This is a genomic window from Mycobacterium sp. NGS66, assembly GCF_059812225.1.
Genome location: NZ_JCALCG010000014.1, coordinates 114,185 through 171,855, shown reverse-complemented (window position 1 = coordinate 171,855; position 57,671 = coordinate 114,185). Strand labels below are relative to the sequence as shown.

The following is a 57,671-nucleotide window of genomic DNA, read 5'->3' as shown; positions in this document are numbered from 1 at the left end:
CACTGGGCGGCCTGGTTGCCTTGTCGCGGGTGCGCGCGGGCAGGTGTCGTCTCATCTGCCTCAGTCTTGTCGGTCTGCTGGCCTCGACGGAATGCGGTGAAGGCCTTGTGCGCGGCGACTATCGCCCCGGCCAGCGGCAGGATGAACAGGAGGAGCTCTACCAGGCGGAACACCAAGCCCATAAAGCAAGGATGCCACCGTCGCAACTGGCGATGGTCACATCCGTCACACTGGCCCCGGGCACGGGCGGGCCAATCGATTTTAGAAAGCGATATGACCGGCGCCATCGCTTTTCGGAACCGGATGGCACCGCTTCGGCCGCGTCATCGCGTTCCCGCTTAATCCGCCGCTCGAGCGGTCTGACCTGGCTAGACTCGCGAAATCATGGCTATCCAACGCGCCGTTCTGCTGATCGCGGACATCGGCGGATACACGAACTACATGCAATGGAACAGGCTGCACCTGGCCCACGCCCAGCAGACGGTGGCCGACCTGCTCGAGTCGGTCATCGATGCCGGTAAAGGGCTGAAGCTGGCCAAGCTGGAGGGCGACGCCGCATTCTTCTGGGCGCCCGGCGGCAACGCGAAAGTGTTGGTGTGCGAACGTCTTTCCGACATGCGCCGATCGTTTCTCGCGCGACGGGAGCGGATGAAGAAAGACATTGCCTGCGACTGCGCGAGCTGTGCCCAGCTGGACAGCCTGTCACTGAAGTTCGTCGCCCACGAGGGCGAGGTGGCACAGCAGAAGGTCAAGCGCCTGGTCGAGCTGGCCGGTGTCGACGTCATCCTCGTGCACCGGATGCTCAAGAACCAGGTGCCGATACCGGAATACGTCCTGATGACCGACGTCGTGGTGCAATGCCTCGACGAGCATTTCCGTGGTCTTTGCCTGCCGCTGGTGCACCACTTCGAGGGCATCGGTGAAACCTCGACGTACTACATCGACTTGGCCACGTCTGAAGTGGCCCCCGCGGTGCCGGAGTCCGGCTTCGGCTCCAAGCTGGCGGCCAGGCTGAGGTTTGAATCCAGTGCGTTGCCGTATGCGCTGGGCCTCAAGAAAGCTTGCGCGGGATTCCGTCATCTGGGCCGCGGCTCCAAAGAGGTCCCGGCCTAAGACCCGCGAGAAGACGCAAAATCCCCCATTTCGGCGCGAAATCGGGGGATTTTGCGTCTGCTCGGCAAGCTAAAGCCCGAACTGGTCCTCGATGATCCCGAGCCAGACCTGCGCCGCGTCGATGGCGACTTTCTCGCTGATGAACGCATGCTGGGTTCCGGTGTACATGTCGCGGAACGCGCGTTCCAGGCGGCTGCCTTCGCGGATCGAGGTGGTACCGGCGACCAGATGAGCCCATTCGGCGCAGCTGCGCGCGGTATCGGTGGCGTGGATGGCGGCCACCCGCATGTCCGCCCGCAAAGTCGGGGTCAGCTCGTCACCGGCGGCCACCGCAGCCTCGGCGGTGGTGAAGGCGTCGAGCACCAGAAGGCGGGCGGCCCGCCACGCGGCGACGTGCTGGGCCAGCCCCTTCTGGAACGTCGGGCGACTGGCCAACGCCGCCATGTCGCTCATCCGGTACTTGGTCGCCGCCAACTTGGCGACATCGTCGAGCATGCTCTTGGACACCCCGAGCGCCCAGGACGCATGCCCCGCGGCCGTCACTGGCATCAGCCCCATGCGGGTCGCCGGCGACGTGCCGCGATACGGCTCGCGAGTGAACAGTGCGAACGTGCGGCATTCCGGCACGAACACGTCTTGGACGCTGTAGTCGTACGAGCCAGTTCCCTTGAGCCCCTGCACATACCAGCCGTCGTTGAACGAGACCTCATCCCGCGGCAGCACAGCCACCCGCATGTCGGGAATGCCCTCGCTGATCCAGCGCATCTCGCCGTCGTCCATGGGGAAGAACCCGGCCGCGACGTACTGCGAATGGCCAATGCCCGAGCCGAAGCTCCACGATCCGCTCAACCGGTAACCGCCGTCGGCGGCCTGCCCCTGCCCGTTGGGGAAAAACTGGCCGCCCATCGTGACGCGATTGTCGTGGGCGGTAAACACTTCCGCGAATCCGTCGTCGGGCAGATATGCGGCGGCCGCGAACGACGACGGTAGGTTCGCGATGCCGATCCAGCCGAATGAGCCGTCCTGCCAAGCCATTTCGATCCACGTTTCGATCATCTCGGCGAAGGACGGTTCGACGCCGCCGGCTGCGACCGGGTTGAACGCCGACATCAGCCCACTTGCCCACATCTCGTCGACAATCGCGTCGGTCAAGGTGCGTATCCGCTCGGATTCGGCGGCCTCGGCGCGCACCAGGTCCCGCATCCCCCGGGCCCGGGCAACGACGTGACCACTCACTTCCGATATCGACGCCATTGGTGTTTCCTACCACTTCGCCGTCGGCATTACTCCGGTAGGCCGAAGAGCCGGACCACGCCATGATCACGCCCGGCGGTGTAGCCGCCGTCGACCGCAACGGCCTGACCGGTGACGAAGGAAGCGTCGGCAGACAGCAGGAAAGCCGCCACAGCCGCGATCTCCTCGGGCCTACCCAGCCGCTGCAGGGCGTGCTCGTTGGTGATCGACGCCGCCGGACCTTCCATCCCCGGTATACCGAAGACGCTGTCGGCCATCGGCGTTTTGACGAAGCCCGGGCAGATGGCGTTGGCCCGGATCCCACTAGGGCCGTAGTCCAGCGCGATGTTCTTGGTAAGGAGCACCACGCCGCCCTTGGCCGCGTTGTAGGAACTGCCGCCCGCCGTACCCTCCAGGCCTTCGATGCTGGCGAGGGTGACGATCGAGCCGCGCTCGCCGTCGACCCGCGGTTGCTCGATCATTCGGGCCAGCGCTGCCTTCGCTACCACATAGGTAGCGGTCAGGTTGATGCCGATCACCCGGTCCCATTCGGCGCGGGGCAGCAGATGGACCGGACCGCCACCGGCCACACCGGCGGAGTGCACGACGCCGTCGAGGCGGTTGGGCACGGCGTCGAAGACGGCCGCGACGGCCGCCTCATCGGTGACATCGGCGGGCACGAAGGTGAACCCGTGGCCCAGGTCGGGTGGGGAGGCCAGGTCGGCGCCGACGACGGTGGCACCGTCGGCCAGCAGGCGCCGCGCCGTCGCCAAGCCGATACCCGACGCGGCGCCGGTGACGACGTACGTGCAAGGACTACGGTTCATGGGTCCTCTCTTGCAGAAGCCGGCGTTGATACTGCGGTCACGGCGCGCCCTACTCGCATGTTTGCGCCGTGGACGCAGAGTCAATGCGGGTTTTGCCGCCCGGGTTCAGAACGGCGTCACATTCTCGGTGCTGACCGACATGCCGTGGCCGGTGCGGTCATTGGTGAACTTGGTGCCGTCCGGACTTGCGACGATCGTCCAGCCCTCTGCGCTATAGGTCTGATAATCCAACGTGACTTTGCCCTCGAGAAGTCCGAGATCGGCGTTGACCCAATGGAACTCGCCATTCGCGTTGACACTGGCGACGTGATAGTGCTGCCCGTCGGGCATCGTGGGCCAGTTGTTGGCGTTGGTTCGGCAGGCGACCACTTCAGCGTTGATCGAACAGCTCGTCGATCCGGACTTTGTTTGCACCCGCACGTAGCCCTGCTCATTCGGCGGCAACGGGATTGCCGGCGCGGCCGGCGGAGCGGTGGTCGAGATGAGGCTGTAGTTCGACGGAGTAGCTTCCGGCTCAGACCCCGTGGACGTCACCACTATACCCGCAGCGAGGAAAGCGACAGCCGAGAAGCCAAGCGGGACTGAGGTTCTCAGTGGCATCCTGAGTTTGCGTTCCAACGTCCTCACCTCCGTAACCCGCCAACTGTACCTCCGCGCAGCCTCGTGTGGCGATGGCTGGACGAGGCAGACACCAACCCCGCGAGCCCCGGCGCCCACCGTGCTGAGAACATAAGGCATTCCAACGAGCCGGAGGACGATATGACGGGACGATTGGCCGGAAAGGTCGCGCTGGTCAGCGGCGGCGCGCGCGGCATGGGCGCGTCGCACGTGCGGGCGATGGTCGACGAGGGCGCGAAGGTGGTCTTCGGCGACATCCTCGACCACGAGGGTGAGCTGGTGGCAAAAGAGGTCGGCGATTCGTGCCGATACGTCTCCCTGGACGTCACCAAGCCCGAGCAGTGGGCAGCCGCGGTGGCCACCGCCCTCGACGTGTTCGGCGGCGTCGACATCCTGGTCAACAACGCGGGGATCATCAACATCGGCACCATCGAGGACTACGAACTTTCCGAATGGCAACGGATCCTCGACATCAACCTGACCGGAGTGTTTCTGGGTATTCGCGCCGTCGTCAAGCCGATGAAGGAAGCCGGTCGGGGTTCCATCATCAACATCTCGTCGATCGAAGGCTTGGCCGGCACGATCGCGTGCCATGGTTACACCGCAACCAAATTCGGTGTCCGGGGTCTGACCAAGTCGGCCGCGCTGGAGTTGGGGCCGAGCGGGATTCGGGTGAACTCGATTCATCCCGGCCTGATCAAGACGCCGATGACGGAATGGGTTCCCGAGGACATCTTCCAGACCGCCCTGGGTCGGATCGCCGAGCCGCGCGAGGTGTCCAATCTCGTCGTTTACCTCGCCAGTGACGAGTCCAGCTATTCGACCGGCTCGGAATTCGTTGTCGACGGCGGTTGTGTGGCCGGGCTCGCCCACAAGGACTTCTCTGCCGTCGACACCGCCCAACAACCGGAGTGGGTCACCTAGGGACCGCCGAGCAGACGCAAAAGCCCCCGATTACGTGCCGAATCGGGGGCTTTTGCGTCTGCTCGCGCCACACTGCCGCCACCTTCCGCACGCCGTTTCAAGAATTTTCCAAGAATCCTTTTAGACCGCGGCGACAGCGTTGCGTATCGGCCGCATAGGGACAGCTGCGACGCATGGTCCCCTACCCGGCCATGTCCGTCGCACGAGGAAACCATCATGACCGAGATCGTCCACTCCCTACCGCCCGTGACGCGTAACGGCCTCACGGAACTGGCCCCGCTACTCGATGCGTTGGCCGCGGTCGCTGTGCGTGGCGAAGTGCCCGGTCCTGAGTTACTGGCGCGTGTCGGGCAGGCCCGGTCGAGGCTGTCGATCTTGGCTTTGCCGCTGGTCGACGGGGAGCCTTACTCGCGGTTGATTCTGCGGGTAGACGACGAGGTTGAGATCATGCTGGCGCGGTGGCGCCCGGGAAACAGCTGCGCACCGCACGACCACGGAGGTTCGGGCGGCTTCGTCATCCCGGTCGAAGGCACGTTCACGGAACGCCGGTTCGGCTGGAACGGCCCGCAATTGGTCGTGACCGAAAAAGCCATCCGCCCGGAAGGCACGCCGATTCGCATCACGCCCGACGTGATCCACGACATGACGGCCGGCGAGTACGGGTTGACGCTGCATTTCTACAACCCGCCGGCGGCGGGCATGCGGGTGTTCGACCTGGAGCGCTCCGAGGTGCTGGAGTTGGTCGGCAACTACGGGGCATGGATTCCGCAGGGTGATCATCCCCGCGTCTCATTTGCGCAGGTAGCGCCCAAAACCCAACGGAGGCCGCTGATTTGGGTGGCCCACACCACCCAATACCGCGGCGGTTCAGCCGAATTCGCGGTCGCCGCAGCCACCATGGCACGCGAACTGTCCGCCGCGAACCCCGACGCCGAAGTCGTCCTCTCCGGCCTGCACCACAAAGCCGACTTCGCTGCCGAATTGGCTCGGTTCGCCGGCGCCGGCCGGCAACTCAGCGAACTGCACCTGATCAGCCACGCCGGGATGTACGGCCCGATGTTCGGGTCGACGGACTGGCCCGAGCAGTTCTCGCCGCACGAGTGGCGCGACATGGCAATTCCGTTCTCCCCCGACGGGCGTGCATACTTCCACGCCTGCCGCACCGCGCGCTGGTTCGCGCCGTTTTTTGCCGACGTGTTCGGAGTTCCCACGTTCGGCAACTACAACTTCACCACCGTGTCTGCTCGCAAAGACCGGTTTGCGTGGGCGGGTCGCCATCCGGAGGCCCGCCCGAGTCTTTATATGATCGCCGCGCCCGGCAAGAAATCACACGGGTGGAGCGGGAGTATCCGCAAGTACTCCGGCTGCGCGGCGGAGCCACTGATCCAGAGCCTTCCGGCCGCCGCGCAACCGGAACGCTCCTACGACCGAGTGGCTGAACTGTACGACCGCGCCTACGCGGACATCAAGGTCCGCGAGGCCGAATGGCAATGGGTGGCCGACAAGGTCACCCGGGTTCGCGCCGAGCTCGGTCGCGGTTTGCGGGTGCTGGAAATCGGTTGCGGCAACGGCGCTTTGCTGCGCGAGCTGGACGATCGCGGCGAGATCGAATTCGGCATCGGCGTCGACAGCTCTGCCGGCATGCTCGACAAAGCCCGTGAGCACAGCCGTGACCGCGCCCGGCTACGGTTCGTCAAGGTCAACGGCCCGGAGCTGGACGTTCCCGACGATCACGTCGACGTGGTGATCTCGTTTTTGTCTTTCCGGTACCTGGACTGGGATCCGGTGATGGCGGAAATCCGCCGGGTGCTGGTTCCCGGCGGTCGGCTGTGGGTGGTCGACATGGTCGAGCACCCGGTGCGGATGCGTGAGCTGGGCATGTTCACCCGTTCGGCGATCGCGCATCTGCGCACCCGACGGGTCCGGCCCCAGTTCGCCAAAGACCTGACCGCTTTGACCACCCACCCGGACTGGCTGAACATGGTGCGGCACAACCCTATTCGCGCCGAGCACGAGTATCGGTGGTATTTCGCCAGCCGCTTCCCCGGTACCCGGCTGGAAGCGCTGACGGCGAGCAGGTCCGCGCGGGTGGTGGCGTTCGATTCCGGACCACTGGACAAGGGGCACACCGCCCCCCTGACTTACCCGTGATGAACGTGAATTACCAATTGGGGATAGTCGATTGGGGCATCGGTGGTATCGGACTGGTTCGCGCATTGGACCAACTGGCACCGGGCCTTCCGGTGCTGTACTGGTCGGATGCCGGGGCAACCCCATACGGCCGCATGGGTACCGACGAGTTGGCTGCGCGCCTGTCCACCGTGGTTACCGCACTGGCCGAGCGGGGCGCCACCGAGGTGGTGCTGGCGTGTAACGCGGCCAGCACGGTGGTCGGACGCCTTGAAGCGGCACCGATTCCGGTGGAGGGCATCATCGAACACGGGTTATCCTCCGTCCCCGAGGACGTCGCCGTTGTCGGTGTGGTAGGCGGACGTCGCACCATCGTCGGCGGCCACTATCGGCGCGGTCTCGAACGTCGGGGACACGTCGTGTTGTCCCGCGTCGCCCAGCCGTTGTCGGCGCACATTGAAGGCGGCCGCACCGGCTCTCCGCAGTTCGCCACAGATTTGGCCAGGATCGTCGTGCCGCTACGAGGGGTCGATGCGTTGGTCCTGGCCTGCACTCATTACCCCGCCGCGAGTCGCTGGTTCCAAGCGGCGCTGCCAAACACTCTGCTGATCGATCCGGCCGAGCGCCTGGCCGCGGCAATCGCGGCGCGATATCCCAGCACTCAGAAACGGCCAGGCTCGCGCGTGTTTCTCACCACCGGCGATCCGGAATCGATGCGGGTTGGCGCAGCCCGTGCCTGGGGTATCGCGGTGACAGCCACCGCGGTAACGCGCGATGCTCGGTTGGCGGCCTAAATGCGTCAAAATGCCCTAGCGGCAAGGGGTTCGAACCCAAGCGCAAGTGCTTTGGCGCGCAGCTGCGCCATGAACGCGTCGTGAGCGGTCGTCGTCACAATCCGTATCGTGTCACGTCTGCCGACCGGGCAAGGGCGAACCGACGCGATGGGCAGTGCCGTCGGGATCAACATAGGCGAATTCGCGCAAGCCGTAGGGTGTGTCTCGCGGTGCGATGAACCGGCCGTCAAGTTGCTCGAGCGCATGCCACTGCGCATAAAGCGCGTCGGCGTCGCTGACGTAGAGGTAGATGCTGGCGGCGGTTCGCAGCGGATCATGCTCGTCCCACTCGGTTATGTGGATTGACACCGAGCCGCGGTCGGCGAAGCCGTACCGCTCCGGGCCTTCGTAGGCACGAACGTCGAATCCGAGCCGGCGGTACCGGTCAAGCGCGAGATCCAGATTCCGGACGGGAACGATTGGCGATACCGAGGTGAAGTCGATGCCGGACACACCACAGTCTGGCAGGCGCGCTAGCGCACGACACAATAAGGCCCATGACCACACCACTAGTTGAGCGCGATGCGAACCAGACGGCCGCTTACCGAGTCGGGGCGATGCTGCTCGGCATAGGCACCCTCCACTTTCTGGCACCCAAACCGTTCGACGACATCATTCCTGTCGAGCTGCCGGGAAGCCCTCGCTTGTACACCTACGTATCGGGTGTGGCCGAGCTGGTCATCGGGGCTCTGCTGCTGCCACGTCGGACCCGCCGGGCCGCCGCGACGGCCGCCGCCGCGCTGTTCATCGCAGTTTTCCCGGGAAATCTCAACATGGTCCGGCTCTGGTGGAACAAACCCTGGCCGATGCGCATCGTTGCGCTGGCCCGGCTGCCGCTACAGATTCCGATGATCACCACCGCGCTCAAGATCAGACGCAACAGCTAGTCCGGGCGTATCGGTGGCACGAGCGTCCTGCGTCGCAGACTGGTAGTATTGTCGCATTGGGGTTTTACCCTAAATGGGCAAAGCCCCAGTGCCCATAGACCCGAGTGCCCATAGCACTGCAGGTGGGTACCCTGGAGCCCGTCACGAGAGGGGTGCGTCATGAGCGGTTCGAACCGCTTCGTCGGGGAGGTGGAGGTCGACCCCCGGCGTCGCATTTCGCTGGGTAAGGCCGGAAAGCCAGGTCACAAGCGGTACCGGGTCGAGGAAGACGACATGGGTGTACTGACTCTCACGCCGGTGGTCAGCGTGCCGGTCACCCTGATCGCCGATCGTCTTCGGCGGGCAGTGGAATTGGCAGATTCCGGGAAGCTTGTCGCCCGCCCGGAGAAGTCGAGGCGCGCCACCGCCCAAAAGGCGGCTCGGTAGCGGGTGGACGACGCCGGACAGCGCCCACCCGTCGAAGTGGACCGGCAACTCCCTGAGCCAAGACGTCGGCTGACGCGAACCGGCCGAAGGTATCGCCTGTCGGCGGTCGGATTCGTCGACACTCTGGGCGCAAAGGCTTTTGCCGAAAACGAGGTGTTCTTGAACGCGGTCGCATTCATGGTCGATCGCCAGGAGCAGATCAACTCCACTCGGCCCGCTGGCAATCCGCTGCGCACATCGTATTTCTCGGACAATATCGGCGCGTCGATCGTCATCGACGGCCTGGACCGCAAGCAGCAGCAAGTAGCTGTCTGTCAGGTGTTGCGGCTTCTCGCCGGCATCCAGCTGTCCTACCTGCTGGAATTTTCGATCCTGTGCCGGGGCGGCGTCGCCATCGGCCCGTGCTTTCACGGCAAGAACGTGTTGTTCGGCCCGGCGCTGGTGGAGGCGTATCTGCTGGAGCAAACTGCCGGCTGCCCTCGGATTGCACTTTCGGCCGACGCAGCGCGCCTTGCCGTTGGCGATGTCGTGCCGTTGCTCCCAGAGGAGCCGCTGGTCAACGGTGACGGCGAGACGGTGGGCATAGCGCAGTCGATCGACTTCATGGCAGCGGAGTTGCCGCCCGCGGGTCCGGCCCGTTCGACATACATCGCGGGTTTGGCAGAGGCCATTGCGAAAGGCGTTCACGAGGCCGCTGACGGCACCACCGGGGTGCTTTCGAAATGGCGATGGACTTTGCGCCGGCTGGAAGCGCTGAAACGCGGCATCGACGCGGGCTGATTCTGGTCTATTCGTCGAAGAGAAAGTCCAGAATTATCGGGCCGCGCTTGGCGTCCAACGACCAGTAGATCCAAAGACTTGGCGTGCCAAGCTCGATGAGCGTGCGCCGCACGGATCGCGTGAGGCCCGGCAGGCGGACTTCCTGAGCTTTCTCCCAAGCGGCCGCGGGGTCGTCCTCGATTTCGTCGAGCAACTCGATGGCTCGCAGCACCGGGCTTTGTCGGCGGTGCGGCTCAAAGAGGGCATCCCAGGATTCTCTGGCCAGCTCGGTCCACCACACCCGCGGCATGCTACCCCAAAACCCAATCGGGGCTTGGGACTTCCCGGGCGATGCCGCGATGCGCTAGGACCAGCATGGGAAGGCATAATGCGGTTTGCGATTCGATATCGCCGACGATATCGAATTACAAAAGGACTGTTCGACCTTCGCAGCGGCAGACGGGATAGGTGTGACCGACGCGGCAGCCGGACGGCTAGTCGTCTGTGCGCGTATATATCTCGTCGAAATCCACACTCAGAGCGCAGTTCCCGGTCTGTTCGTGGTGCCCGTGCCCGGTGAGGCGAGTGATGGGATTCTGCGGTGGCTGCGGCATCGGCAGTCGCGCAGAGGTTTTCACGTTGAGGTGCTGGCAGCCGGTGAACTCCTCGGGGTGCTGAATATCGAGAACCCAGCTCCCTCCGCTGAATACCAGCGGCGTATCAGCGGTGAGCGAGTGGAAATAACTCATGCACCGCTCGCCGGTGCGTAGACAATCGGTGACGACGGCCTGGTTCTCCTGTTGTGGCGCAAGCCTGCTCGAAAAAGTTCGCGCGATGTGGTAGCGACCGTGCAGCGCTTCGGCCGGCGACACCACGCGCGGCGGCAGCGCCGACGGGTCCGGCAGGCTGTTGACGTCGACGTCGCCGACGCGCGTGAAGGTCACGGATCGCTTTTGATTGCAGGCGTTGGCGGCGGCTCCGCGGTACTCGCCGGTGAGGGTGCCGTCGGCGCCTGGTTGCAGCGTGATCACTTCCCAGATTTCTGCCGCCATGCCTCGGCACTGGTTGTGGTCGAGGGTCACGGCCACCCAACGCCCGTCGACCTGGTCGAACACCGATGACGAGGCAAGGCTGGCGCCGCCGTTCAGCATCGAGGCGGTCGCGACACATCCGCTGGAGCGACACACCGAACGGACCGCATACGTGGCCGACATCGGGCCCGAACCCGGGCCCGGCTTGCCGTCCAAAGTGGTGCCCTGGCCGAGCTGCACCTGATACACGCCGGTAAACGGGCCGGCGTTGACCGCGGCCGGCGCAGTCGACGCGGTGCCGGGAGGCGCCCCAGAGGCAGCAGGGTTGTGCTTGTGGGTGAATCTGACCACCGCGAAAACCCCGCCCGCGACCAGCAACGCAATGACGCCCAGCGCGGCTATCAGGACAGGCGCACGTTTGCGGGCAGGCGGCTGACTGACGGGGTACGGCAGGACGCTGGTAGCCGAGCCGCTCAACGACCGGCCCAGCTGATCGGTGAATTCCCGACAACTGCCGAACCGGCCCGACGGCTCTTTGGCCAGGGCCGTGGCGAAAACCAGGTCCAGCGCGGCCAGGTCGGGTCGAGCCGCACCGATCGATGGCGGCGGAGCGCTGACGTGCTGGGCGATTACCACCGCCGGATTTGACTCGCCGTACGGCGGCTTGCCGGTCAACAGATGAAATGCCGTGCACGCCAACGCGTATTGGTCGGTACGCCCATCGATTCGTTCGCCCTTGAGCTGCTCTGGCGCCGCATAGGCAACCGTGCCCAACGTCATGTTGGTCGCCGTCAGTCCCGCGGTGTCGTCCATGTGCCGGGCGATACCGAAGTCGGCCAGGTAGACCCGTCGCGGCTGCCCATCGGCATCGGCCAATAAGATGTTGGCCGGCTTGACATCACGGTGCAGCAGCCCCCGATTGTGGGCATGGTCCAGCGCCGAACCAACCGCGGCGATGATCGGCACCACCTCGCTGGGCGGCATTCCGCCGGGGTAATGCTCGCGCAACCGCCGTGCCGCATCGGTGCCGGCGATGTAGTCCATGGAAATCCAGAACTGGCCGTCCTCTTCGCCGCGGTCATGAATGCGCACGATGTTCGGATGAGACAGTCCCGCCGCCAGCTCGGCCTCGCGCATGAACCGCGCGCGATATTCCGGATCAAGGGTCAGATTCGCCGGCAAGACCTTCAGCGCGTCCTCACGCGGTAGCCGCGGATGTGCGGCCAAGTACACCGCACCCATCCCGCCGGCACCCAGTACCCGCAAGATGGTGTAACCGGCGAACACCTGACCAACCTCGAGCGGCATGGCCAAATCGTAGGACTAGACTTTTCCGGTCGCGGCCGAATTGGTGTTAATCGCCAGTGCGCGTGAATGTTTCGTCGAAGTCACCAGTGGCGGCGCAGGGCGCGCCTTGTTCGTGGTGGCCATGCCCGGTGAGCCGGGTGATCGGATCTTGCGGTGGCTGCGGCAACGGATACTGCCCGGTGTCTTTTAGCTGCGTGCTCGCCCCGGACCCGCATTGGCCCAGGCCGTCCACGTCCCAGACCCACTTCCCGCCGCCGAATACCAGCGGTGCATCACTCAACGCCGCATGAAAGTAGCTCATGCACCGATCACCGGTGCGTAGACATCTCGTGGTGACCGCATAGTTTTGCAACGTTTGCGGAAGCCCGTTGGTGAAGGTTCGGGTGGATTGATAGCGCCCATGCAGGGCTTCGGCCGGCGACACCACCCGCTGCGGCTGGCCGGCCGGGTCGGGCACCTTGTTGACGTCCACGTCGCCGGTGCGGGCAAAAATGACGGTTCGAGTATTGGCACAGACGTTGCGGGACGTCGCGGTCAACGTCCCGGCGAAAGTACCGGGAGAGCCTGGCTGCAAAGTGAATACCTGGAAGAACTCGGTCGCCGCGCCCTGACATTGATCCGAGCTCAGCACCACTCCCACCCAACTCCCACCGATCTGGTCCAGCACCACCGTCGGCGGGCCTACGGGAGCGCCGCCGACTCGCACTGCCATCGCAACGCAACCGGTGGAACGGCATACCGAACGCACGCCATAGGTGCTCGTGATCGCAGGAGCCGCAACGGTATTCGGGGCCACGTCTACGCCACTGCTGAGAGGGCCGAAGTCGGTGCGATACGTGCCCGTGAAGGGTCCGTCGCTAGCCGTCGGCTGGTGCTGCTGGTCGTGGCGGGAAAGCTTTTCGACCGCGAAGACGCCGGCGGCGATCAGCAGCGAGATACCCACGACCGCGCCGATCAGGAGCCGTCGACGAGGCGCCCGCGGCTTGCCGACGGGCGAGGGCGGCAAGCTGGGTGCGGTCGTGGCAGGCACGGGCCGGGTTTCGGGGAGGGCGACCTGACGACGCCCGGAAGTGAAACCCGCATTCAGCGCCTGCCGCAGTTCGTGGGTGAACTCCCCGCAGCTGCCGAACCGGGCGGAGGGATGTTTGGCCATCGCCACGGCGAACACCCAGTCGAGCGCAGCCAACTCGGGGCGCCGCTGGCCGATCGAAGCCGGCGGTGCGGTGACATGCCGGGTGATCACCACCGCCGGATTGGAGTGGACGTAGGGCGGCGCGCCGGTCAGCAGGTGAAATGCCGTGCACGCCAGGGCATATTGATCGGCACGTCCATCGATCGCTTCGCCCTTCAATTGCTCGGGCGCCGCGTAGGCCACCGTGCCCACTGTCATGTTGGTGGCGGTCAGGCCGGCCGCATCGTCAATGCGGCGCGCGATGCCGAAGTCGGCGAGAAAAGCCCGTCGCTCCTGTCCGTCGGGGTCCGCCAATAGCACGTTGGCCGGCTTGACGTCCCGATGCAATAAGCCGCGCTGATGCGCATAGTCCAACGCCGATCCGACCGCGGTAATGATCGACAGCGCCTCGCTGACGGGCATGCCATGCGCGTAGTGCTCTCGTAGCAGCCGGCCCGCGTCAGTACCGGCGACGTAATCCATCGAAATCCAGAAGTGGCCGTCGTCTTCACCGCGGTCATGGATCGACACGATATGTGGGTGAGACAAACTCGCCGCCAGGTCAGCCTCGCGCAGAAACCGCGCCCGAAACTCCGGATCGGCGGTCAGATCCATGGGCAACACCTTCAGTGCATCCTTGCGCGGCAGCCGCGGGTGGGCCGCCAGGTACACCGTGCCCATCCCGCCGGTGCCCAGGACGCGCTCGATGGTGTAGCCGGCGAACACCTGACCAACCTCAATCGGCATGGCCACATGGTACTTCTCGCGCTAATCGCCAGTGCGCGTCAGTATTTCGTCGAATTCCGCAGTCAGCGCGCATGGTGCGCTCTGGACATGCTTACCGTGCCCGGTGAGCACTGCGATCGGATTCTGCGCCGGCTGGGGCAGGGGGTACTGGCCGGTCCTGGTCACGTGCATCGGAGCGCCGCTGCGCGGACAGTTGGCGTCTACCGACGTGTCTAAAACCCATTTCCCGCCGCCGAATAACAGCGGTTCCACCTCTCCCGAAGACGCGTAGAAGTAGCTCATGCAGCGATCGCCGCTGCGCAGACAGTCGGTCGTCACCGCAAAGTCGATTTGCTGTTGTACGCCTTGGGCTTTGAATATTCGCCGCTGGTGGTAGCGCCCGTGTAATGCCGCGGCCGGCGACACCACCCGGGGCGGTAATGCCGACGGGTCAGGCAGCGTGTTGACGTCCACATCTGAGATGCGCGTGAAGGCCACGGAATGCGTGCCGCCGCATTCGTTGGCGGCGAACACGCTGTAGTCGCCGGTGAAGCCGCCTTCGGGCCCTGGTTGCAGGGTGAACACGTCCCACACTTCGGCGGAGTTGTTGTCCCGGCAGGCATGTGAGCCGAGGTTGACTCCGATCCAGCGCCCACCAACTTCGTCGAACACCGGATGCACAGCGTAGGTCGTGTCGCCGTCGAGGCGTGACGCTGTCGCGACACAGCCCGTCGAGCGACACACGGAGCGGACCGCGAAGGTTTCCGTCGTCGGAAGCGCCCCGGGCGCGGGAGCGCCGCCGACCAAAGCGCCCTGACCGTACTGAACACGGTAGATGCCGGTGAAGGGGCCAGTATTGGGACGCCCGCCCTCGGCTGGCGCAGTGCTACGCGCAGCGGCCGCAGGGGGATGCTGGCCGAGCTTGACGACGGCGAATACAGCGCCGGCGATGAGCAACGCCGTCGCGGCCAGCGCCGAAACCAGAACAATCCCGCGCCGTCGCTTGGCGGAAGGTGCTGCAGGTTCGGGCCGCGGTGATTCAGTCAGGTTTCGGCTCAGCTGGTCGGTGAATTCTCGGCAGCTGCCGAACCGGGCAGAAGGCTGCTTAGCCATCGCCGTGGCGAACACCGGGTCCAGTCCGGCCAGATCGGGCCGGTGGGCGCCGATGGAAGGCACCGGCGCGCTGACGTGGCGGCTGATCACCACTGCGGGGTTGGACTCACCGTATGGCGGCACCCCGGTCAGCAGGTGAAAAGCTGTGCACGCCAACGCATATTGGTCGGCGCGACCGTCGATCGCCTCCCCTCGCAGCTGCTCGGGGGCGGCATAGCACACCGTGCCCACCGTGGCATTGGTCGCCGTCAGCCCCGCGGCATCGTCGACGGCCCGCGCAATGCCGAAATCGGCCAAATACACTTGCCGGCCGTGCCCGTCGGGCTCGGTCAGTAAGATGTTGGCGGGCTTGACATCTCGGTGCAGCAGCCCTTTATGATGCGCGTAATCCAGCGCCGAACCCACCGCGGTGATGATCGGCAATGCTTCGCTCAGCGGCATCCCGTTCGGGTACTGCTCATGTAGTAACCGCGCGGCATCGGTACCGGCCACGTGATCCATGGAAATCCAGAACTGGCCGTCGACTTCCCCGCGGTCATGGATCCTGACGATGTGCGGGTGCGACAGCCCGGCGGCCAGATCGGCCTCACGCACAAACCGGCCCCGAAACTCCGGATCGGTAGTCAGATCCGCCGGCAATACCTTCAGCGCTTCCTCGCGCGGCAACCGCGGATGCGATGCCAGATAGACCGCGCCCGTGCCGCCCGCGCCCAGCACCCGCGAGATGGTATAGCCGGCGAACACTTGACCGACCTCGAGTGCCATGCCCAAATTTTGTGCCGAGCAGACGCAAAATCTCCTCAAAATGGCTAATTCTGGGTGATTTTGCGTCTTCTCGCGCAAGGAACCCGGCTAGAGGATGGCGCCTTGCTCCTTGTACTGCTCGATCTTGTCCCACTCGACGCCCGCCTCGAGCAGCACCTCCTCGGTGTGCTGACCGTGTTCGGGCGCTCCGCTGGGCCTCACCTGTTCCTCGTCGAACTGCACTGGATTGGTGGGCAGGATGTAGGGCGCGCCGTTCATCGCGTGCACCTCAGGAATGTAGCCGTTGGCCACAACCATCGGATCGTGCCGCAGTTCGCTCGGCTTCTGCAGCACGCTCCACGCGCCCGACAACGGCGCCAAAATTTCCCGCCACTCGTTGACGGTGTGCGCGGCGAACTCCGCATCCAGGATGTCGATGAACTCACCCCGGTTTTCGTAGCGCGAATGAGGATCGGAAAATCGCTTGTCCTCCAATAGATCCGAGCGCCCGATCACCGAAAGGAACTCGGGTAAGAACTTTTCGCCCTGCAGCATCATCAAGGTGATGTAGCGACCTTCCTTGGTCTTGTATGTGCCCACCAGCGGATTGGGCATGTCGCGGTGGGTGAAGTTGGGCATCGGGTCGCCGCCGTACAGCATGGCGGCGGTGACCTGCGGACTCATCGCCCACGACGCCAGCCCAAGCAGGGAGACGTCGACCACCGATGTCTCCCCCGTCGCCTTGCGCTTGTAAAGGGCGGCCGCGACGCCGCCGGCGATCGTCAAGCCGCCCAGCAGATCACCGAATGCCGGTGTCTGCATGACGGGTTCGGGGAAGTCTCGGGTGAAAGCGTCGCTGATGCCGCCGCGAGAGAAGAACGAGACCCCGTCGTAGCCGGCCTTGTCCGCGTCGGGCCCCTTGGGGCCGTAGCCGGATCCGCGGACGTAAATGATGTCGGGGTTGACGGCGCGAATGTCGTCGAGCTCGATCCCGAACCGCTTGCGCCTGCTCGGCAGATAACTGGTCAGGAACACGTCGCAGGTCTTGGCGAGTTCGTGCACCACCTCCTGCCCGCCTGGGGTGGTCATGTCGATACCGATCGACTTCTTGCCCCGGTTGGGCATCTCGATCATGTAGTTGACGCCTTCGGGGCCGCCGGGGACTAGGCCCATAGTGACCAGCCCACGCTGCGGGTCGCCGCCCACGCGCGGCTCGATCTTGATTACCTCGGCGCCCCATTCGGCCAGCACCGCTCCGGCCGCGGGCACGAACGTCCACACGGCAGCTTCCAAGACCCGGATACCTTCGAGTGGTTTCGCCATTGAATACCCTCCATTTGTCGGATCGCGCTTTTCCTGGTCGAGTATTACCTGACGTCATTGGACCGCTTGCGCGGCCTGCCGAATCGAGACTGCACCCAGGGCTACCCGTCGACGGAAAGTCGCACCCTGTGCGCAGTTTCGGGGCCGCCAGCGCAGGCTCGACGGCCGGTAAGCTAGCCGGTCAGCTTGGCGAGCCAGCCCGGCGCCTTGATGTCAACCGACTTGGAGCCGTCCCACACGAACGGCGTCCCGGTCGAGTGGAGCGCGGACATCGTTTTATTGCCGTTTGCGGCCTTGGTTGTGGCGGTGCCCAGGTCAGCTCCGGAGTTGATGCAACTGACCACGGAGTCGTTAGCGCCGACGGATTTGGCCAGTTGGGCCAGTTCGCCGTCAGTGTGGTCGGTGGCGCCGCCTTCCGCCGGTTGAAAGTCGCCGGCGAACAGGCTGGAGTAGAAGTCGGTATAGGTTTTCGGATCGTTTTGGGCTGCAACGCAATACGTCGCCGCGACGGCACGTGTCGAGTAATTCTTGCTGCTCGACGAGGTATCGAGGAAGTTGAGCAGGTGGTAACGCGCCGCGAGCTTTTTGTTGTTCACCGCCGCGTTGATGTCGCTCGCGTTGGAGCGGATGAACGTGCCACACGGCGGGCAGAGTGGTTCGTTGAAGATGTCGATCGTCACCGGTGCCACCGAGCTGCCGACGAACACACCGTCGTCGAGAACCTTCAGCGCAACCGCGTCTGGGGGCGGTGGCGGCGACGGCGACGGTTCTGGAGTGGGCGACTCCCAGGGCTTGGCCACGACAATGAGCACCCCGCCGATGAGAGCCATCACGACGGCTGCGGCGACTCCCGCCAACACCCAGGGTGTGCGCGAGCGCCGGGGCTGCTGGAACGACGGTTGACCCCATGGTGGTGTCCCCGTCCACGGCACCGGCTGCGGTAACGGCGGACGCGGAGTGACAGCCTGCCCAGGGCCGGAGGGCCCCGGCCACATCGTTCCCTGTGGCGGACTGTAGGGCGGCTGCCGAGGGGGCGCGGGCGGTACGGCCGCGAACCCGCTGGGTGGAGGGGCCGCGTACCCGGCCGGCAGCTTCGCCACCTGGCTGCGCTGCAAGATGTCGGTGGCGCGATCCTGATCGGGCGTGGCCAGCGCCGCGTAGGCGGCCGCGGAAAGGTCACCGCAGGTCGCGAAGCGGTCAGCGGGATTCTTGGCCATCCCGCGCGCAATCACGTTGTCGAAGGCCACCGGGATTCCCGGCCGCACGGCACTGGGCCGCGGGACAGCCTGATGCAGGTGAGCGCTCATGACGCTGATCTGGTCTCCCCGATAGGGCGGGGACCCGGTCAAGCACTCGTATAACACGCAGGTCAATGCATAGATGTCGGCGCGATAGGTGACTTGGGCGTCGCTGAATCGCTCCGGTGCCATGTATTTGAACGTGCCCACGGTGCTGCCGAGTTGCGTCAGCTTCTCGTCGGACGTGGCGCTGGCGATTCCGAAATCGACGAGGTAAGCGAAGTCGTCGCGGCTGATCAGAATGTTCTCCGGCTTCACATCCCGATGGGTCACACCGGCGGCGTGCGCGGCATCGAGCGCGGAGCCGATCTGACGCACGATCGCCACCGCTCGCGGCGGGGACAGCGGCCCATAACGGCTCAACATGGTGCTCACGTCGATGCCGTCGATCAGGCGCATGTCGACGTAGAGCTGCCCGTCGATCTCTCCGTAGTCGTGAATCGGCACGACATGCGGCTCCTGCAGCCGTCCCGCGGTGCGCGCCTCACGCTGCATGCGGGCGCGGAAAACCGGATCGCGCGAGAGCGTCTCCGACATCAACTTCAGCGCCACAATTCGGTCGCGGACGGTGTCCTCGGCCTCGTATACATCGCCCATGCCGCCGCGACCCACTAAGCGCCGCAGCCGATACGGCCCGAACTGCGTGCCCTCCCGTGAACCGGAAGCGTCACCCATCGCCGACTCCTCACCTCGCCAGCGCCCGCCGCAAACCGGCAAGGAGCGCATGCGCGCCCCGGTCACGGTTGCGACGGACCCGAATATGCGCTGGCGTGCTTAGGCTAATGGTTTGAGCGATGCCGGCGCACAGTCCGAAGGTGAATGCGAAGCTTATTTGTCCGCCGGCACGGCCAGGCGGTTTGGCGGTGGACGCCGGCTGGATGGCGCGGTGAAACCCTCGGTGTCGTCGAAGAACGCCCACTGCCCCTCGTCGTCGACCTCCATGCGCCAGCCCAGCTCGGTGCTGCCGGCTATCAAAGCCATAAACCACGGGTATGCGGCCTCGGCGCTGCCGAAGTTTTTCGTCGCGACGACCCGGCCGTGTGGGTCGATAACTCGAAACCTCGCCATTGGATGTGACTTTCCCCTTTCGGCGGAATTCAATCGCCCGTCGGAATCCAAGGTGCCACCTATGGACGGCATCATCAAGAATTGTTTGGACTGCTATTCGGCAAACTATGCGCAAAGATGGAGTCCGACATCGGCCAAGGAGATCAGATCGTGCTGTGGCGCCGCGCCATGCCTAATCGCCGACCAGTCGCGCTATCGCGCGCGGTTTGCGGGGTTTGGCTTCTCGTGTGCGTCCTGCTCGCAGCTTGTACCAGCGTGGTCGCCGGCACCCCGAAAGCGGAAAAGCGCGGCGGAGCATCCAGTGGTCCGATATTTCCTTCCCAGCTGGTCGACTTGTTGACGCCGTCCGAATCGTTGTCGGTGGTGGCCGGCAGTCCGCTGTTCGAGCAAGACATGCAGTCCGCTCTGTTCAGCGGGGCGGACCCGACGGAGTGCCAGGGCGTCGCCGGTTACGGCGGTTATGCGCTCTTCCCGAAGAACTACACGGGTCGCGAGGCGCGTACCCAGTCCGACGCCCGGAAGGACCAGCATCAGCTACTGGAGGTATCGGCCAGCTACCCCACCGGGTTCAACGCCGCGGGCTTTCTCGACTCGGTTCGAAAAACCGTGTCCGGATGCCAGCACCCGATCACCTCATGGGGCAACGATCAGCGGAAGGTGATCGTGGAACCCGGTCCGTTGCAGCAAAGCTCCGCCGAGGTCGCCCAGTGGTCGACCAAACTTCAAGGCGAGCAATGGCTTTGCGACTTCGCCGTGATCGCTATGGCCAATGTGGTGTCGCAGATCGTGACCTGCTCTCCTGATCACTCCGTCGACATCCAGACGCTGGTGGCCAAACGGATCAAGAAGATCGAAGAACTGATAAACGCCACCGCCTAAGGGCGCGCGCACCGCGAAAGTGCAACTGCCAACGCATTTCTCGAGTAACACCGTCGGCAGCTGCACTTTCGCGGCCGTCAAAGCGGCTGCTTGGTCGCGACGAGCTTGTCGACCACCTGGGCCAAGCAGTCAAAGCCGGGTGCAGCGGCCATGTCAGCTGCGATGCGTTGGCTCGCTTCGCGGTAGCGCGGCTGGTTCAGCACGGCGAGGATCGCTTTGCGTAAGGCGCGCGACGAGGGTTGGTCGGTCCGGAGTCGCCGCCCGACGCCGGACCACTTCACGCGTGCACCCACTTCGGGCTTGTCCTCTTTGCCGCCGGTCGCGACGATCGGCACCCCGTAACGCAACGCGTACTGCACCCCGCCGTATCCGCCATTGGTGACGACGACCGAAGTGCGTGGCAGCAGTTCGTCGTACGGGAGAAACATTGCCGCGCGGGCGTTTTCGGGCAGCTCTGGCAGCGTGTCGAGGGGCCGTCCGCCGGTGCTGACCACGACGAGCACATCTTCGTCGGCCATGGCTTCCAAGGTCGGTGCGATGGCTTGCCGATAGTCGACGTTGGCGATTGTCCCCTGGGTGACGTGGACAACGGGGCGAGTGCCGTCGAGGTCGGACCACCAGTCCGGTAGCGGGGCCTGGGATCCGGTGGCGCTCAATGGTCCGGCGAAGCGCAGGTTTGGCGGTGCATCCGAACGCGGGTACTCGAACGCGGGAACAGTGAATTGGACGATGGCATCGGCTTGGGTGCCCCAGTCGATGAATGCGCGTGGAAGGTGTTTATTGTGCACCTGATAGTACTGGCTGTCCACGATGTTGTTGGCTTGCAGGAATATTCGGCGGGTTAGCGCGGATAGCACGGCGTTTCGTTGCCTGTTGCCCCATCGAGCGGGCGCAAGACCCAGGCCGAACGGCGCGGTGTCCACGCTGCTGATCGGAAGCGGTATGACACCACACATCACGACCAGCGGGCGTGCTGTGCGCGGGTGTCCGAGCAGGATCGTTGCCCCAATGAAATTCCCTTCGGCCAACACGATGTCGGCAGGGTGCTCGGCATGCAGTGCCATCAGGGTCTCGTATTGCGCCCGTGCCGGGTGCGCGAAGAAGTGCTCGACGTCGAACGCGGCCGCTTTCATGCCCTTCAATTTCGCGCGCTCCGGATACTGCTCGAGACAACTCTCGTCGTAGTCGATGTCGGGCGGGAGCGGGATGTGCGAGGCGCCTGTCGCGGCGACCTTGTCGGCGAAACGGGCGCCGGTAACGAACCGCACGTGGTCACCGCGTTCTGCGAATCCGCGAGCGATGCCGAGCATCGGCGCCACGTGTCCCTGGGCGGGGATGCTGGCGATCAGGATCGATTTCACGGTGCGCCCCCTCGGGTCACGCTTCGCTGCGTGGTAGTAGTATTCATTACTATGGCACCGCAGTCAATATCCGCAAAGCCTTCGCGCCGGTCGCGGACATATCGTTCAGAGCTGCGCCAGCAGCAAGCGGAGCAGACGCGTTCGCGGGTGATCGCCGCAGCGGCCAAACTCTTCGCCAATCATGGCTACGCCCGCACTTCCTTGGCGCGGATCGCCGAGGTCGCCGGCGTTTCTCCCGAAACGGTGCAGGGACATGGCCCCAAAGCGGCACTGCTGATCTCGGCCTGCGAATACGCCGCGTTAGGAGTCGCCGGCGAGAAGAACCTGCTCAATCTGGAGGTCGGTCGCCGCTTGATCGCCATTCGGGATCGCGACGAAGCGCTCGACTATCTCGTTGCGTTTGTGGCCGAGATACATGAACGGACCGCAAAACTCGGCCTTGCGTTGATCGGTGGGGCCAGCGTCGACGCCGAACTAGATCGCTATCTCAATGACTTCATCGCAGGAATAAACCAACAGGTTCGGCGAGTACTCGGGGTCTGGCGCGACGCGGGATGGTTGCGCAAAGACCTCTCTTTCGACGAGCTGGTCGAAACCAGCGCGGTGATCTGCAGTGTCGATACGTTCCTCCGCATTACCCACCGGGACGGGTGGAGCGTTAATCGCTACCAAGCTTGGGTTCGGCGCATGCTGGCCGAGACGGTCTTGCGGTCCTAGCCGTCAGGCGGGAACCAACTCGAACACCGGGATGACCCGGTCGGTGCGCTGCTGGTACTCGCCGAATCCGGGCGCTCGCTCGACAACGATCGGGTAGATCGAGTCGCGCTCGCCGCGGGGCAATTCACGAGCGGTCGCCGGCTTCGGCGCTTGCGAACCAATCTCGACGCTTACTTGTGGGTGCGCGCGAATGTTGTGCACCCAGGCGGGGTTGTTGTCCCGGCCGGCCGCGGAGCCGACGATGTAGATCTTGCCGTCGATATCGAAGTAGGCGACCGGATTGACCCGCTGCGCACCGCTTTTCGCGCCGGTGGACGTCAACAGCAACAGCGGAAACCCCTCGAACTGCCCGCCTACTTTGCCGCCGTTGCGGCGGAACTCCTCGATGTTTTGTTCGTTGAACTCGCGCTCCGCACCTATAGCGTCGTCAGTCATTCTGCCATCCTGACACGTGGGGGCTGCTCAGCTCTTGGTGCCGACCGTTATCAGGTCGGAGATGAGCCGAGTCCACAGCGGCCGCCGGATACGGTGCTGGTCGATCACGGTGAATCCCGCGTTTTCGAACAACGTCCGCATCTCGGCCGGCGAGGCGTTGTGCTGAGGCTTCCACCGATGCGTCGAGGGTGCCTGCAGCAGCTGTTGCCGTGCGCTGAGAGCCGCGACCGCCACCAGTCCCCCGGATGCCAGCACGCGGTGGAACTCTTGTAGGGCCGCCGGCTGGTCGAAGAAGTGAAACGCCGATGTCGTCACGACGGCGTCCAGCGCTCCGTCGTCGAACGGCAACTGTTCGGCGGGTGCACGCAGCCACTTGACCCGGCTTGATCGCGAGCGAGCCTGCGCGAGCATGCCGTCGGACATGTCGATACCGTAAATCTCGTCGGGCTGTAGTTCGCGTTCGATCCGATCGCTGAGAATACCTGTGCCACAGGCGATATCGGCGATCCGCCGCGATCTGTGCGCACGCAGCCGGGCAATCACTTCGTCGTGCGGCGGACGGTAAACCCATTGCTGCAGAAACGGGAGATCGTAGGCCGGGGCCAGGAACGTCCACATCCGTGTGACCGCGTCGTTGAGCCCCCGGCGTCGCGGTTCAGTCATTTGCCCAACACTACCGGCGCGCGGTCAGTGCCGGCCGGGTCCGCCCGGTCCGCCGGGTCATGCTCGCGGCATGCGTCGAGCCTTTACTCGACCTTGACCATCTGTTGAATTGTGCTACCGACGATGGCCGATATGAGTACGCTTCCATCGGTGGAGCTGGGGGTTTTGGGGCCTCTCCAGGTCCGGCTTGACGGCTCGCCCGTCATTATCCCGGGCGCGAAACCGCGCGCCATTCTCACGATGCTCGGGCTGCACACCGGTTCGGTGGTTTCGGCAGACACGCTGATCGAGCTGCTCTGGGGTGACAATCCGCCGCGCACCGCCGCCAAGGCCCTGCAAACCCACATCTCCGCGCTGCGCCGCGCTCTTGGCGACGGCTTCGTCTTGACCGAGGGCGCAGGTTGGATTGTGGCCGCGGCCGAGGTGGATGCCACGCGCTACAAATCGGCGGCCAGAACCGGGCGCGATGCCGCAGCCGCCGGTGATCCCGGCCAAGCGGTGGCCCGCTTCGACGAGGCGCTAACCCTGTGGCGCGGCGTTCCCGAACTACCCGACGGCAGTCGGGGCTTGTCCGAAAAGACACGCTGGATCGAAGGGCACGCCGCGTTGGTGGAGGATCGGGCAGACGCACTGCTCGCGACGGGACGTGCCGCGGAAATCATCGGCGATCTCGAGGCGGCGGTCGCCGAGGCGCCACTGCGCGAAAGGCGGTGGGGCCAGCTGATGCTCGCGCTCTACCGGGCCGGGCGGCAGGGCGAGGCACTGGGCGCCTATCAACGCGCGCGTGCGTTACTGGCCGAGGAGTTGGGCGTCGACCCGGGACCGGAGCTGCGGCGGCTGGAAGCCGCGATCGTGGCGCAGGATGCGTCCCTGGATATCCCTGTGGCGCAGAATGTTTCGCCGGTGACGCGGGCGGTGACCTTCCTGCTCACCGACATCGAAGGATCGACCGCCGCGTGGGAGGCGGACCCCGATGCCATGGCCGCAGCCCTGGCACGCCATGACGAGCTCATTGAACAGGTCGTCACATCGCGCGCGGGACGACTGATCAAAACGCGGGGCGAGGGCGATGCGACGTTCTCGGTGTTCGAGCGGCCGTCCGCGGCCGCCGCCGCGGCCATCGAGATGCAAGACGCGATCGCTCACGAGCCGTGGGCATTGCGCGATCCCCTGCGTGTCCGCGTCGCCCTGCATACCGGAGAGGTGGAGCTGCGCGACGGCGACTATTTCGGACGGGCGGTCAACCGAGCCGCGCGCCTGCGGTCGCTGGCCCAAGGCGGGCAGATCCTGTGCTCAGGCGCGACCGCGGAGCTGGTCATCGACTCGCTGCCCGACGACGTCGAACTCACCGACTTGGGGATGCGCCAGCTGAAAAACCTCGCGCGCCCCGAGCACGTATTCGAGCTTCGTCTGCAGGCCGCCGAGGATAGCCCGCAACCGCAGACCCACGCCGACCCGATACAGCGGCCCGGATTCCCAGGGGTACTGGGCGGCCCCGGACCGTTCGTCGGGCGCGGTCACGAGCTCGAACGACTCCTGGATGCATGGCAGGCCGCACTCGCGGGCGGTGTGCGCACCGTGCTGATCGCGGGCGAACCCGGCGTCGGCAAGACACGCCTGGCCGGGGAATGGTCGCAACGGGCGTATGAGCAAGGGGCAGTCGTGCTGTACGGCCGCTGCGACGAGGACCTCGGCGCGCCCTATCAGCCGTTCGCCGAAGCCCTGCGTGCGTTGGTGCCCGGCATGGGTGCCGCCCCGCTGCGCGGATTACGGGGTGTCGAGGCATTACTGCCACTGGTTCCCGGACTGCCCGATGTCGTACCCGATCTGGCCACCCCGGCTCGCGCGGATCCCGACACCGAACGCTATGCACTGTTCGATGCCGTCGTTGCGTTGTTGGAGATCGCGTCCACCAGCGCGCCGATCGTGCTGGTACTCGACGACCTGCACTGGGCAGCCAAACCAACGCTGCTGCTACTGCGGCATCTGCTGCGGTTCGGCGATCGCGCCCGGGTGCAGATCGTGGGCACGTATCGAAGCACTGACCTGGACCGCTCCCACCCATTGGCGGCAATGCTCGCTGACCTGCACCGTGACGGCACGGCCTACCGCCTGAGCCTCAGCGGCCTCGATCAGGACGACGTGACCGCCTACGTCGCCGAGGCCGGCTACGACGATGAGGAACTCGCTCACGCGCTGGCATCGGTCACTGGTGGTAACCCGTTTTTCCTCATCCAGGCCCTGCGTCACGTCGATGAAAGCGGCGGCGTCTGGGATCAGAGCACCCTGCCGCAGGGCGTGCGCGAAGCGGTGAGCCGCCGGCTTTCGCGGCTTCCGGCCGAAACCAACAAAGCGCTTTCCGCGGCCGCGGTTGTGGGCAGCCGGTTTGCCGTGGAACTGGTCGAGCAGGTGGTCGGGAGCGATCTCATCGACGCGTTCGACGAAGCCTGCCAGGCGGGCATCGTCATCGAAGAGGCCGGCGGTCACTACAGGTTCAACCACGCCATCGTGCGCCAGTCGCTGCTGGCCGAATTGGCATCGGTGCGCAGGATGCGCCTGCATCAGCGCATCGCCGCCACACTCGAGACCCAGCCCGGCGCCGACGACGAGCTGCTGGCCGAGCTGGCGCACCATTACTTCGAATGTGCTTGGGCGGGAAACGCGGCCAAGGCCGTCTTCTACTGCCGCCGTGCCGCCGACCAGGCCATGGCGCGACTGGCCTATGAAGGTGCCGCCGACCTCTACGACCATGCCCTGCACGCATTGGAGGAGCTCGACGAGGAGCTGCCCGACCGCGACGACCAAGTCGCCGAACTGTTGATCGCACGTTGCGAGGCGCTGTTGGCCGCGGGAGACGTGACTTCAGCGGCAGGCGCGGTTTCCCAATTGCAGCAGGCGACAGTCGATTCGGCGCGGCTAGCCGCGTGGGCGACATGCTTCGACGGTCAGTTGTCGGTGCTGATCCATCCCGAGCGATTGGACGAAGTCGAGATCGCGCTGGCCGCGGCCGCCGAAAAGCTAGCGGCACTTGACGATCCCGCAGGAGAAGCCAATGCCCATACCGTTCGGGCCACGTGCCTGGGCCGCCTGGGGCGAATCGCCGAATGCGAAGTCGCCCTGGACGATGCACTTACCGCCGCGCGACGGGCGCGTGAATACCGCCGGGTGAACGCGGTTTTGGCGGGCGCGCCGCTGGCGGCGCTGTGGGGACCGAACCCGGTTCCACGCGCGGGCGGGCGGTGCCTTGACGTCGTGCGGCTGCTGCGGATCACGACCGACTCCCCCGCCGTCGAGGCGACGTCGACGCGCTGCCAGGCCGTGCTGGAGGCGTTCCGCGGCCGGGCATCCGCCGCCCGGCGGATGATCGACTCGGCCCGACGGACGGTCACCGAGCTCGGCCTGCGCCATGCCCTATGCGAGGTTGAGCAGTTTGCTGGCATCGTGGAGTTGGTCGCCGACGATCCCGCCGCCGCTGAGCCGCATCTTCGTCAGGCCTACAACGGTTTTCGTCGCATGCGCCTCGACGCCGACACGGCCGAGACCGCAGCGCTGCTGGGCCGTACTTGTCTGGCGCTCGGCCGTGCGGCCGAGGCCGACGAATTGTGTTCGGAGAGTGAGCGTCTCGCTGGGCATGCGTTGAAGGCGTCGATCGCGTGGCGCACGCTGCGGGCAAAGTTGTTGTCGTCTGCCGGGGATCATAGCGAGGCTCGGCGAGTTGCCGAGGCTGCCGTCAAGTTGGCCGAGCGAACCGACGCGTTGGTCGATCACGGCGATGCATGTCTGACGCTGGCAACGGTTTTGGCCGCTGCGAGCGACGATGCAGGTGCACGGTCTGCCGCAGCGCGGGCCGCGGATTTGTACGAGCGGAAAGGCGCTGCGGCACTGGCGGAGAAGGCACGCCGCGTTCTCGGCGAGCCTAAGGCGCCACCAACTCCACGGGAAATGCCGAGCACCGAACCGACCAACGCCTGTGTCCAAGCGGGCGGCCGGTTAATCGACGCGGTCAATCGCGGGGCCTTGGACGAGATAGTCCAGCTGTTTGCCCCGTATGTGTCGGTCGAGAGTCGCAGGAAGGTCGTCGGCTTTCCGCGGCTCCAGCTCCCATCGGACCAGTGGCCACACCAAATGCGACATTTTTTGACGACAGGCTTGGTGCGCTACCAACATGCAGCCGTTGCCGTGCGTGGCGACCGCCTTGCCCTCACCCGCGTGTTGATCGGTACTGCAGACCTGAGTTCCGGGGCGCCGCAAGACGAGCTACTGCATATAGCCGGCCTGGACGAGGAAGGCCGGATCGCGTTACAGGTCTGGTTCGACGTCGAAGACATGGACGCCGCGATGGCCGAGCTCGACGCCGCGTATGCCCGGTTCGAGGAAGAGCAGCCGCGACGGCTTGAGAATACAGCCAGCCGAGTGGAGAAGCGCCTTCACGAATACTTCGCCGACCGCGACTGGAACGCGGCGAGCGCGGTTCTGGCCGATGACATGCTCTATCACGATCGTCGTCGCGTGGCGAATGCCGGTCTTCGACATGGTCGCGACGCCGAAATCGAAAACGCCAGAGTGCTAGCCGATCTGGGAGCCAAAGTGACGTCGAGCGTCATTGCGACCCGCGGGGAGCGCCTGGTCCTCACACAGGCCCGCTTCAGCGGCACCGATCAAGGGCCCGACGCCTTCCACAACTTAATGCTGTCCCTCGTCGAGATTGACTCCGACGAACGGGTGCTGAGCCGTGTCGTATTCGATATAGACGACTTCGACGCCGCCATCGCCGAGATCGAACGGCGTTATCTCACAGGCGAAGCGGCCGCTCACGCGCACACGTGGTCGGTCATCACGGGAACCTACGCATCGCTCAGCCGGCACGAGTTGCCCGCGCTGACACCCGACTGCGTGACTATTGACCATCGCCGGGTTACCGCGTTCGCACCTGGCGAGATGACTGCATATATCCGTGCGGGGTGGGAAATCGACCAGACCATCCACGCCTACGTCGAGGCTGTGCACCAGCTGAGCGATCTCGGAGCAGTTTGCTCGTACGCGGCGCATGGCGTTTCGCGCGAGGGGTTCGATGGAGACTGGCGCGGGGTCAACCTCGCAACGGTTGTCGGCGACATGGTTAACCGCTGCGAGCTCTTCGACGAGGCAGATGTCGACGCCGCGATCGCGAGGTTCGAACAGCTGAGTCGGCCGACGCCGCGGTTGGAGAACGCGGCAAGTCGGGTGTACGAGCGCATAAACACTTACTTCGCGGCCCGGGACTGGGACGCGATGTCAAATAGCTTGGCGCAGAACATGATCGATCACGATCGTCGCCACATGGTGAACGCCGATATGCGACGCGGCCGGGATGCCGAAATCGCCAACATTCAAGCCGTCGCCGAGCTTGGTGCCGAGAAAATCACGTCGACCGTCATCGCTACCCGCGGCGAGCGCCTGGCACTGTGCCGTTCGTGTATCTTCATGCGGGACAACCGCATCGAGTTTCTCAGTGTCGTCGAGATCGATACCGATGAGCGGTTGGCGGTCCATATGGCGTTCGACTTCGACGACTTCGACGCAGCCATAGCCGAGCTCGATGCCCGCTACCTCGCCGGCGAAGCGGCGCCGTCCGCGCGCACATGGGCGGTAATCGCGGAAGGCTTTGCCGCGCTCAATCGGCGCGAACTGCCGCCGACAACGCCAGATTGGGTGAACATCGACCATCGGCGAGTCGCATCCATCGCGCCCGGCGAAATGCCTGCGTTCCTCGATGCCGTATTTGAAATCGCACCCGACGTAAGCCATTACATCGAGGCAGTCCATCGGCTGAACAACCTGGGAGCCGTGATCACCAACGTAGCGCGGGAGAGGTCCGACGAGTGCGGCGAGGCCGAGTGGCGGGTGGCGAATGTCCTCGCGGTCGACGGCGACCTGATCAATCGTTGCGAGGTATTCGACGAGACCGATCTCGACACCGCGATCGCGAGGTTCGAACAGCTCAGCCGGCCGACACCCCGGCTGGAAAACGCCGCAAGCCGCGTCTACGAGCGTTTCTTCCGGCATTTCAACGCCCGCGACTGGGACAAGATAGCCGAGGTTATAGCCGACGATCTCATCGCTGATGATCGCCGTCGGGTGGTGAGCGCGGGAGTCCGATATGGTCGAGACGCCGCGATCTTCGACTTGCGGGCGATAGCTGGCCTTGACATCACGAACGTAGCCACGACCGTCCTCGCCACACGCGGCGAGCGCCTTATCCTAACCCGTCTTCGAGCATCGGGCCGCGACCCCGAGGCATCTCAGGTCGAACTCCTGCACGTCGTCGAGATCGACGCCGAGGAGCGGATGGCATCCGTCGTCGTGTTTGACCTCGACGATTTCGACGCCGCCATCGCGGAACTCGACGCGCGCTACCTGGCTGGCGAAGCGGACGCGCACTCCCACACATGGTCGGTCATCACCGAAGGTTGCGCCGCACTTAATCGCCGCGGGGTATTGCCGACGACTCCGGATTGGGTCAACATCGACCACCGACCTGGGATTGCGTTCGTGTCGGGTGACTTGGCGGCGTACATCCGTACTGCCTGGGACCTCCTCTCCGACGGCGGCATCTACATCGAAACCGTGCATCGGATAAGCGATTTCGGAGGAGTCTTCACCTGGGTGGGCTATGGGACTTCCCAGGAGGACTCCGACGTCGAATTCCGCGGCATCAACGTGCTCACGGTCGAAGGTGACCTCATCAACCGAATCGAGATCTTCGACGAGACAGATCTGGACGCCGCGATCGCCAGGTTCGAAGAGCTCAGCCGACCCACGCCGCGGCTGGAAAACGCGGCAAGTAAAGTGGCTCAACGGTTCTCAACATGCTTCGCCACCCGCGACTGGGACGCCCTGGCTAACATATTGGCCGACGACTATACCGGTGACGATCGCCGTCGGGTGGTGGGCGCCGGAATTCGGCATGGTCGAGACGAGCAGATCGCAGCTATGCAGACGACCGCCGATCTGTGGGTCACCAGCTTTGCGTCGACCGTCATCGCGACCCGCGGGGAGCGCCTTGCCCTCATCCGCGGTCGACTATCCGACCCCGATCAAAGGCCCGAAAAATACCTCACCGAGCTGCTCGCTGTATTCGAAATCGACGCCGAACAGCGGATTGTCGCGCTCGTCTCGTTCGATCCCGACGACATCGGCGCCGCGTTCGAGGAGCTCGAAGCTCGTTACCTCGCCGGCGAAGCGGCGGCTCATGCGCAGTCATGGTCGGTCATAACGAGGGGTTACGCCGAGTTCAACCGACACGAATTCTCGGCACCCGAATGGATGAGCATCGATCATCGACGTGCGAGAGCGTTCATGCCGGGTGAACTGACCGCATACATGCACGCGACGGTGGACCTAGCGCCCAACGTCAGCGTCTACGTCGAAACCGTGCACCGGTTGAGTGACCTCGGTGCCGTCGTCACCCATGTGGTGCGGGGAACCTCGCAGGAAGGCTTCGACGCCGAATGGCGGGAAATCGTCCTGCTCACCATCGAAGGCGAGTTGTTCAACCGCTGTGAGGTGTTCGACGAGGCAGACGTCGAGGCCGCGGTTGCTCGGTTTGACGAACTGGACTCTCAGACACCGCGGCTGGAAAACACGGCAAGCCGTCTGGCCGAGCGCTTCCTACGACTCTTCGAGGCCCGCGACTGGGACGCCATGGCGGAAATATTGTCCGACAACTATTCCAATGACGATCGTCGTCGCGTAATAGGCGCCGGAGTCCGACATGGCCGAGCTGACCAGATCGCGAGTATGCGCCTGCTAGCCGAGGCCGGGGCGAACCTAGCGTTAACGGTGATTGCGACCCGCGGAGAGCGTCTCGCCTTCACCCGGATGCTTTCCTCGAACAGCGACCTGCGGCACGGGGAGTTCGGCATCGAAATGCTCGGCATCGTCGAGGTCGACACCGACGATCGGATCACCACGCAACTCTTGTTCGACCCCGACGACGTCCACGCCGCATTCGAGGACCTCGAGGCGCGATACATCGCCGGCGAAGCGTCTGCTTACTCGCAAACCTGGTCGGTCATTGCGAGAACATTCTCCGGATTGAATTGCCGCGAACTTCCACCGACGGCGCCGGGCTGGGTCAACATCGACCACCGGCGAGTGACAACGACAGCAACGGGTGACCTCGTTCCATCCCTTGGAGCCACCTGGGATCTCATGCCTCACTTCGCCATTCACATCGAAACCGTCCATCGGCTAACCGATTTCGGCGCGGCCTTCACATATGTGGCGCGTGGAACCTCGCAGGACGGTGTCGACGCGGAATGGCGGGAAATCGCGGTGTTGTCGATTGACCGCGATGTCATCAACCGTTGCGAACTCTTCGACGAGTCGGACATCGACTCCGCGCTCGCTCGGTTCGACGAACTGCACCCGCGGCCGCGACTGGAAAACGCGGCGAGCCGGGCGGGTGACCGCTTCTACACGTACTTTCGAGCTCGCAACTGGGCGGCGTTGGCCGAAATCCTCACTGCAGACAGCGTCATTGACGATCGCCACGACGCGGTGACAAGTGCGGGATTCTGGGACGGTCGCGACGCCGTCGTCGCCAACCTGCAGGCCCTCGCCGAAGCGGCGCCCATATCGTGGGACGTAATCGCAACCCGCGGCGAGCGCCTCGCCCTCATGCGTATCTGTTCCCCGAACCGCGACCAGCGTCAGGGAGAATTCAGCATCGAGATGCTCATCGTCGTCGAGATCGGCATCGACGAGCGAATCACCGGCCAGATCTCGTTCGGCATCGACGAAATCGACGCCGCCTTCGAAGAACTCGACGACCGTCACCTCGCCGGCGAGGCCGCCGCCTACGCACAGACATGGTCGGTCATCGCAGGGCTATACGCCGGTTTCAACCGGCACGAACTTCCCGCAACGACGCCGGATTGGACATACTTCGACCACAGGCAGCTCGTAAGGATCAAGGCGAAGGAGCTGTCCGCATCCATCCACGCCCTCTGGGACCAAACGTCGTGCATCAGCATCTATATGGAGTCCGTGCACCGGCTGAGCGAGGTCGGTGCGGTTGTCACCCACACCGCGCGCGGCATTTCGCACGACGACTTCGACGCCGAGTGGCGGATGATCGACGTCTACCGGGTTGAAGGCAATCTAATCAGCCATCTCGAAATGTTCGACGAGACAGACCTCGATGCCGCGCTCGCGAAGTTCGACGAGCTCGAACGGCCGACCTCTGAGCTCTAGAGGCGACAGGAGTCACCCGCGGACGCCCAGCAGTGATTCCTCAACTGAAGAATCTGCAGATCTTCGCCCAAGCCCGATCCGCGGTCGCGTTAGAAACGGCACCCCTAAGATGCGGTATAACGTTGCCCACCAGTCACTCCAGTCACCGGAAAAGGGGGATTGTGTCTTTTGCCCGTCCCAGAGCGATAAATTAGCTTGCGGCGCAACGGGTGTCGCTATCAGGTGGGCACATGGACATACATCCCAAATTCTGTGACCTATGGGATTCATGATGACCACGTTCACTTGCGCACCAGGAAAGTGGCGATATTGCAGACTCGAACTCGATATCGCGGGTGGTATCACGTTGCGAAATGACTTGCCCTGCATCGTAGGGACTGGCGTGGCTAATGTGACTGGGGCGTCGCGAGAGTGCGAAAATGCACACCCACACCGGCGCGTCTCGGTACATTTGCGCACGCTCGTGGCGGCGTCGAGGCGTTACCTACCCAAGCACCGAGCTGTAGTAAACCGTGTCGGCCATCGACACCGAGTCGTGCGTCTGCGGTAATGCCTCAAAACCGTTCTCCGCCAATAATTGGCTCATCGGCGTGCCGACCGACCGCCATCCCAAGCCATCCAGATAGTCGGCGACGTCCTTGCGCTCGCCCTCGAAACCGAGTTCTTCCCAATCCAATTCGAAGCCATGCTCGCGCCACCTGGCAGTCGCCCTGCGCATCATCTCGCGCGCTTGTTCGGTGTCTCGCTGCGGCCTATTCGGAATCGCTTCGACCGCAAGCCGACTGCCCTCGGCACTGAGCGCGGTGATGTTGTCCATCAGCCGGTCCTGAGCTTCCGGCGGCAGATACCCCAGCAGCCCCTCAGCGATCCACGCCGTCGGCCGATCCGTGGCCAATCCGGCCCGCCGAAGTGCCGTCGGCCAGTCCTGACGGAGATCGATTGCGACCGTGTGCAATTCGGCTTTCGGGGCGGCGCCCAGATCTTCTAGGGTGGTGGTCTTGAACGCGATCACTTCAGGCTGGTCGATCTCGAATACCGTCATACCGGTCGGCCAGTCCAACCGGTAGGCGCGGGCATCCAGACCAGAGGCCAGGATCACGGCCTGACGAATTCCGGCCCGGCTCGCATCCTGGAAGAACGAGTCGAAAAAGCGGGTGCGGGCGGCCATCGCCGCGGGCATGTGCTCGAGCTTCCAGCCGGACTCGTCGTCATCGACGTCAGCGGCGCGTAGGTCGCCGGCCACCCATCGCGTGAAGAAGTCCACACCGACCGCACGCACCAACGGTTCCGCGAAGTGATCATTGATCACCGCATTAGCCGCCTTGGTCGCGATCGCGCGAGCGGCGGCCACCATCGTCGCGGTCGCGCCCACGCTGGTCGCCAGGTCCCAGCTGTCATTGTCTGTGCGAGGCACCGTTACTTCTCCAATGTCGTAGTCGAGGGATATTTAGCCAGTTTAACACTTAGCCCATTTAACCACCTGAGGGACGGGATGCCGATCGGTCGCGAGGGTGCGCTGTTGTACGCCGACACGCCGTGAAGCGGGTACAACTACGCACGCTCGCCGCCGGTACGTGCGAAATCGGTGACCGCCGCCGGCAAAAATGTCCCTATGCCGCGTTCGTTCGAGATATTGGCCGAATCCCTCGCGAGCGTCGAACAACTTCATGCGGCGTTCCGGCGCGAAGACTATTGGCTGGCCTGCATCGCGGGCGGCGACGCCAACGCTCCGGTAACCCTGGATTCGCTGATCGTCGACGACGACGGAACGGTGTCGGTGCGCTCCACCCAGCACGTGGGTCGTCAGCTACTACCCGCAGCGGTTGCAAGATTCGTCCCCGGGGATCTGAAAATCGTGAACTGCGAGACGTGGCGATCGGTTGGCGACGGCCAGGTGCGCGGGCAGACCAGCATCTCGGCGCCCGCCGGGCTGGGATCAGGTCACGCGGACGTCTTGATGACGCCCGCCCGCAACGGTTCCCGATTGCGTTACGCCGTACGAGTGGAGGTCAAGATCCCGCTGGTGGGCGCCAAGTTCGAAAAGGCCATCGGAGCTAGTTTGACCAAAAGCATCCCTGCCGGGCTGCAATTCGCCGACGCCTGGATCGCAGAACATGCATGAGCGCGACGACGCCACAACTTCAACCGCTGTATCTGCTGGCTGACAGCCAGCTGCTGTTCTGGAAGCGGCAGGACCGGCTGCTGCTCGAGGCAGCCCTGGATGGATTGGTTCGAAACCGACCACCCAGCGCGGCCTACATCGGTGCCTCCAATGGCGATCGCCCCGAGTTCTACGAAATCTTCGAGGCGGCGATGGACGCAGTGGGAATCACCGACCGCCGCATGATCGACTCGTCGTTCGGACCAGACGACCGGATCTTCCTGGCGCGGGCCGACCTGATCGTCCTTGCCGGCGGCGATGTCCGTCTCGGATGGAACACATTCGAGAAAACCGGCATGAAGGATGTGATCCTCGATCGGCACGCCCGAGGGGCAATTGTGGTGGGCGTATCCGCGGGGGCAATCCAGCTGGGACGCTACGGGATCGTCGAGACGCCCCAATCCCCCGCGGCTGAGCTGCTCGATGTTTTCCAGCTGGTCCCCATGGTGGTCGACACGCATGACGAGCGAGCCGAGTGGGCGCGGCTGACGGAAACAATCCAATTCCTGCAGGGGGCGGCCACCGGTCTCGGGATTCCAACGGGAGGCGGGGTCATCGTGCACCCGGATGCCACCGTCGAGCCGCTGCGGCGTTCTGCACACGAATTCCGCTTCGACGGGACTCGCGTAACGCACTCACTGTTGTACTCCGATGAGGGCAAATGACCGGTCTGGCGACACCATTTACTCAGCCAGCTATGGGCGACCGGCCGTTTTGGGTCGGTCCCCTACGACATCACCGATAAAACAGCGACATGACCGATAAACCTGACTTTTAGCTCACCACAGTGGCGAGTCTCACAGTACGCTTAGATCCCGACGTCTCCTCAAAAACGGGATGAGGTCTTCGGGAATGGTCATTAGCAGACCGGATCGGCGGCCATGGGCGGTCGGGTTGGGCGACCGACATCCGTGGGTCGCGGTGGCGTTCGGAGTTCCCCTGACGGTGCTCGGCCTGGCCGGGGTGGCCACTAACCCGGCGGTGTTCGTACCGCTGCTGGTGCTCGCCGGTTTTGCGCTGGTCGCCGTTGATTTCTACGCATGCCAACGAAGAGAAGCGAAGCAACGCACCCAACTCGCGGCAGCCACCCCGAAGCCAGCCCCGCGACGGATTCCGGAGCAACCGCGTCCCAAGCCGGCGCCGACGCAGGTCAAGTTGAAGCCAGCGCCACTGGAGTTGGAAGCGGAGGCGCGGGCGCGGGCGGAGGCCGCCGAAGCCCAAGCCCAGGCCGCCAAAGCCGAAGCGCTGGCCGCCGAAGCCCGGGCGCGGGCGGAGGCCGCCGAAGCCCAAGCGCTGGCCGCCGAAGCCGAAGCGCTGGCGGCCGAAGCCGAAGCCCTGGCCGCCGAGGCCCGGGCGCAAGCACAAGCGGCCGCGGCCGAAGCCTTGGCCGCCGAACCCGAAGCGCTGGCCGCCGAAGCGCGCGCGAAAGCCGAAGCCGCCGAAGCCGAAGCCTTGGCGGCCGAGGCGCGGGCACGGGGCCAGGCACGCGCGGAAGCCGCTGAGACCGAAGCGCTGGCCGCCCAGGCGAGGGCGGAAGCCGAAGCCGCCGAAGCCGAAGCACTGGCCGCCGAGGCGCGCGCGCAAGCGGAAGCCGCCGAGGCACAAGCCCAGGCCGCCGAGGCGCGCAGGCAAGTACAAGCCGCCGAAGCTCAAGCGCGCGCCGCCGAGGCGCAGGCGCAAGCAGAAGCGGCCGAAGCTCAAGCGCGGGCTGCTGAGGCGCGGGAACGCGCCCGGGCCCGGACCGAAGCCGCCGAAGCTGAAGCCCTGGCCGCCCAGGCGAGGGCGGAGGCCGAAGCCGCAGAGGCTGAAGCGCGGGCTGCCGAAGTATGGGCGGGCGCTGAAGCTGCGGAAGCTCAAGCCCTGGCGGCCGAGGCCCGCGCGCGGGCAATCCGGCTACGGCGTGAGGCGGAAGCCAAGACGGCGCGGCGCGCCCAAGAGGACCGCCCCAAGGGGGACTAACCGCCTGTTAGGCGACTCCTACACGCGCAGAACGGAACTCAGCGCCGACAGCGGAATATGTGCCTGCACGGTGCCACCATCCATGAACCACTGCAGCGCTCCCGGGGTGAAATCAATGGGCTCGTCGTGTCCCACGGGATAGTCGGGCATGTAGAGGATCAATTCGTCAGGAGTCAGCGCCCACGCCCGGTACGCACCGGAATAGACCTTGTCCGGCGTCCAGCGATCAACGACGAACGGGTAGGTGCCCGGGTCATGTGGTGGCGGAGCCTGATTGAGTGCCGTTTGGACGAACGGCTCAGCTAACGGCGGGATGGCGGTGAGCGGATTGCCGTTCGTCAAATCTGCTAGCTGCACTCTCCTGCCGCTTGCCATGTCGAACGTGAAGGTGCGGTAGGCGTTATTGGGCTTGGGCCCGTCGGCGTGGTAGTCCTCATGAAAGACGACGCTGAGCAAGTTGCCGTGTCGGAAAACCTCGTAGTTCTCCTCGCCGTAGCTGTCAGCGGCCATGTGCGCGTTGGCGTTTCGCCAGTTGCCCACCAGGGTGCGCAGGTAGTCGCGGACGACCGGACCCGTGGTCGGGTTGTCGACGAGGTCGGCGGGAACGGCGACTTTGATGTCGCGGACGGCATTGCGTTCGGAAGTCACCGTGGTGTGGCAGTACTGGCCGTCCCAACCGCCGCCAAGCTCGCCGCAGAATGACTCGGACGATGCCTGGGCGCTGGCCGTGTGGGCCACCCCCGATATCCCAGCCGCCACGAGCAACACCGCGATGGTGATGAATCGTCTGATCACTGGTGGCTCCGAATGGCTTAGAGCAGTTGGACTTTGCTTGCGCGCCAGCGGCCGTCGACCTTCTCCATCGTCATCTTGATCCGGCTGCGATCGATACGCGGATCGGGCGCCGCCATGTTGGTCACGGTCTGGTCGATAAACACCAGCACCATCACCTTGCCGGTGGACGCGGAGGCAATCGCCGAGTCGACCACCACCCCGTGGGCCGTGGCCTTGTTGTCGATCAACAGTTGCCGGAGCTGCACGCTGGAATGGGTGTACATGTCTTTGAATTCACCGGTCGCGCCGTCGAGCACCTGCCGGAAGTTCTCGTCGACGTTGTTGGAGTCGATGCTGGTCAACACTTGCGCGTACTTGATTGCCGCTTGTTGGGCCTGCTGGCCCGCCACCTTGACCTGATGCTCTTGCCACTGTTTCCAGCCCAGAAAGCCGGAGACGGCAAGGGACACAACCAGTAACAGCGGCAGCACACTGCGGCGCACATACTTTCGCCAGGGCCGCCGGCCGCGTTTGGTCTTCTCGGACTTGTTGGCGCGCTTGCCCAATAGCGGTCCGTCATCCTCGTCATCGGTGTCGGCGGCCTCGGTGTCGGTGGTGTCCGTTTCGGTGGACTCCGTGGCCTCGGCGTCTTCGCTTGCAACGTCTGGCTTTTCGGTGTCAGCTTCGACGGACTTCTCGGTCGTGGTGGTCATGGTCATCTCCTCGGCGTGGATGTGTTGGGCTCAGTGCGGCGGCTCGATGGGCAGCACCGGCCCGCCGTAGGGCGTGGGAATGGTGAAGCGGCCCTTGGGTGTTGGATCGGTTCTCCTTCCCAGGTCCGCGCCTGGTGGCGGACCGGCGGTGTCATCGCCGCCTGGCCGGGGCGCATTCTTTGCTCCCCGGATCCCGACCCCTGGGTCGTCGTCGCGGCAATAGGTGTACATGAACGGCTCGTAGTAGTCGGCCGACGACGGCGGATGCGTCGGTGTTCCGTAGTCGCACGCGTAGCGGGGGTACAGGTCGGCCGTCGCCCACACGCCATGGTCGTGAAAAGCGCTGGCCACGGCGTCCAGTACCGACCCGCGGTAGTCGGGGAACAGCGCATTGAGGGCCGGCACCCGCAAATAGAGCAGCTGGGAGGTGGTCGCCAGACTGCCCAGCAGCTGCACCATGGTTTCGGAGTTGTCGGTGAACAGGTTGTCGACGGCTCTCAGTGTCTGCGGTGTCTGTCCGGTGAGGCGCCGATATCCGGCCTGCATTCGGGCTATACCGGCCAGCGTTCGATTGAGCCCGACGGTCGCCGCCGCAAGGCCGGCATTCTTATCGGCCGCCAGCGTCAGCACGACGCGGCTGGTCTTGATGATGCTGGTGGTTTGGGGCAGCACCGAGTCGAGCGCGGAAAGCAGCATGGTGCCGCCGTCGACAATGGCGGCCAGCTTGGCCGGTCCCTCCTTGCTCAGGCTCAGTTCCTTTTTGATCAGCTCGATCTTGCCCGGATCGACCTGCGCCAGCAGCCCGTCGGCGTCGCCGAGCAATTGCGCCAGACTCACTGGGACGGTGGTTCGGTCGAGCCCGATGAAACTGCCGTCGTGCAGGTAGGGTCCGGCGTCGGATGCCGCTTCGAAGTCGATGTACTGCTCGCCGGCCGGAGACAGAGCGGAGACGTGCACTACGGCGTTCGCCGGGATCCGCACCTTCGAGGTGATGCTGGCGATGGCGTTGACGCCGCGGTCGGTGATCTGCAGCGACTCAACCCGCCCGACGCGCACACCGCGTAGCGCGACGTCCTGATTGGGCAGCAGCCCACCAGATTCCGCCAACTGCACAGTGACTCGATAGGACGACGCGAACGGGGTCACCCGCAGCGCACCGATGAGCAAGTACGCGGTAGCAACTACCAGGGTGAGCACGAGGCCGGCCACCGACAGCCAGACTTGGCGGCGGTGGCACGCCCGCACCACCCGGACAATGGCGCTGGCGGTGGACTCGATCACGGCGGTGGTCCTGGCGACAGCAGGCCCGGCAGTTGTGGCGCCGGGGGGGGCCTGTGCGGGCGGGGCTCCAGCCGGCGGCGGACCGATGATAAGCCCGCCGGGCACCTTCGGATCGGGCATCACCGGCACCTGCACCGAGTTCGGCCCGCGCCCGACAACTCGTTCTTGCAGCCGCCACAGCGTGTACTTCAGGGAGCCGACGAGCTCATTCCAGGTGTATCTGCTGGGTCCGTGCAACCCTCGGTCACCGGGAAATCCGATGTCCGGTATCGAGCCGAGGATTAGTTGGTCCACACCCACATTCACCGAAATCGAGTTGCCCGCAGTCGATTTGATCAATGCCGGAATCAGCCGGTTCAAGGCCAGCCAGCTGGTATCCGGACTGACCACGACATCGTTGGCTGCGCCGGCAATCGCATTGAGGTCGCGGATAATGCTGCGGCCGCTGGTGTCGGTGCCCCCCAGCGATGGGAACCTGGCCAGCAACCGGCTGGTCTCGCCGACTTGTACGACGAGATTGGAAAGTTCCGTCGTGTTGGCGGCCAAGGCATCGGTGGCGGGGTTGGCGGCCGCCATCAGCTCGCTCAGGCTCTGGTTCTTGGCGTCGAGTTGCGCACTGAGGCGGGACAATTCGGTCAATGCGTTCGAGATCTGCGCGGACCTGGAGTCCAGCGTTCCCAGCAGCTGATTGGACTTGCGGACCAGGTCCCCGAACGCCTGGCCCTGGTCGCCGGTGGCCTTGCCGAAACCGTTGATGATGTTGGTGAAATTGCGCACCGCGCCGCCGTTCACCAGGATCGCGGCCGAGCTCAGCACCGACTCCACCGTGGCGGCCGACGCCGTCGAGTCCAACCCGATGGTGTCGCCGTCCTTCAGCATCGGTGCGCCCGGGTCCGGTTGGGCGGGTGGGCGTACCGACACGAACACGTCGCCAAGCGGGGTAGCGGTGCGCAGTTCGGCGGTGCTGCCCTTGGGCAGCAGCACACCGTCGCGGATGCGCAGCGTGGTGACGGCCGTGTAGTTGCGGGCGATCATCGACTCGACCTGGCCGACGTCGGCGCCGGCGAGCTTCACCTTGGCATTCATCGGCAAATTGAGCGCGTTGCCGAACACCGCGGTCAGCTGGTAGCCACCCGAACCCAGACCCGGGGCCGGAAGGGGAAGGCTGGCAAGGCCGTTCGTGGCACATCCGGAGCTCAACAGCGCCGCGGCGGCGATCGCGGCAGCGGCTCTCCCCCGTGCGCCTATCACTTTTGTCCCATCGCTGCCAGGCCATCCAGCACATACGTCAACCCGAAGTCGGGACCGAAGTCCTGGATGGTCCCGGTGCTGCACCCGAGTTGCCGAAGACCCATCAGGTTGCAGACTTCTTTGGTCAACTGGCTGTCGAAGATCATTCGGTCGGTGAGGAAGTGCGCGCGCACCGCGCCATTCTCCCGGTCGATCATGTTGTAGGCGTTGTCCGCCAAAAGTGGAGCCAGGTCAAGCGTTTCGGCGAGTTCGCGCCGTTGGTCGGCAAGCACCTGGACCGTGGTGTTGCCTTTGAGCAGGGCCTGCCTGATCGCTTCGCGATTGGCGTCGACGAGGTCGCCGGCCCGCTGGACCAGTTGGTCGAGTTTCTTTCCGGTACTGCCGCTACCGATGTCCTCGTCGGCCAGAATTTGGCTGACCTGGTGGATGGTCGAGGCGAATTCACGCAGCTTGGCGTCGTTGGTGGCGGCAGCCTCAAACAGCGAACTGATATTCCTGACGATCGTGGTGATCTGTTCGCGGGTCTGCGCACCGCCGTCGCTGCTCAGCCGCAGCGCTTTGGACAGCTCGTCGAGTGCTCCCTTGATCTTGGCGCCGTTGCCGTTGACGACTTCGGCGCCCCCGTTGATGACGTCGGCGATGGGTCCGCCACCGTGTCCGTCGCCTTCCAGTGACTTGGTCACCTTGTCGAGAACGGCTAGCACGCGGCTGAATTCGATGGGGGTCTTGGTGCGGATCAAGCCGATCGTGTCGTGGTTCTCCAGTACCGGCCCGCCGTGGTAGGGCGGTGTGAGCTCGATGTGCCGGTCGGTGAGGATTGACGTCGACACGGTGACGGCTTGCGCGTTCGCCGGGACCTTGACGTTGCGATCCACGGTGAACGTGACTTCGACGTAGCCACCGCGGGGGTTGATCTTGGTCACTTTGCCGACCGGCATGCCCAACACGGACACCGCGTTGCCTTCGTATAGGCCTGAGGCGCTGTCGAATTGGGCCGTCACCGTGATCGGCTGCGAGCCGGAGTCCAGATACCACCAGCCCGCGCCGATCACCGCGGCCACCAACGCCACGACGGCGACGACCGTTACTATCCGGCCTCTCATTTGCAGTCCTTGAAGTACGGGATCATCCCGAATTGCTGGGCGCGGCCGCTGATTGCGCACATCCACGAATCGATGAGCAGGGCGTTGGGGGCGTTGAAGCTGACCGCGTTGGCGTCACCGGTCAGGTTGGCGCCTTCCCGTAGGAAGATGGGAGTGATCTGCAGCAGATTGCGCAGCAGGTCGTCATGGTGAGACATCAAGTCGCTGAACTCGCGCACGTCTTTGAGCAACGCGTCGATACCCGACCGGTCGCTGATCACGAGCTGGTTCATCGTGTCCACCAGGCTGGTAAGGGATTGCATCATGGCGTGGAACACGGCACGCCGTGCGACGAAGTGGGCCAACAGGTCTTGCGCCTGGTTGACGACGTTGCCGATGTTGGATTGCTGGCGGCGCAATGTGTTGGTCACCTGCTCGGTGCTCTTGAGCAGCTGACCCAGTTGGTCGCGGCGTTGCGCGATGATCGACGACAGCGAGTTGATGTTCGCCATGGCCTGCGGCACAACCGCGGGCAGCTTTTCGAGTTGCTTGCCAAGTACGGCAAGCGATTGGGCGAACTGGTCGGAGTCGACTTGCTCGAAAGTGGTTGTGGCGTCCTTCAATGCGTCCTGAAGGTCGTAGGGAACCTCGGTGTGCGTCAGTTCAAAGGTGTTGCGCGGCAAGGAGCCTGGCCCGTTGGGCTCGATGGCGAGGTAACGCGAGCCGAGGATGGTGGTGACCTTGATCGAGGCCTTGGAATCCTTGCCCAAGACGATATTGTCGCGAATCTTCAGACCGGCCTCGACGTGGTCACCGGCGAGCTTCATGCTGGTGACGGTGCCGACCGGTATGCCGGCTATCGTGATCGGATTTCCGGCTCGCAGGGATGCCGCCTGCAAAAACTCCGCGGTGTAATGCCGATACCCGACACCGAGCATGTGGACCAGCAGCATGGAGCCGATCACCACCGCGACCACCGCGGCGGCGATAAAGCCGAGCCAGGTCATGTTGTAGCTTTCGAGCGGACGCTTCCGCAGGCGCTCAAGGCGAAGCCGCATAGGGGAATCAGTCATCGAGGTCACCCACCGCCGGTGTTCCTGCATCGCGGAGTGTGCCACGCCTTGTTCCCCGGCGTCGCCGCGTTGACGATGATCGGCACCACGTCATTGAGACCCGGGAAGAAACCGAAGATGTTGACGTCGCACAGATAGGCATTGCCGTAGGCGCCTTGGTTGGCGATGCGGACGAGCCCCTTCAGCAGCAGCGGAATGTTGTCGCCGAAGAAGGCCACCTGGGGTTCGACCTCGAGCAGGTGCCGCGTGACACCGGGCTTGCGGCGGATGAATTCACGAAGCGCCGGGTAGTCTTCCGAGGCGGCCGCCGACAGGTGCGTCATCAGCCGCGACAATGTGCCCACTGAGGTAACCAGCTCTGGACGTCGCTGGTCTAGGGCGGCAACCACATCACGCGTCTGGGTGAGGACACCGTCGAGATTGTCATTCTGTGCGGCCAGGTTGACGACCACCCGGTTCAGATTCGTGATGACATCACCGAGCGCCTGGTCCCTGCCGGCGAATGTCTCTGTGAGCGTGGATGTTTGGCTGACCAGGGTGGCAAGAGATGAGGTGTCGCCCTGCAGTGACTCGATGACGCCCTTGGTGAGGTTGTCCGCGTCACGCGGGTTCAGCAGGCTGAACAGCGGCTCGTATCCGTTGAGCAGGGCCGTGACGTCGAACGACTGTTCCGTACGATCCAGGGGGATGACGCCGCCCGGCGCGAGTTGGTCGGGGCTGCCGTCCTTGCCCAACGACAGGCCCAGGTAGCGCTGCCCGACGATGTTCTGGTAGATCACCGAGGCGACGGTATTGCCGAACAGGTGCTGTTCGGTCTGCACCACGAAGGAGACTTTCGCGAGTTTGCCCTGGAGGTCGATTTTTTCGACCCGGCCCACGCGAACCCCGGCCATCCGTACATCGTCGCCCTCGCGAAGCCCGTACACATCGCTGAACACCGCCGAGTACGAAGCCGTCTGCCCGGCAACGTCACGCCGCAGGCTCACGTACACCAGCCAGGTGAGAGTTATGGCGACGACCATGAAAAGTGTCAGGCCGATAAGCGGGCCGCGGAATCTCATCTGGGCACCCCGGGCGAGGGCGAGCGCACCAGCGACACCGTCGTGCCGCGGGCGACCGGTCCCAGCAGCAACTCGGTGGCAGCCGTGGCAGGCCTACCGGTGATGACGCTCAACATGTTTCGCTCATACTCGCTGCCGACGGGCCCGACGTTGCCGCCGAAGGACGACGTCCGGATCGATCCCGCTGCGGGAGGCCCGAGCAGTGGCGGCGGCGGCGCCACCCCCCGTGCCGGCGGCCCCGGGTTCGGATTGTCGGGGTTGGCGCTGTGCGGTACCGGCGGCGACGGGGTGTGGAACGGCGGCAGCGGAGGACTGGGGTCTTGCAGGTTGGGCGGTCCGTTGATCAGCGGCGGACCCACGGCGACCAAATTGCCGTCGGGACCAATGATGGTTCCCGGCGGCGGCGCCAGATCCTTGGGCGGCCGATAGTTCTGTGGGAGAAGCACTTCCGGTAGGTCAGGTTTGTTGGGAATCAGCGGCGCGGTGAAACAGCTCGGTCCCTTCAGCTCGCCGTAACGAGGGCAGTCGGCGCGGGTGTAAGCATACGTTTGGGTGAACGAAATCCTGGCGCGCATGTTGCCGACGCCGTTCTCCGGCATCCAGACTTCCTCCATGAACTTGTTGGCCAAGTTGTCCAGTTTGGTGACAGCCGGCACGAAGTTGTTGGACTTCATCGCCAGCACACCTAATACCGGGGTGAGGTCGGCCGAGATCCTGATCAGCTGGTCCATGTGGTTGGAAAAGGATTGGTGCGTGATGCCCACCGTGTAGTCGGCGCCGGAGAGCAGCTCGGCCAATTGTCCGCGCGTCTCGGCGAAGGTCTGCATCGGCACGACGGCCTGATGCAGGGCGTCGACGAGGTCTGGAGCGGTTGCCTGCAGCCCCCGTGTCGCGTCGACGAGCGCCGAAACTGTGGACGGTCCGGCGTCGGTGCTGACAATCGAATTGAGTTGATCGATAAGGCGATTGAGTTGCGCTCCGCTGGTCAGCAGCGCGGCGCGGCGATGATCGGTGGCGGCGGCGAGCGCGGCCAAAATCCCCACCGACCTGTCTTCGCGGCCACGCCCGGCGGCGGCCAGCAGATCGCGCAGCTTGCTGACGGTGGTCTGGAACAGCACCGTCGGCAACTGCCTGTCTTCCCGGATGTGCGCACCCGCACTGATGGTCACACCGGGCCCATTACCGACCAGCTGCACTGACGACACCGCGAACACATTGCTGGGCACCACTCGAGCGGTCACGGCCGCCGGAATCGACTTGGCGTACTCGGGTTTCAGATCGATGTGGACGTAGTTGGGTTTTCCGTTGGTGGCCGGTACGACGCTGCTGACCATGCCGACGAGCACCCCGTGATACTTGACGTCCGATTTCTGCGGCAGGCCGTCACCGACGTTGACCAGATCGGCGACCACCCGCACGTAATCGTTGAGCCGGCCGGTCGACTTGACCAACAGACCGCCGGTGAGCAGGGCCGCTACCAATGCGACCGCCACCCCGTAGCCCAGCAGCTGTCGGTCAGAAGGGCCGCGCCCGTCGGTGTCGTAGGAATTCGGCATGTGCTAGCCACCGAACCTTGCGCCGGCGTCGACGCCCCACAGCGCCATGGTCAGCAGCATGTTCACCATGATCACGACGGTGATGCTGGCCCGCATGCCATGCCCCGCAGCCACTCCGACGCCCTCGGGACCTCCGCTCGCGTAATAGCCGTAGTAGCACTGGATGGTCGAGGCGATCCATACGAAAATGACTGCCTTGAACAAGGAATAGACGATGTCCTTGCCCGCCAGCATCAGCGTGAAGTAGTGCAGGTAGGACCCGGTGGAGCCGCCGCTGCTGATACCCACGACCACCTGAGTGGTCAGGTAGCCGATCGCCAGGCAGGCGGCATACAGCGGGACCGTCGCGACAACCGAGGCAACCAGCCTGGTAGTCACCAGAAACGGAATCGGCCTAATAGCAATCGATTCCATGGCGTCGATCTCTTCGGCGATGCGCATCGACCCCAGTTGCGCGGTGAACCGGCAGCCGCCTTGCATGGCGAACGCGAGCGAGGCCATGAGTGGGGCCAGCTCGCGGGTGTTGACCAACGACGACACGAAGCCGGTCGCAGGCCCCAGGCCGAGCAGGTCGAGGAAGTTGTAACCTTCGATGCCGACCAGCGCGCCGACGGTCATGCCCAATACCACTGCGACACCGGCGGTTCCGCCACCCACCACGATGGAACCGTTACCCCAGGTGATGTTGGACAGCAGCCGCAAGAATTCGTGGTGGTATTGGCGCAACGCGATCGGTACGGCGACCAAGGCCCGCACGAAGAAGACCAGCATGTGGCCTAATCGAGTGATCGGCCTCGCGGTTCTGCGATACAGCTGAACCAGTCGTGTCGTGATCGGCGACAACGGCAGGTAGGCGGACGCGGCCACGGCTATAGCCCCGTCCTGGGCACCAGCATGATGTAGAGCTGGCTGATGGCCACGTTGACGACCATCAGCAGCAGGATCGCCTCGACGACGGCGGCGTTCACCGAATTCGCCACACCGGTCGGTCCGCCCTTGGTGGACAAGCCTTTTTGGGCCGACACCACCGCCACGATGGCACCGAAGACGATCGCCTTGAGCAGCGCCAGGATCATGTCGTCGGTCGTGGCGAACGACGCGAACGTCGCGACGAAGCTGCCCGGTGCGCCGTTTTGGAAGTACACGTTGAACATGTAGCTCGCGAAAAATCCGACAAAGCACACGACTCCGGTGAGCGCGACGCCGATCATGATCGCGGCCGCGAACCGCGGGACCACCAGACGGCGGATCACCGATACGCCCATCACCTCCATGGCGTCGGTTTCTTCACGCATGGTCCGCGAACCGAGGTCGGCGGTGATCGCCGACCCGACGGCCGATGCCATCAGGACCGCGGCAACCAGCGAGGCGCCCTGACGAATGACCGCGAGTCCGCTGGCCGCGCCGGCCAGTGAGGTGGCACCGACCTGTCCGGCCAGCAGCGCGAACTGGATCGACAACGTGACGCTGATCGGTAACGACACCAGGATCGTCGGCAACACGGCCGTCCCGGCCATGAACGCACCCTGCCGAACGAACTCCTGCCATTGGAATCGCCCGGTCACCAGATCGAAGAAGAAGTACTGAACGGTGCGCACACCCAAGACGAACTGCTCGCCGACGGTCGTCAGGGAGGCCACCGGGTGGCGTCTGACGTACCCGACCGACCACTCCTGGATAGCGGTGACGCCGGCTTCTTGCGCGGTCACGTCACGACCGGTGATTGACCGAGCAAACGGAAATCGTCAGTCATCACGCACCAACAGCCGCATCCATCGGCGCTCTCCCCACCCCTAATTCCTGAGGGCCGAGCAGGAAAATGGGGCGCGTCGACAGCTATGTTGGCTAAAATAGCAATGTCAGGCACCGCAATTCCGCAGCTCATCCGGTCGCGGTAACACGCTAGCCTACTTGATAGGCACTTTCAATAGTGTAGTGTGACTCTCCTGCGAGCGTCGCCGCACGGCACGACTTCGTCGTAATGCGGGATTGATGAGGGCGAGGACATGTCGTCAGCAAATAGCGGTTCGTTGCGGGACCGACGGCGCGCCGAGTTGCTTTCCGAGATCGAGCACACCGCGCACAAACTTTTTGCCGAACGCGGATTTGCTGCCGTTACCACCGAGGACATCGCCGCGGCCACCGGAATCTCGATCAGTACGTACTTTCGGCACGCTCCCACAAAAGAAGGTCTGCTGCTGAATCCCGTACATGAGGCAATCAGCGAGATCGTCACCACCTATAGTGAGCGGCCCGCGGACGAATCGGCCGTCGAAGCGCTGATTCAGCTTTTCGTCACCCACGCCGAAGACGCCAGTCAGACGAATGTGGACACTTGGTACCAAGCGGTTTCGACCGCCCCCCATCTCTTGAGCAAATCATCGCTGGTGCGCAAGGAGGACGAGCGCCAATTCGTCGAGCACGTCGCTTGTCGCATGGGCGTGGATCCGTCGACCGACATCCGTCCCGCGCTACTGGTTCATATCAGCATGGCCGCGGTCAAATTCGTACTTGACCGATGGCTTGCCCCGGATGGCGTTGCCAGCACTCCGTTTCACGTCCAGTTGGAAGAAGCGCTTCGCATCGCCCTTGCGGGATTCGAGTAGTTTCGGGCGAGATCAGGCATTGCGACATAAAGTGCTGCCGCACAACCTCTTATGTGAAATATCAGCGCCGCCGTTTCGGCTGGTCCCAACCGTCACTTTAATAACCGCAGCGCAAGATGTGTCCTTTTGCCCGGCTCTGAGCGACACTTGGTCTGGCGCGCAATGCTTCTCAAATCGGGAAACTCATCGGGGGTGTCATGGGCCTGCTTGACGACAACGTCGCGTTCGTCGCCGGACTACCGAAAGCAGAGTTACACGTGCACCTCGAGGGCACCCTCGAGCCGTCACTGCTGCTGACGTTGGCCGCGCGCAACGCTATTCCGGTGCCGTGGAACTCGGTGGAGGAACTTCGTCGCGAGTACAACTTCCAGAATCTGGAGCACTTCTTACGTCTGCTGTTCCGCGGCGCCGGTGTGCTGCGGCAGCGCCGCGACTTTTACGAATTGACCTATGCGTACTTGCAGCGCGCCCACCACGACGGGGTGATTCGGGCCGAGATGTTTTTCGGAGCGCAGACGTTTCTTGATGCCGGGGTGCCCCTCGACGTTCAGTTGAACGGGATATGGGAGGCCATTGAGCACGCCCGAGACGAGTTGGGAATCGATGGTGCGCTGGTCCTCACCGCTCAGCGTCACCGCTCCGAAAGTGCCGCAGTTGAACTCGTCGAGTTGGCCCGTCCTTGGCACGAGCGAATTCTGGGCTTCGGGCTGAGCGGCGCCGAAAGGAACAATCCGCCATCGAAGTTCGCGAACTACTTCGCGATGTGCCGCGGACTGGGGCTGCGCACGATGATTCACGCTGGCGAGGACGGCCCGGCCAGTTACGTGCGGGAGGCCCTTGATGTGTGTCATCCGGACCGCGTTGACCACGGGGTTGCTGCTGCCCTTGATCCAGATTTGGTGCAGCGGCTTGCTCAAGAGCGCGTTCCGCTGACAATGTGCCCGCTGTCGAACCAAAAGCTAGGTGTAACACCGGATCTCGCGAAGCACCCGTTGGCTCAGTTGCAACGAGCGGGCGTTCTGGTCACCGTCAACTCCGACGATCCGCCCTACTTTGGCGGCTACCTCAATGACAACTATGGCGCGATCGCCGATGCCCTCGCACTATCGGCGTCGGAAATCACCGACCTGGTTCGAAATAGCTTCCTGGCGTCCTTCGCCGAGCCGGCCGACATCGCCGAGGCTCTGAACAGAGTCGGGGATATGCCGAACAATGATGCATGACACCCACAGAACAGTCGTAGTGTTTCCTTGTGATTGTCATTCCGCCGATCGTGGTTACCGCCGGATCGGATTGCTGGTTCTACCGCAGCGAAGACGAAGCCGTTGCGGTGGGTACTCCCCAGGGCGCCAAGGTATTCGACGGCACCGGGCAACGCCTTCGATGGGCCGACAACAGGTTCATGGTCCTTGCCGGTGACCGTGACGGTGGTGACGAGTTGCGCGCGATCCTCAGTGACTGGCTTTGCCACAGGGACGCGATCCGATGGTCGATCGCCGATTGGGACCTGTCGATGATGTTGCGCTGCGCGATCGAGCATCAGGGTTTTTCGTGATGCGAGCGGCCAAGTGTGATGCTTTGGCGCGATTGAGGTCATCTGCCGCGTCACTCGACAGGAACGGCGGCCATCGCGAAATCGCCGTCATAGTTCCGGTATTCGGCCGCGTGAAGGTAGACGAACACCTAACGCATTCACAGGTTCTGCTGAGATCCTTCTTAATTGGAAGCGGGTAGCCATTCCCCATGAGAAACATCGTCGGCATAGCCACTTCATCGCTAATATTGACCAGCGGTTTAGGACTGGCGGGTCTGGGGAGCGCAGCAGGTGCGGAAGCTCAGCCCATCGCTCCACCGCCGACTTATCATTGGTGCCCTGGTGAATGGTGGGATCCCGGCTGGGGTGACAACTGGGACTGGGGCCGTTGCCACGACGACTTTTACCGCGACGGTGACCCGCGCGACCTAGGACACTGGCGTGGCAATGGCGAGCGCGACCACTGGCAGGGCGGCCCTCCGGGCGGTCACCGCTGACCGTCAGCGTCCCAGCAATGCTTGGAATAACCAAAACGACGCGCTCAGCGCCAGATCCGCTGCAGCAGGACGCTGCTCAGCCAGGTCCGTGAACTGCCTGTCACGCCCTCCGGAGCAGCATCGCGGTGGTTCCGCTGTTTGCCGCGCCGACGCCGACTGCGGCCAAGCTTGCATCGTCGACTTGTCTCGAACCGGCCTGCCCGCGGATCTGCAAGCATGCTTCGTGGAGGTGGCCGAAGCCGTGGAGTCGTCCCCCCGATAGCTGTCCCCCGCCGGTGTTGATGGGTAGCTCACCTCCCAGAGAGATGCGCGCCGGGTCAGCGACCCAGGCACCGGATTCCCCTACCGGGCAGAAGCCGAAGTCCTCCAGCCAGCACAGCACAAACACGCTGAACCCGTCATACAGTGACGCCACATCGACGTCAGCCGGTGTGAAATCGGTGCGCTGCCACATCGTCGACAACCACCGGGAACTGATTCGGGCGACGTCCTGGCCGCCCTCCCACAGGAAACGATCGTGGTGGGCACAATCGAGGGCCTCCACCGCCACCGCCGGGTGGCCGAGCCCAGCGGTGTGCTCGGCGCGCGAGATGACGAACGCGGTCGCGCCGTCGCAGGCGATATCGCAGTCAAACATGCACAACGGGTCAGAGACCATGCGCGCGTTCAGGTATGTCTCCAGGTCGAGGGGATCGCGATATACCGCAGCGGGGTTACGCGCAGCGTGGGCCCGCTGTGCAATCGCGATTGATGCAAGTTGCTCGCGGGTCAATCCGTATTGCAGCATCCGCGCGCGGATCTGGAGAGCCGCGAGGTTAGCCGCCGTGGCACCAAAAGGCATCTGCCAGGCCATCATTCCAGCCGGACGCCCGCCTCCAGATCCGTAGCCCTTGCGCCTGCCGGCGCCCTGAGCGGTGCCCTCCCAGATGCTGCGCCAACACAGGACGTGGCTAGCAAGGCCTCCGGCAACAGCGAGCATTGCGTCGACCACTGCGCCAAGCTGTCCCGGGAACTCCACTCCCCCGGCAACCCAATTCGGCTTGATTCCCAACGCGTCGTGGATGTCACGCAGCGAAGCCCCAGAAAACCCGACGCCGGGTTGAGAAGAGCCGGGATAGGTTGTCAGGCCGTCGATATCGGCTAACGTAAGGCCGGCGTCAGCAACCGCGGCCAGACAAGCTTCGGCAGTGAGCTCCAGCGGATCCCGCCCCAGTCGGCGACCAATTGCCGACTGGCCGATGCCGCTGATGATGATCCGGTCGGTCAGCGCGTTATTCATCAGCGTTCCGGTTCGAACAACGGAATGAACACCTCGTCTTCACCATCGATGCATCGATCGAAGATGACCCGCACAGGCATGTTCTGAGTGACCTCGTCTGGATCGACGTTCACGAGGTTGGTCAGCAGGCGTACCCGTTGGTCCTCGACCGGATTGACGAACGCGATGAGGTATGGCGGTGTGAACCCGGGGAACCACTGATGATGATTCAACGTCCAGGATTCGACGACGCCCCGGCCGCTGAGTTCGACGTATTCGGTCGTCGCATGGTCATCCGGGCACAGCAGCGCCGGCGGGTGACACAGCCGTCCACAGCCGGTGCAGCGTTGCATGCGCAGCACTCCGTTCGCGCCCGACCTCCAGAAGGGCCGATTCAGCGCGGTCAGCGCCGGGGCCGGGCGGTATGCTTCTGGCATTTGCGTCATGTGTCTTCGGGTCAAATCGACTGCTAACCAAAGACTCCCGGTGATTGTGAGTAGTCCACCGTCGATAGCTCGGTCATACCACCATCAACGTGCAATACCGTGCCCGTCACGAATGCCGCGTCGTCTCCAGCCAAAAACGCTACCGCGGGGGCGATCTCAGTCTCAGGATCGGCTCCTCGCTTCATTGGCGAGGCGGCTGCGGTTCGGGTGTAGTTGTCCCACTCGGTGCCGATCATCTTGCGCTGCACCTCGGTCAGGGCGAAGGGGCACACCGCGTTGACCCGAATACGGTGGCGTGCCCACTCGTTGGCCGCGACCTTTGTCAACGCAGCTACGGCGCCCTTGGCCGCCGAGTAGGGCGCCGTATACGCGATGCCGGCCAGCGCAGACCCGGATACAAAGTTGATCACTGACGCCCGCCCCGACGCCTGCAGGAACGGAAAAGCAATCTGCATAAATCGGAAAGTCGCCTTGGGGCCGGTGGCCTCTGATAGCTCCCAATCCTTTTCGGCGACCAGTTCGAGCGCCTTGGGCATGGCGAAGAACTGGGCAGCATTGACCAAGACGTCGACACGGCCGTCTCCGCGGTCAGCCACCTGGTGCACAGCGGCCTCAATCGCTTCGCGATGCGACACGTTGGCCTTGATGAAAGATGCCCGCCCCGAGTTCAGCCGAATTTTCTCGACGCGCTCAAGTCCCTTCTCCTCGTTCAAATCGACGATGGTGACGTCGGCGCCTCGGCCAGCCAGCTCCTCGGCAATCGCTCCTCCCAATCCCTGGGCTCCTCCGGTGACCAACGCGTACCTGTCTGTCAAACGAGACAAGACCACTCCTTGCTGCAATGTAACAATAGAACATCAGACGTTCTATTATTTAATGATTGCAGATCGTCGCGCGGCTGCCTAGTGGGCCCGTGCCCACGGGCTGTTCGTCGGTCCCATTGTCAACCGCCGCGCTGACCCCCGGTCACAAAGATGTCCTGCCCAGTGATTGCCGAGGCGGCGTCTGATGCGAGCCACACCGAGACATCTGCGACCTCCTCCGGCGTGACCAGGCGGCCCAGGGCATTACCTGATGCCAGACGCCGGCGAACGACATCGGCCGGCAGCTGCTGTTCGTGAGCGAGTTTCGAGACATAGTTGTCGACGAGTTCGCCTGCCACAGCGCCGATTACCATGGTGTTGACTCGGATGCCCAATTCACCGACCTCGAGCGCGAGGGTTCGGCTCAATGCGCTGAGCCCCGATTTGGCTGCTGCGTAATGCGCCTTGCGGGGCAGCGCCAAATTCGCGGCTGACGACGACACAAACTGAATGTTTCCGCGACCAGCGGCAATCATGGCTTGCTGTAACACTTCTCGAGACAGGAGCATCGGTGCCAGCAGATCGGTGTCTAGCACATCTCGCCAATTTGCCGTCGTGGCGTTGCTGACCGCCTGGTCCACCCCGGGTGTCGCGGCATTGTTGACTAGGACGTCGAGGCGGCCAAATCGTGACATCGCCTTGGTGACGACTTCACGGCACTTTTCCTCCGACCGAATATCCGCAACCAGTTGTAGTGATTGACCACCATCGTCTGCCACCAATCTCGCCGTATGAGCTAATTCCTCGCTCCGGCGCGCGACCAGGACGACAGCCGCGCCGCAGCCCGCGTATCTGCGCGCCAGCACCCGTCCGATACCACCGCTCGCACCGGTGATCAGCGCCACCCGCCCGCGCAGATCTGCCGCTCCCGTTTTCGCTATCTGGTGCCGAGCGTCCATCATGAGAAAGGCCTACTCGCCCAACCACACTGCGGCCGGCCGAGTCATGGACAGGTGGGCGAACGTCTCCAACAGCGACATGAAGCGTCTCCCAGGCGATGAACGACGTGTAAGTCACTCTCGATGTGTCTACAAACATACATATTATGTATTATTGTTAAGCTCCGTGGACCCACGATCTGTATTCTGCCTCATTCCGCAGAACACGCGGCGACCCCTGACAAATACTTACCGCGGCAAAGTCTGCGGCTGACATGGCAGTGACGGCAGGGTGCGCTGCATTCGACGACGGACCCTGGCCGCGTGCGACGGGTCGGGCCCTGAAACCTTGGCAATTGTGCTCGGCGGGGCGCGCTTCGCCAATGCGACACCGCGTGTCACGTAGCATAATTAGCTGGGGTTATAGCCATCGCCCATAGAGGAGTGACATGTCGACTGATCGAGCAACTGGCGTAACAACGGTCGCCGATGATTTCGATCGGCGAGACCAGATTCTCGACGCCGCCAATGAATGTTTTACACAGTTGGGCATCCAACGCACGAGCGTGCAGGACGTGGCGCGCATGGCAAAGGTCTCGCGGGGCACCATCTATCGGTACTTCGTCGATCGCGATGTGCTCATCGAGGCGGCTATCGAGCATGGAGCTCAACGCTTTTACCGTGAGGTCGCTGCCGCGATGGAAAACAAGGCCACTCTCGCCGAAAAACTCGGCGCCATGGCCGAAACCCACGCGAAGATCCTGCTCGAACACCGTACCCGCAACCGACTGATGGCCGATGACTCCGAGCTCATGCGCCACATGGTCTCCGATGGGGACAGCGCAGTCCGGCGCACGACGAAGTTTCTCGAACCCTACGTGCGCGAGGCGCAAAAACGCGGCGAGGTCGGCGCAGGAGTCAATGTCACAGCGGCCAGCGAGTGGCTGGCCCGCATCATCTATTCCTTCTCGACGGTCAATCAGGGGCTCAGCTTCGATATGACGAAGCCGAAAACCGTCCGCGACTATGTAGCAAAATTTGCGATCAACGGCCTGCGCTGAAGCAAGGTATTACCTAGATATATGTGTACCGCCGCGGCCGCGTGGGGAAGGCCATCTCGTTGATGGGGTTCAAAGCAGGCGGGGAAAGCGAAGTGAGCCAACCCAATACCCGCAACAGCCAGCCCCGCGAAGAGCCGGCGGCGGTGCTGGTGCCATGTGAACTTCATTCGAACCGCACCTTCCGGCAGGCCGGTTGCACGTCAGGCGGGGGTCAAACGCACGGGTAGGTGGGTCGGGCCGCGCAGCGAGCTGTTGGTCGACCAGGTCGTATCACCATCCAGGCAGATCCTGGAAACATTCTCGACCAACTCGCGCAGGACAGCCTGTGCCTCGAGCCTGGCGAGCGGCGCTCCGAGACACATGTGCGCGCCGTAACCGAACGCCACGTGCATACGGGGATTCCGGTCGGCGCGGTACTCATCGGGGTCCTCGTACACCAGCGGGTCACGATTGGCCGCACCAAACGACAACATGACACGCGCACCCGACGGGATCGTGACGTCATCGACCGTGTAGTCCGCGACGGTGTAGCGGTACAGATTCTGGATTGGGGTCGAAAAGCGCAACTGCTCCTCCACCGCCATCGGGATGAGGTCGGGCTTCTCCCGGATCATGTCGTACTGCTCGGGGTTGCGGGCCAGCGTGTCGAACATCCCACCCAGGAGGTTTGTCGTTGTTTCGTTTCCCGCTATCAGCAATAACAACGCGAAAGAGAAGAGATCGTCTTCAGTCATCGCGCCGTCAGAATTCCCGTCGACCAGGCGTCCCAAGGCGGTGTCAGAACCCTTCAACCGGCCGGCGGCGAACTGGTCCATGAAATATCGACGTAGCGCCATCACTGATGCCGCGGCCTGGACGGACCTGCTCACAGCCTCGCGGTTCGGCGCGAAGTCAAGGATGCGAATCGCTGATTCCGACCATCGCCTGAATTGGTCGACGTCGCCATCAGGAACTCCGAGAATGTGGGCGATCATGCGGATCGGCATCGGGATGGCCAATCCTTCGACCACGTCGCAACCCGGCCTTGCCAGCACGTCGGCTACCAGGTTGCGGGCTAGATCGTTGATCATCGGCGTCCAGCTGTCCAGCGCACGCTTGGTAAAAGCCGGCTGCACCTTCTTGCGAAGCTGGGCATGCTGCTCCCCGTCACTCATCACCAGCGTTGGCATGGAAAACCGCATGCGGGTGACGCCTTGCGTGCTGTTGATCTTGTCGGTGTCTGTCAACGCCGCGCGGACATCCGCGTGACGATTCAGAATCCATGTCGCTCGCCGTGGGTTGTAGTGCACCCGCCCGCTCGCATGCAGCTTGCGGTATGCGTCGTGCGGCTCGGCTGCGGTAACGGGGTCCAAGGGGTCATAGTCGGTGATATTTGCGCCGGCATAGGCCTTCCCGCCGAGTCGTCGGGTGTGCACCGCGGCGGCAACTCCAAGCCCTGCCGAAACTATCAACGGCTTGATGATCGAACTGGCAGCTCGAACGTTGCGGGAAACGTTGTCTGTCACGGTCATTGCCGCCAGCCTCCTGACCGGGGTGAGAATTGGGGCCGACCCACGTGCCCTCGAACAAATCGGGCCATATCGGCAGGGTACACTACAACACTCATTGTTCTTTTGTTCTATACCCGGGACTCGACTCCCAAAGGATGTGGTGCCGTCCGGCGACGACCCCAATCGTGCCGATCACATAGCCGTTCGGCTGTCGTGACCCATGGCTGCAGGGTCGGCCTCGAATTCACGGACCATCGCCTGGATCGTGTAAGACGACGCCAGCCGGCCATCGCGGCTGAAGACCCGGCCGTCGCCCTGGACCAGCCCGCGCCCCGACCAGAAGGCGTGGTTGGTGTACAGCAACCAGCCCGCGATATCGACGTCGTCGTGAAATGCAATGGTAGCTTTGATGATTCCTGTCGACAGGGTGACATGGGCGCGAGCCTCGCCAAAGCCGCGATGTGGCAGCATACCGGCCGCAATGGTCCAGTGAGTTGTCGACTGAGCAAGCAGCGCGGCTTGTAGGTAGGGCTCACGCGGCGCCTCACGAAACCGGGTCCACACATCGATCACTGGCGGTCCGACGCGGTCGGGGTCCGGATCGTAGGCCCCGTCGACCACTCGGATTTCGCGACCGGTCATTCCAAAGCCCGTAAAGGCCACCGCCGCATCAGGTCCCGGCACGTCCGGCATCCGCTCAGTGTGCCGCATTACCTCGCTGGCGCCAGAGTCCGCGAGAACAATGCCCGCCGCGCGTAGCACGCCGCGCTGATTCACGCGGACTTCGGCCGACGAGAACGTTCTGCCGCGGCGAAGGACATCCACGGTCAGGTCAACCGGCGCATCGAATGATGCCGCCTTGGTGAAGATCATCGACGCTGACGTAACTCTTTGCTCTGGAATCACTTTCGATGCCGCAACGATAGCCTCCGCGAGCAGTTGCCCGCCCTCGACAACGTTGCGACGGGTGGGTCCATGAGCCGGCCCAGTAAAGCGGCCGTTGCCTATGGGCTCGACGTCGATCAGTCTGCGCAGCTCGTCGGCGTCGCCCCAAAGCGGGAAGTTGACAGGAACCTTCGAGCCGTCAGGCCAGTGTTCGACGATGACGACACGCAATACGTCGTCGTAGAAGGACACGTGCCCCGCGATCGCGGCGACTTCAGGCAAGGGGGTGCGGTATGCCCACACCACGTTTTCAATGGCTTGGTCCGCGCAAGTCAACGTCCAGTAATTTGCTCGGCCCTTGAAGGGGCACACGGTGCTGTGGTCCGACGGCGCGAAGAGGTCCCACCGCACATCGGCT

General features: G+C 64.0%; 49 protein-coding genes and 1 pseudogene (2 of these 50 running past the window's edge). 18 read left to right on the top strand and 32 right to left on the bottom strand.

The window, feature by feature from the left end:
- On the bottom strand, nucleotides 1–182 hold the 5' portion of the coding sequence (locus AC5Y2L_RS22895) for a hypothetical protein (RefSeq protein ID WP_499932015.1). 487 nt of this gene lie to the left of the window's left edge; the window shows 182 of its 669 coding nt (coding positions 1–182); it begins with the start codon at nucleotides 180–182; its stop codon lies off the left edge, out of view.
- A 202-nt stretch (nucleotides 183–384) separates the two neighbouring features.
- Between AC5Y2L_RS22895 and AC5Y2L_RS22890 the strand changes: the two genes are divergently transcribed.
- On the top strand, nucleotides 385–1,113 hold the full coding sequence (locus tag AC5Y2L_RS22890; RefSeq protein WP_499932017.1) for a DUF2652 domain-containing protein: 729 nt from the start codon (nucleotides 385–387) through the stop codon (nucleotides 1,111–1,113).
- A gap of 69 nt (nucleotides 1,114–1,182) precedes the next feature.
- Here the strand turns inward: AC5Y2L_RS22890 and AC5Y2L_RS22885 are convergent, their stop codons facing one another.
- The 3 genes from AC5Y2L_RS22885 to AC5Y2L_RS22875 form a co-directional block, all read right to left on the bottom strand.
- Nucleotides 1,183–2,367 carry an acyl-CoA dehydrogenase family protein gene (locus AC5Y2L_RS22885; RefSeq protein WP_499932020.1) on the bottom strand — a complete coding sequence of 395 codons (1,185 nt, stop codon included), beginning with the start codon at nucleotides 2,365–2,367 and terminating at the stop codon, nucleotides 1,183–1,185.
- 29 nt (nucleotides 2,368–2,396) lie between these two features.
- Nucleotides 2,397–3,173 carry an SDR family NAD(P)-dependent oxidoreductase gene (locus AC5Y2L_RS22880; protein WP_499932022.1) on the bottom strand — a complete coding sequence of 259 codons (777 nt, stop codon included), beginning with the start codon at nucleotides 3,171–3,173 and terminating at the stop codon, nucleotides 2,397–2,399.
- A 105-nt stretch (nucleotides 3,174–3,278) separates the two neighbouring features.
- Nucleotides 3,279–3,707, bottom strand: coding sequence for a hypothetical protein (locus tag AC5Y2L_RS22875; protein WP_499932024.1), 429 nt, complete (start codon nucleotides 3,705–3,707; stop codon nucleotides 3,279–3,281).
- A 225-nt stretch (nucleotides 3,708–3,932) separates the two neighbouring features.
- On the opposite strand from AC5Y2L_RS22875, the gene AC5Y2L_RS22870 reads away from it, so the two are divergent.
- From AC5Y2L_RS22870 to AC5Y2L_RS22860, 3 genes are all read left to right on the top strand, one after another.
- Nucleotides 3,933–4,715: an SDR family oxidoreductase gene (locus AC5Y2L_RS22870; RefSeq protein WP_499932026.1), complete on the top strand. Its 783-nt coding sequence runs from the start codon at nucleotides 3,933–3,935 to the stop codon at nucleotides 4,713–4,715.
- Nucleotides 4,716–4,931: 216 nt separating this feature from the next.
- Nucleotides 4,932–6,866 carry a methyltransferase domain-containing protein gene (locus AC5Y2L_RS22865; protein ID WP_499932028.1) on the top strand — a complete coding sequence of 645 codons (1,935 nt, stop codon included), beginning with the start codon at nucleotides 4,932–4,934 and terminating at the stop codon, nucleotides 6,864–6,866.
- Complete coding sequence (locus AC5Y2L_RS22860) at nucleotides 6,866–7,639, top strand: glutamate racemase (protein ID WP_499944686.1); 774 nt, start codon at nucleotides 6,866–6,868, stop codon at nucleotides 7,637–7,639. The genes AC5Y2L_RS22865 and AC5Y2L_RS22860 overlap by 1 nt, the downstream gene beginning before the upstream one ends.
- Before the next feature lie 111 nt (nucleotides 7,640–7,750).
- On the opposite strand, the gene AC5Y2L_RS22855 is transcribed toward AC5Y2L_RS22860, so the two are convergent.
- On the bottom strand, nucleotides 7,751–8,122 hold the full coding sequence (locus AC5Y2L_RS22855) for a bleomycin resistance protein (protein WP_499932419.1): 372 nt from the start codon (nucleotides 8,120–8,122) through the stop codon (nucleotides 7,751–7,753).
- A gap of 53 nt (nucleotides 8,123–8,175) precedes the next feature.
- Between AC5Y2L_RS22855 and AC5Y2L_RS22850 the strand changes: the two genes are divergently transcribed.
- From AC5Y2L_RS22850 to AC5Y2L_RS22840, 3 genes are all read left to right on the top strand, one after another.
- On the top strand, nucleotides 8,176–8,565 hold the full coding sequence (locus AC5Y2L_RS22850; protein WP_499932033.1) for a DoxX family protein: 390 nt from the start codon (nucleotides 8,176–8,178) through the stop codon (nucleotides 8,563–8,565).
- Between the two features lie 159 nt (nucleotides 8,566–8,724).
- On the top strand, nucleotides 8,725–8,991 hold the full coding sequence (locus AC5Y2L_RS22845; RefSeq protein ID WP_499932036.1) for a hypothetical protein: 267 nt from the start codon (nucleotides 8,725–8,727) through the stop codon (nucleotides 8,989–8,991).
- Nucleotides 8,992–8,994: 3 nt separating this feature from the next.
- A complete protein-coding gene (locus AC5Y2L_RS22840; protein WP_499932039.1) occupies nucleotides 8,995–9,771 on the top strand; it encodes a hypothetical protein in 777 nt (258 codons plus the stop codon).
- Nucleotides 9,772–9,778: 7 nt separating this feature from the next.
- On the opposite strand, the gene AC5Y2L_RS22835 is transcribed toward AC5Y2L_RS22840, so the two are convergent.
- The 7 genes from AC5Y2L_RS22835 to AC5Y2L_RS22805 all read right to left on the bottom strand — a co-directional run bounded on the left by AC5Y2L_RS22835 (nucleotide 9,779) and on the right by AC5Y2L_RS22805 (nucleotide 19,532).
- Entirely contained in the window at nucleotides 9,779–10,051 is a 273-nt protein-coding gene (locus AC5Y2L_RS22835; RefSeq protein WP_499932041.1) for a hypothetical protein, read from the bottom strand.
- A 193-nt stretch (nucleotides 10,052–10,244) separates the two neighbouring features.
- Nucleotides 10,245–12,089 (bottom strand): serine/threonine-protein kinase, encoded by a 1,845-nt coding sequence (locus tag AC5Y2L_RS22830; RefSeq protein ID WP_499932043.1) that lies wholly within the window; start codon nucleotides 12,087–12,089, stop codon nucleotides 10,245–10,247.
- Nucleotides 12,090–12,135: 46 nt separating this feature from the next.
- Nucleotides 12,136–14,007 (bottom strand): serine/threonine-protein kinase, encoded by a 1,872-nt coding sequence (locus AC5Y2L_RS22825; protein ID WP_499932045.1) that lies wholly within the window; start codon nucleotides 14,005–14,007, stop codon nucleotides 12,136–12,138.
- Between the two features lie 21 nt (nucleotides 14,008–14,028).
- Complete coding sequence (locus AC5Y2L_RS22820) at nucleotides 14,029–15,864, bottom strand: serine/threonine-protein kinase (protein ID WP_499932047.1); 1,836 nt, start codon at nucleotides 15,862–15,864, stop codon at nucleotides 14,029–14,031.
- Between the two features lie 87 nt (nucleotides 15,865–15,951).
- Nucleotides 15,952–17,166, bottom strand: a complete 1,215-nt coding sequence (locus AC5Y2L_RS22815; RefSeq protein ID WP_499932049.1) for a CaiB/BaiF CoA transferase family protein — start codon at nucleotides 17,164–17,166, stop codon at nucleotides 15,952–15,954.
- 173 nt (nucleotides 17,167–17,339) lie between these two features.
- Nucleotides 17,340–19,139 carry a serine/threonine protein kinase PknE gene (locus tag AC5Y2L_RS22810; RefSeq protein ID WP_499932051.1) on the bottom strand — a complete coding sequence of 600 codons (1,800 nt, stop codon included), beginning with the start codon at nucleotides 19,137–19,139 and terminating at the stop codon, nucleotides 17,340–17,342.
- A gap of 153 nt (nucleotides 19,140–19,292) precedes the next feature.
- The gene (locus AC5Y2L_RS22805; protein WP_499932053.1) at nucleotides 19,293–19,532 is read right to left on the bottom strand and encodes a hypothetical protein; all 240 of its coding nucleotides are present in this window, start codon (nucleotides 19,530–19,532) and stop codon (nucleotides 19,293–19,295) included.
- Nucleotides 19,533–19,649: 117 nt separating this feature from the next.
- Between AC5Y2L_RS22805 and AC5Y2L_RS22800 the strand changes: the two genes are divergently transcribed.
- A complete protein-coding gene (locus tag AC5Y2L_RS22800; protein ID WP_499932055.1) occupies nucleotides 19,650–20,411 on the top strand; it encodes a sensor domain-containing protein in 762 nt (253 codons plus the stop codon).
- Nucleotides 20,412–20,488: 77 nt separating this feature from the next.
- Here the strand turns inward: AC5Y2L_RS22800 and AC5Y2L_RS22795 are convergent, their stop codons facing one another.
- Complete coding sequence (locus tag AC5Y2L_RS22795; RefSeq protein ID WP_499932057.1) at nucleotides 20,489–21,679, bottom strand: glycosyltransferase; 1,191 nt, start codon at nucleotides 21,677–21,679, stop codon at nucleotides 20,489–20,491.
- Between AC5Y2L_RS22795 and AC5Y2L_RS22790 the strand changes: the two genes are divergently transcribed.
- Nucleotides 21,680–22,489 carry a TetR/AcrR family transcriptional regulator gene (locus AC5Y2L_RS22790; RefSeq protein WP_499932059.1) on the top strand — a complete coding sequence of 270 codons (810 nt, stop codon included), beginning with the start codon at nucleotides 21,680–21,682 and terminating at the stop codon, nucleotides 22,487–22,489. It begins immediately after the preceding gene.
- A 3-nt stretch (nucleotides 22,490–22,492) separates the two neighbouring features.
- Here the strand turns inward: AC5Y2L_RS22790 and AC5Y2L_RS22785 are convergent, their stop codons facing one another.
- Nucleotides 22,493–22,924, bottom strand: a complete 432-nt coding sequence (locus AC5Y2L_RS22785) for a nitroreductase family deazaflavin-dependent oxidoreductase (protein ID WP_499932061.1) — start codon at nucleotides 22,922–22,924, stop codon at nucleotides 22,493–22,495.
- Between the two features lie 27 nt (nucleotides 22,925–22,951).
- Nucleotides 22,952–23,587, bottom strand: coding sequence for a class I SAM-dependent methyltransferase (locus AC5Y2L_RS22780; protein ID WP_499932063.1), 636 nt, complete (start codon nucleotides 23,585–23,587; stop codon nucleotides 22,952–22,954).
- Nucleotides 23,588–23,719: 132 nt separating this feature from the next.
- Between AC5Y2L_RS22780 and AC5Y2L_RS22775 the strand changes: the two genes are divergently transcribed.
- Nucleotides 23,720–32,824 (top strand): BTAD domain-containing putative transcriptional regulator, encoded by a 9,105-nt coding sequence (locus AC5Y2L_RS22775; protein WP_499944677.1) that lies wholly within the window; start codon nucleotides 23,720–23,722, stop codon nucleotides 32,822–32,824.
- Nucleotides 32,825–33,308: 484 nt separating this feature from the next.
- Here AC5Y2L_RS22775 and AC5Y2L_RS22770 read toward each other — a convergent pair whose 3' ends face one another.
- A complete protein-coding gene (locus AC5Y2L_RS22770; protein WP_499932067.1) occupies nucleotides 33,309–34,238 on the bottom strand; it encodes an SAM-dependent methyltransferase in 930 nt (309 codons plus the stop codon).
- Nucleotides 34,239–34,436: 198 nt separating this feature from the next.
- On the opposite strand from AC5Y2L_RS22770, the gene AC5Y2L_RS22765 reads away from it, so the two are divergent.
- From AC5Y2L_RS22765 to AC5Y2L_RS22755, 3 genes are all read left to right on the top strand, one after another.
- Complete coding sequence (locus AC5Y2L_RS22765) at nucleotides 34,437–34,946, top strand: DUF2505 domain-containing protein (protein WP_499932069.1); 510 nt, start codon at nucleotides 34,437–34,439, stop codon at nucleotides 34,944–34,946.
- Complete coding sequence (locus AC5Y2L_RS22760) at nucleotides 34,943–35,650, top strand: Type 1 glutamine amidotransferase-like domain-containing protein (RefSeq protein ID WP_499932071.1); 708 nt, start codon at nucleotides 34,943–34,945, stop codon at nucleotides 35,648–35,650. Before AC5Y2L_RS22765 ends, AC5Y2L_RS22760 begins: the two co-directional genes overlap by 4 nt.
- 187 nt (nucleotides 35,651–35,837) lie before the next feature.
- Nucleotides 35,838–36,944, top strand: coding sequence for a hypothetical protein (locus AC5Y2L_RS22755; RefSeq protein WP_499932073.1), 1,107 nt, complete (start codon nucleotides 35,838–35,840; stop codon nucleotides 36,942–36,944).
- 18 nt (nucleotides 36,945–36,962) lie between these two features.
- On the opposite strand, the gene AC5Y2L_RS22750 is transcribed toward AC5Y2L_RS22755, so the two are convergent.
- The 10 genes and pseudogenes from AC5Y2L_RS22750 to AC5Y2L_RS22705 form a co-directional block, all read right to left on the bottom strand.
- Nucleotides 36,963–37,739, bottom strand: coding sequence for a mannan-binding family protein (locus AC5Y2L_RS22750; protein WP_499932075.1), 777 nt, complete (start codon nucleotides 37,737–37,739; stop codon nucleotides 36,963–36,965).
- Nucleotides 37,740–37,756: 17 nt separating this feature from the next.
- Nucleotides 37,757–38,431: an Rv1363c family protein gene (locus AC5Y2L_RS22745; protein WP_499932077.1), complete on the bottom strand. Its 675-nt coding sequence runs from the start codon at nucleotides 38,429–38,431 to the stop codon at nucleotides 37,757–37,759.
- A gap of 30 nt (nucleotides 38,432–38,461) precedes the next feature.
- Complete coding sequence (locus AC5Y2L_RS22740; RefSeq protein WP_499932079.1) at nucleotides 38,462–39,712, bottom strand: MlaD family protein; 1,251 nt, start codon at nucleotides 39,710–39,712, stop codon at nucleotides 38,462–38,464.
- A gap of 45 nt (nucleotides 39,713–39,757) precedes the next feature.
- A pseudogene (locus AC5Y2L_RS22735) lies at nucleotides 39,758–40,963 on the bottom strand (MlaD family protein); the annotation flags it as partial.
- Entirely contained in the window at nucleotides 40,960–42,066 is a 1,107-nt protein-coding gene (locus AC5Y2L_RS22730; protein WP_499932083.1) for an MCE family protein, read from the bottom strand. The gene AC5Y2L_RS22730 and the pseudogene AC5Y2L_RS22735, both read right to left, overlap by 4 nt.
- A complete protein-coding gene (locus tag AC5Y2L_RS22725; protein ID WP_499932421.1) occupies nucleotides 42,063–43,103 on the bottom strand; it encodes an MlaD family protein in 1,041 nt (346 codons plus the stop codon). The genes AC5Y2L_RS22730 and AC5Y2L_RS22725 overlap by 4 nt, the downstream gene beginning before the upstream one ends.
- Nucleotides 43,104–43,123: 20 nt before the next feature.
- Entirely contained in the window at nucleotides 43,124–44,179 is a 1,056-nt protein-coding gene (locus AC5Y2L_RS22720) for an MCE family protein (RefSeq protein WP_499932085.1), read from the bottom strand.
- Nucleotides 44,176–45,735 carry an MlaD family protein gene (locus AC5Y2L_RS22715; RefSeq protein WP_499932087.1) on the bottom strand — a complete coding sequence of 520 codons (1,560 nt, stop codon included), beginning with the start codon at nucleotides 45,733–45,735 and terminating at the stop codon, nucleotides 44,176–44,178. Before AC5Y2L_RS22715 ends, AC5Y2L_RS22720 begins: the two co-directional genes overlap by 4 nt.
- A gap of 3 nt (nucleotides 45,736–45,738) precedes the next feature.
- On the bottom strand, nucleotides 45,739–46,602 hold the full coding sequence (locus tag AC5Y2L_RS22710; protein WP_499932089.1) for an MlaE family ABC transporter permease: 864 nt from the start codon (nucleotides 46,600–46,602) through the stop codon (nucleotides 45,739–45,741).
- Between the two features lie 2 nt (nucleotides 46,603–46,604).
- Nucleotides 46,605–47,444, bottom strand: coding sequence for an MlaE family ABC transporter permease (locus tag AC5Y2L_RS22705; RefSeq protein WP_499932092.1), 840 nt, complete (start codon nucleotides 47,442–47,444; stop codon nucleotides 46,605–46,607).
- A 297-nt stretch (nucleotides 47,445–47,741) separates the two neighbouring features.
- On the opposite strand from AC5Y2L_RS22705, the gene AC5Y2L_RS22700 reads away from it, so the two are divergent.
- The 4 genes from AC5Y2L_RS22700 (at nucleotide 47,742) to AC5Y2L_RS22685 (ending at nucleotide 50,372) form a co-directional block, all read left to right on the top strand.
- Nucleotides 47,742–48,341 carry a TetR/AcrR family transcriptional regulator gene (locus AC5Y2L_RS22700; protein WP_499932094.1) on the top strand — a complete coding sequence of 200 codons (600 nt, stop codon included), beginning with the start codon at nucleotides 47,742–47,744 and terminating at the stop codon, nucleotides 48,339–48,341.
- 197 nt (nucleotides 48,342–48,538) lie between these two features.
- Entirely contained in the window at nucleotides 48,539–49,564 is a 1,026-nt protein-coding gene (locus tag AC5Y2L_RS22695; protein WP_499932096.1) for an adenosine deaminase, read from the top strand.
- Between the two features lie 29 nt (nucleotides 49,565–49,593).
- On the top strand, nucleotides 49,594–49,896 hold the full coding sequence (locus AC5Y2L_RS22690; protein WP_499932098.1) for a hypothetical protein: 303 nt from the start codon (nucleotides 49,594–49,596) through the stop codon (nucleotides 49,894–49,896).
- A 188-nt stretch (nucleotides 49,897–50,084) separates the two neighbouring features.
- Nucleotides 50,085–50,372, top strand: coding sequence for an Mtp family mycobacterial-type pilin (locus AC5Y2L_RS22685; RefSeq protein ID WP_499932100.1), 288 nt, complete (start codon nucleotides 50,085–50,087; stop codon nucleotides 50,370–50,372).
- A 100-nt stretch (nucleotides 50,373–50,472) separates the two neighbouring features.
- Here the strand turns inward: AC5Y2L_RS22685 and AC5Y2L_RS22680 are convergent, their stop codons facing one another.
- From AC5Y2L_RS22680 to AC5Y2L_RS22665, 4 genes are all read right to left on the bottom strand, one after another.
- On the bottom strand, nucleotides 50,473–51,651 hold the full coding sequence (locus tag AC5Y2L_RS22680; protein WP_499932103.1) for a thiolase family protein: 1,179 nt from the start codon (nucleotides 51,649–51,651) through the stop codon (nucleotides 50,473–50,475).
- Nucleotides 51,651–52,067 carry a Zn-ribbon domain-containing OB-fold protein gene (locus AC5Y2L_RS22675; protein WP_499932105.1) on the bottom strand — a complete coding sequence of 139 codons (417 nt, stop codon included), beginning with the start codon at nucleotides 52,065–52,067 and terminating at the stop codon, nucleotides 51,651–51,653. Before AC5Y2L_RS22675 ends, AC5Y2L_RS22680 begins: the two co-directional genes overlap by 1 nt.
- 32 nt (nucleotides 52,068–52,099) lie before the next feature.
- Complete coding sequence (locus tag AC5Y2L_RS22670; protein WP_499932107.1) at nucleotides 52,100–52,900, bottom strand: SDR family NAD(P)-dependent oxidoreductase; 801 nt, start codon at nucleotides 52,898–52,900, stop codon at nucleotides 52,100–52,102.
- A 119-nt stretch (nucleotides 52,901–53,019) separates the two neighbouring features.
- Entirely contained in the window at nucleotides 53,020–53,784 is a 765-nt protein-coding gene (locus tag AC5Y2L_RS22665) for an SDR family NAD(P)-dependent oxidoreductase (protein ID WP_499932109.1), read from the bottom strand.
- 482 nt (nucleotides 53,785–54,266) lie between these two features.
- On the opposite strand from AC5Y2L_RS22665, the gene AC5Y2L_RS22660 reads away from it, so the two are divergent.
- On the top strand, nucleotides 54,267–54,878 hold the full coding sequence (locus AC5Y2L_RS22660) for a TetR/AcrR family transcriptional regulator (RefSeq protein WP_499932111.1): 612 nt from the start codon (nucleotides 54,267–54,269) through the stop codon (nucleotides 54,876–54,878).
- 200 nt (nucleotides 54,879–55,078) lie between these two features.
- On the opposite strand, the gene AC5Y2L_RS22655 is transcribed toward AC5Y2L_RS22660, so the two are convergent.
- Nucleotides 55,079–56,389, bottom strand: coding sequence for a cytochrome P450 (locus AC5Y2L_RS22655; protein ID WP_499932113.1), 1,311 nt, complete (start codon nucleotides 56,387–56,389; stop codon nucleotides 55,079–55,081).
- Nucleotides 56,390–56,560: 171 nt separating this feature from the next.
- On the bottom strand, nucleotides 56,561–57,671 hold the 3' portion of the coding sequence (locus AC5Y2L_RS22650; protein WP_499932116.1) for a DUF427 domain-containing protein. It continues 170 nt past the right edge of the window; 1,111 of the gene's 1,281 nt are visible here — the last part of the coding sequence; its start codon lies off the right edge, out of view; it ends in the stop codon at nucleotides 56,561–56,563.

Bases quoted from the DNA above. Each gene is read 5' to 3' on its own strand.
- AC5Y2L_RS22720 (WP_499932085.1), bottom strand. From the start codon at position 44,179: ATGAGATTCCGCGGCCCGCTTATCGGCCTGACACTTTTCATGGTCGTC.
- AC5Y2L_RS22850 (WP_499932033.1), top strand. From the start codon at position 8,176: ATGACCACACCACTAGTTGAGCGCGATGCGAACCAGACGGCCGCTTAC.
- AC5Y2L_RS22815 (WP_499932049.1), bottom strand. From the start codon at position 17,166: ATGGCGAAACCACTCGAAGGTATCCGGGTCTTGGAAGCTGCCGTGTGG.
- AC5Y2L_RS22655 (WP_499932113.1), bottom strand. From the start codon at position 56,389: ATGACCGTGACAGACAACGTTTCCCGCAACGTTCGAGCTGCCAGTTCG.
- AC5Y2L_RS22880 (WP_499932022.1), bottom strand. From the start codon at position 3,173: ATGAACCGTAGTCCTTGCACGTACGTCGTCACCGGCGCCGCGTCGGGT.
- AC5Y2L_RS22675 (WP_499932105.1), bottom strand. From the start codon at position 52,067: ATGCCAGAAGCATACCGCCCGGCCCCGGCGCTGACCGCGCTGAATCGG.
- AC5Y2L_RS22785 (WP_499932061.1), bottom strand. From the start codon at position 22,924: ATGACTGACGACGCTATAGGTGCGGAGCGCGAGTTCAACGAACAAAAC.
- AC5Y2L_RS22805 (WP_499932053.1), bottom strand. From the start codon at position 19,532: ATGGCGAGGTTTCGAGTTATCGACCCACACGGCCGGGTCGTCGCGACG.
- AC5Y2L_RS22730 (WP_499932083.1), bottom strand. From the start codon at position 42,066: ATGAGAGGCCGGATAGTAACGGTCGTCGCCGTCGTGGCGTTGGTGGCC.
- AC5Y2L_RS22825 (WP_499932045.1), bottom strand. From the start codon at position 14,007: ATGCCGATTGAGGTTGGTCAGGTGTTCGCCGGCTACACCATCGAGCGC.
- AC5Y2L_RS22845 (WP_499932036.1), top strand. From the start codon at position 8,725: ATGAGCGGTTCGAACCGCTTCGTCGGGGAGGTGGAGGTCGACCCCCGG.
- AC5Y2L_RS22830 (WP_499932043.1), bottom strand. From the start codon at position 12,089: ATGCCGCTCGAGGTTGGTCAGGTGTTCGCCGGTTACACCATCTTGCGG.
- AC5Y2L_RS22725 (WP_499932421.1), bottom strand. From the start codon at position 43,103: ATGCGGCTTCGCCTTGAGCGCCTGCGGAAGCGTCCGCTCGAAAGCTAC.
- AC5Y2L_RS22700 (WP_499932094.1), top strand. From the start codon at position 47,742: ATGTCGTCAGCAAATAGCGGTTCGTTGCGGGACCGACGGCGCGCCGAG.
- AC5Y2L_RS22765 (WP_499932069.1), top strand. From the start codon at position 34,437: ATGCCGCGTTCGTTCGAGATATTGGCCGAATCCCTCGCGAGCGTCGAA.
- AC5Y2L_RS22745 (WP_499932077.1), bottom strand. From the start codon at position 38,431: ATGACCACCACGACCGAGAAGTCCGTCGAAGCTGACACCGAAAAGCCA.
- AC5Y2L_RS22870 (WP_499932026.1), top strand. From the start codon at position 3,933: ATGACGGGACGATTGGCCGGAAAGGTCGCGCTGGTCAGCGGCGGCGCG.
- AC5Y2L_RS22820 (WP_499932047.1), bottom strand. From the start codon at position 15,864: ATGGCACTCGAGGTCGGTCAAGTGTTCGCCGGCTATACCATCTCGCGG.
- AC5Y2L_RS22800 (WP_499932055.1), top strand. From the start codon at position 19,650: ATGGAGTCCGACATCGGCCAAGGAGATCAGATCGTGCTGTGGCGCCGC.
- AC5Y2L_RS22760 (WP_499932071.1), top strand. From the start codon at position 34,943: ATGAGCGCGACGACGCCACAACTTCAACCGCTGTATCTGCTGGCTGAC.
- AC5Y2L_RS22715 (WP_499932087.1), bottom strand. From the start codon at position 45,735: ATGCCGAATTCCTACGACACCGACGGGCGCGGCCCTTCTGACCGACAG.
- AC5Y2L_RS22860 (WP_499944686.1), top strand. From the start codon at position 6,866: ATGAACGTGAATTACCAATTGGGGATAGTCGATTGGGGCATCGGTGGT.
- AC5Y2L_RS22810 (WP_499932051.1), bottom strand. From the start codon at position 19,139: ATGGGTGACGCTTCCGGTTCACGGGAGGGCACGCAGTTCGGGCCGTAT.
- AC5Y2L_RS22890 (WP_499932017.1), top strand. From the start codon at position 385: ATGGCTATCCAACGCGCCGTTCTGCTGATCGCGGACATCGGCGGATAC.
- AC5Y2L_RS22660 (WP_499932111.1), top strand. From the start codon at position 54,267: ATGTCGACTGATCGAGCAACTGGCGTAACAACGGTCGCCGATGATTTC.
- AC5Y2L_RS22755 (WP_499932073.1), top strand. From the start codon at position 35,838: ATGGTCATTAGCAGACCGGATCGGCGGCCATGGGCGGTCGGGTTGGGC.
- AC5Y2L_RS22865 (WP_499932028.1), top strand. From the start codon at position 4,932: ATGACCGAGATCGTCCACTCCCTACCGCCCGTGACGCGTAACGGCCTC.
- AC5Y2L_RS22775 (WP_499944677.1), top strand. From the start codon at position 23,720: ATGAGTACGCTTCCATCGGTGGAGCTGGGGGTTTTGGGGCCTCTCCAG.
- AC5Y2L_RS22885 (WP_499932020.1), bottom strand. From the start codon at position 2,367: ATGGCGTCGATATCGGAAGTGAGTGGTCACGTCGTTGCCCGGGCCCGG.
- AC5Y2L_RS22685 (WP_499932100.1), top strand. From the start codon at position 50,085: ATGAGAAACATCGTCGGCATAGCCACTTCATCGCTAATATTGACCAGC.
- AC5Y2L_RS22695 (WP_499932096.1), top strand. From the start codon at position 48,539: ATGGGCCTGCTTGACGACAACGTCGCGTTCGTCGCCGGACTACCGAAA.
- AC5Y2L_RS22680 (WP_499932103.1), bottom strand. From the start codon at position 51,651: ATGAATAACGCGCTGACCGACCGGATCATCATCAGCGGCATCGGCCAG.
- AC5Y2L_RS22780 (WP_499932063.1), bottom strand. From the start codon at position 23,587: ATGACTGAACCGCGACGCCGGGGGCTCAACGACGCGGTCACACGGATG.